Origin of the sequence: Streptomyces sp. NBC_01775, from assembly GCF_035917675.1 — a bacterium.
Lineage (GTDB): Bacteria > Actinomycetota > Actinomycetes > Streptomycetales > Streptomycetaceae > Streptomyces.
Window position 1 is genome coordinate 1 of record NZ_CP109104.1, and the last position, 55,210, is coordinate 55,210.

Consider the following 55,210-nt stretch of genomic DNA (forward strand, 5'->3'; position numbering starts at 1 on the left):
CCGCGCCGCTGAGTCGGGTGTCCGGTGGGGCCGTCACCTTCGGTGACGGCGGGGTGGTGCGGTGGTTGGCGGTGTGCGGGTTCAGGCAAAAGACGCGGGCTGGAGGGTGAGGGTTGGCCTTGCCTGTTTGTGCATGTGGTGTGGGGTTTTGGTGGGGAGGGGACTGGTCGGGGGTCCGGTCCCCACCCCCGGTGCGCGGTGCCGGCCTGGACGAACCGGTGGCCGCTCACGCTCCCGTACCGCTACAGTATGTACCCGCCCGACGATGGTCCACAACCCCCGAAACCTGACGACACGTCACCGGAACCGTTTCCGGATCCCTTGCAGAGAGGTCTACACCACTCAGTGGCTCCGCCACTGGAAAACACCTCAGTCAGGCCCCGGAACAGGGGTCTCAACGGCCTCAAAAACGCGTAAGAAGCGACTTCTTTGCCAGTGGGTTGCCATCCAGTGCCAAGGGAGACAGGAAAGCGCTGTAGGCGAGCCGTGGAAAGGGAAACAAATGGCACACGACAACCTGAACGAGGATTGCGAAAAGAGCATGTATGAGGATGCGCCCTGCTCTTGCGAATTCCGCACCCGCGAATACGACAGCGCCTCTGTACGAGGAGAAGGGCCGAGTTCCTACGACGGTCGAATGGCAGGCCCCTCGCTCGACTGGTAGCGAATTCCGCAACACGACGGAAGGGAAACAGAAATGGCGCACCATAAGACGCCCAGCAGTTTGGGGCCCCGTCAGTTAGCTGAGCACCTCGGGATCCCGGAGTGGCAATTCGACCGCGCCCGCCGACTCGACCGGGTGCCGGCGCCCGACCGAGCCCGTGGCCGATGGTCGAGGGCGACCGTCGAGGACATCGCCCCGCGCCTGGACGAGGTTGTCGAAGCGGCCGGCTCGGTGCCGGACATGGGGGCCGTCCGCGCCGCTGAACACCTCACCCAACGCCTCGGGATGGACGTGACGCCAGATGCCGTGGCCGAGCTGGCCCGGCAGGGGCTCCTGCGCACCGTGGAGCCCTACAAGGGCAACAACGCCTACGACGGCCAGGACCTCGAAGCGCTCACCGACCGCGTGGCCGTCGAACGCGCCGGCCACGACGGCGAGCAGCTGCTCCGCGACGAGGTAGCCGAACGGCTCGGGGTGCGCGAGGTCGACGTCCAGCACCTCGTCCGGGCCGGCCTCCTCACCCCAGTGCGGTGGGTCCGCTCCTGGCACCAGCGGCGCAGCGCAGCACCCTGCGTGCCCCTCTACCGCGCCGCAGACCTGACCGCGCTCCAGGAGCGCCACGACATCAACTGGAGCGCTGTGAGGGCCACACCGCGCGGACAACGCTCACCACCCACCTCTCTGCCCGACGCTGGATGAGCAGCCGGCCAGCCCCGACCACAGCGGCCCGAGCACACGCCACAGAGGCATCAAGTCGAACTTCAGCATCATGATCACCTCGTTCACGAAGGCCCGCCACTCCTCAGACTCAGGATCTTGCCGCCGGCGTGCTCCTTGACGAAAACGATGTCGCGGTCGTCCTGCAACGAAGTCGACGGTGAACTCAACGACCAGATGCGGACCGCCATGCCGGAGAGCCCAAGAAGTAGAGACAGGGCGCTCCGGCGACGATGAGGTTCAGCGCTGGCTGTACCAGTACCCAAGCGCCAGCAGTGCCCCGTTCCCCAGGAGTTTGACCGCGACGCGGGTCGCTTCGTCAGCTGCGGTTGCCGCGATTCCACGCAGCCCACGCCCCCTGCCCTGGCGAAGAGGTCCCGGTATCTCCAGCTCGAAGGGCGGCTTGTCCAGCCGATGACAGTTACTGCACTGACACTGCGAGCCCGTAGGCTCAGGAGTAGCTCTGATGGTGGCCTCCCAAGGTCATCGTGAGGTGCTTCATGAAGGTGGCCCTCTGTCTCGCACACAGGGGGCCACCGCCATGTTCAGCAGCAGCCCCGACGGGCCGGGATCATTGTGCTGCACCCCACCGACAGCACGTTGCGCGCAACCCCCCAGACTCGAACGAGCATTCGGCACCCTGTACCAGTGCGGCCTTCCAGGAATACGCCACACACGACAACCCCACCAGACACAACCCCGGTCGGCGTAGGGCGACGGCGTCTCTCAGACCTTGCCCAAGCAACGACTGCGGCCGATTACCAACTGGGCTCGTGACTACCATGCGCCCCGCAAGGTCCCGGGCCGGAATCGCCACTCAGGGGGCAGCACCAGGCCCGAGGGCTGGTCAATCTTCAGCAGGATGAAGTACACCAGCCCGAAGGCGATGAACACCGGTGGAAAGCAGCAGCCGGAGAGCACCGCTGGCTTTCAGGCGTTGATGCTGGCTTTATCGACCACCAGTGGTTCTGGCTCAACTTCCGTGACGTGGCCACTCTCTGTCACGCAAATAGGACGCGTTTGCGAAGAAGTTGGAAGCCTGCCCGTCCGAACATCTGACGCTTGAGCATCTTGATCCGGTTGACATGGCCTTCGACTGCGCCAGAGCTCCAGGGCAAGGTGAGTCCGGCGATGACGGCGTCGCGATCGCGGTCAATGCCGGCCGCGAGGGTGTGAAGGCTGGGCAGGTTGTCGCTGCGGACGGCGTCGAGCCATTGCGGGAGACGGTGGCCTTGGCGCTCGGTGAGCATCTCGGCGAAGGACCGAACGTGGCCGGTGAGGGCTTCGAGTTCAGGGCAGTCGGCCAGGACTTCCTTCAGCCGGGTGTGTTCGGTGTCGGTGAGGGCCTCTGGTCGGCTGAGAATCCACCGGGTGACAGCGCGAGGTGTTGGCGGCTGGGCGGTGACAGGGCGGGGTGAAGTGCGCTTCTTCCTGATGTAGGCGCTGACGATGCCGTAGCTGCCGTTGTAGCCGAGCAGGATGATCTCCTCCCACAGCGTCCAGGCGTTCGTGCATCCCTCATCCCAGCGTTTGTCGAGGTAGGGCTTGTACTCGTCAACGGCCGTGGCTCGATTGAACCGGTACTGGCCAGTGAACAGGTCTTCCGGTCTGGCGGCGTCAGCCAGGCTCTTGACTGTTCGGTGTGTCATATGGAGCTGACAACCGATGGAACGGCGGCTGTGGCCAGCTTCGAGCATTGCGTGGACGGTGACGTGTCTAGCCCGGATGCGGTTGGCGAACCGCTCACTCTTCCACGGCGAGGCCGGAGTCTCCCCTGACAGCACAGGCTCGTCCGTGTCCTCCTTCCCGACCGATTCGGGCAGGAGGACGCGCAGACACTGGCGATGGCGGGCGACAGCACGCTCGGCAGCATCACCGAGGTTGCTCCACAAGTGCCACTGGTCAGCGACCTGGATGGCTTGTGGCGCCCCGGCCCTGGCGCCTTCCGCGAAGAAGGGCGCACGGTCGCGGCATACGACCTCGATCCCGGGACGGGCGGAGAGCCACCCGGCCACGCTGGACGCCTCCCGGTCGGGCAGCAGGTCCACCGGTCGCCGGGTCTCGACATCGACCAGCACGGTGCCGTACGCATGGCCTTTGCGGGTGGCGTACTCATCGACGCCGACCACCCGAGGAGACGGGATATCCGGTTCTGGCAGGGCTTGGACCAGGCGCAGGACCGTGCTTCGGCTGACGGAGATGCCCAGAACCGCGGACAGTCGGGCACCGGCCCGGCCCGCCAGGGCGAGACCTACCGAAGCGAGCGTGGAGCGCAGCCGCTCGGTGCGCTGGCCGTGCTTCCGGGTCAGGCCGGGTATCTGCTCGACGAAGGTCCGGCGCGGACACACCCTGTCCAGACACCGGAAGCGCCGGACGTGCAGGCGGAGTACGACTCTTCGCCCACCGCTCGGGACATCGGCAGGAAACCGCAGGTAGGAGCTGTGAACCCGAGCCGACGAGATGCCGCACTGCGGGCAGGCGGCGCCCGGCGAAGTGCCTTGCGCGTCAACACGGACTATCGCGATATCGACGTCTACCGACAGCACCGCGACGTCCGCGATCGCCGGTAACAACAGCTCCTGCAACCGGAGTACAACTTCTCTCACGGGCGAGACTGTCAGCCCCACCGCGACGATCACGATCTATTTTCGGTCTGCTTCTCGCGCCACCCGGCAGCCGCCAACCGTCACTCAGAGTTGCCCTTGCACGGAAGTTGAGCCAGAACCGTGTGACGTCGATAGAGCCACACGCGCAAGCCAGGACCGTGCCCTTGAGCTCTCCGCTCCGACCAGCAGCATGACGCGCGGCCTGCTGCACATCGACGCGGCAGCCTGCTGGCTACGGGAAGGCGACGCCGCGCGGGCCTGTAGCACTGCCACGACGGCGCTTGCCGAATTCCTCTCCGGATGGCGAAAGGGCCTCACCCCACACCCGCGCAGCCGACCTCTACCGCAGCATCCCTGCCCGGAACCGTCAGGAATCCGCCGCCCGCGACCTGCGCCAAGCACTCGCCAGAGCCTGAGACAGAGAGCCTGCGCTATCCATCCCGGCGGTCTTCATACTCGGCGGAGGCCGACCAGGTCCGCGGCTTCCGGTCGGGGCGGCATACGTCGCACACCCGGGCCGCGCTCATGTCCGCCAGCAGGGCCGGCGCCTTCGCCGCCGTCACCAGCCGCCTCTTCCAGTCGCCCCGGGCCTGCCAGCAGTCCTTCCGGTGCACGTACCACTGCGGCGCCTCATTCCGCACACCCCGAGTACGCACCGCCAACCACTGCCGTCCGCACCCTTCGTCGGCACCGCGTCGTAGCGCTCGCCGGGAATCGGGGTGATGGAGTCTGCCGCCACGGTGATCCGGGTCGGTGCGGCCTTCGCCTCTCTCTGCCGGTCGGCGTGCTCGTAGCGGGTGGGCAGGATGGCCTCACAGGCGAACCACCCGGCCGTCCGAGGTGCGCTCGCGGGCGGTGACGATGACGTCAAGCTGCTGGCCGTCGGGCAGGGTCGCCCACGGCCCCGCACGGGCACGCCACCCACTCATAGATCGAATCTTAGTTCGATATTGGTCAAAGTGCCCGGCTGGGTCGATGATGATCCGCCCGACCTGGACTTCGGCGACCGCCGAGGGCAGCGGCGCGGGTCTCCCCGCTCAGGTGAGGAAAGGGGCCGTCGGGAGGGTAGTGGTTGGCCGTACGAGTCCGCCTCCGAACGCGTTCCCGCATCATGGTCCTGAACCGGGAGCGCTCATCAAAGAGAGCCCAGCATGCCGCGATACCTGAAGATCCACGAGATCCGCGCGATGACCTACCTCGAACTCAAGCGCTGGTGGGAGGTCGACTTCGATGTCCTGGTCTCAACGGCCGTTGCCGAGGCTGACGGTCGCGTCGACTCCACTGTTTCCGAGGCTCTGAACAGCGACGACTGGATTGAGCAGTGGGCTGACGCCCTGTACGCGGGCGCAGGAGAACTTGCGTCGAGTATCGAGCGCATGGCATTTACCGGTGATCCGCGCTTGACGAAAGTGAAACGCCGTGGGGGCGTCGTTCTCCAGCGGATGGGACAGGTCAACGGGCTTCTGAAAGCAAGGCGCGCAGATCAGGGCTGGGAGATGCTGGGTGAGCATCTCAAGGATGCCCGGCTCGCAGCCCTGGCGATCTTGGCCAAGCACTACCGTGAGGAATACTTAGAACTACGAGCACAGGAACTGGCCCGGCGCGGCCTGCCTTCGGATCATCCGTTCTACCACGTGTCCTACCGTGACGTTTTTGACGCCATCGAGGATGCCGTCACAAAAGGTCTGATCGACGCGCCGTCCGACAGCGGGAGAATACAGGCTCTGCTGTCCGCGCCGCCGGACGAGCTCACTTCCCTGGCGGCCGGCGACACCACCCACCAGCAGGACCGCTGTGACGAGCTTCGGCACCCGCTGCTCCTGCGCCGATGGGCCGGAGCCTTGGAACACCTCCGCGACCGGCACTGTGAACTGGCCGGACTTGAGCCAGTGTTCACCACTGAACTCACGTCTCTCGACATGAAGGCTGTGCGTTCGTTGAAGGAGGAGGACGCCTGGGCGCTCATCAACCGGCGCAGGTTCATCCGTGCCCTGGGCCAGCGGTGGCGCGAGTGCCAGATGCACGTCCGGCAGCTGGGCCGGGTTGCCGCGCAGCGGAAAGAAGACGTCGCGAAGCCCTGGCATGAGGCGGAGCATGCCGCTCGCCAAGAGCTGGGCCGTCGATACCCACAGCAGTTGGATCTTCTCATCGCAGGCTTCACCCCCTTCTGCGAGCCTGGGACCACCCGGATCAAAAGAGGAGCTCTGTCGACGCATCAACGAGGACTGCTCGTCAATGAGCTCAAAAAGTCTCTGCCGTGATCTATGCCCTTCCCACTGCCCGGCCCAGGACGCCGCCTCGTGCCACCCAGCAGCGACCGCCGCATCATGCGGCGACTCGCTCCGGCACTTCGGGAGCGCCGGCCCCCCTTGCGCGCCATCGCACAACTTGGCGCGCAGCCCGTGCAGGCACGGCTCGGTGAACAGCTTCTGCGACTCGGGCTTCAGCGCAGCCTCGGCACGACCGTACATCCTCAGTGATCGTTGCAGTCGGCTGCGCGTTCACCCAGTGCTGTCGTTCAGGATCCCCCCGTGTGCGATCCTGCCAGGCCAACGGAGTGGCTCACTGATTTGACAGCGATTGGACCGGTTCTCGGTCCACGGGAGAGTGGGGGCGCTCGGCGGGTGCTGCGGCGGCGGCCTCCCGTGCCGCGCGGGTGCAGGTGGCGAGGTGGGAGAGAACACTGTTGAGGATCTCGAATCGGTCGCTGGGGCGGCGGGAGGGCAGGCGCTCGATGGCTTCCTCCGCTGCCTCCTGGACGTGGCGCGTCCAGGAGGCCATGTTCTGGTTCGGGTCGGTGGCGGCGGCACGCCAGTCGCGCTCGTAGGTGACGAGCCTGCCCGACAGCGTGGCGTCCTGGCGGGCGGCGACGTGCGCCGGGTCCAGACGGAGGGCGGTCAGACGGGTGCGCGCGCACATCCACGCGCGGGCCGCGCGCACCCCCGCCACGCCCACTAACCCCAGCACACCCGTCACGGTTGTCAGCGTCTCCATCGAATCCCCTCCCGGTTCGCGGTCTCGGGCACCGCATGTGTGCGGGCACCCGGCCCTTAGACCGTGTCCTATGTGGTGAGGCGGATGAGTCGTTTGTAGCAGCACAGGGCGGCTGCGAGGCCGAGGAAGGCCAGGTAGTTGCCCGGGTCGCATTCGTAGCGGTGGTTGAGGCGTCGGTAGCCGGTCAGCCATGACATGGCGCGTTCAATGACCCATCCGCGGCGCCCTAACCGCTCGCTGGACTCGATGCCTTTGCGGGCGATGCGGACGCCGATGCGCTTGCCGCGCAGCCATCTGCGCAGGTCTGGCCGGTCGTAGGCTTTGTCGGCGTGCAGCCGCTGAGGTTTGAAGTACCGGCCTCGATCAGGGTCGTGTCTCGTTTGGTGACCGGCCACCATCGGCTTCAGCCCTTCGCTGTCGTGGACGTTGGCGGCGGAGACGCCGACGAGGAGGGGCAGTCCGTTCGCGTCCGACAGAACGTGCATCTTCGAACCCGGCTTGCCCCGGTCCACAGGCGACGGGCCTGTGTGTTCGCCCCCTTTTTCGCCCTCACGTGGGCGGAGTCGAGAACGACACGGGTGACGTCGATGAGGCCGGCGTCATCGAGCCGGTGCAGCACAGTCTCATGTAGCCGGCCCCAGACGCCCGCTCTCGACCAGATCACGAACCGACGATGGGCCGTCGACTTCGATATCCCGAAGCACGGCGGCAACGACCGCCAGGCACAGCCACTGACCAGTACATAGACGATCGCCGCGAACACCGTCTCATCAGGCGTGTCCTGCGTCCCGCCACCCTGCGGCCGGACTCTCGACGCCGGGATCAGCGGCTTCGCGACCTCCCACAACCCGTCCGGAACAATCCAACTCCACGTTCCCCGCCCCATACACAGACCAACGTCCGCCTCACCACATAGGACACGGTCTTACTCGCCGCACCAGCGACGACGCCGAGGAGTACCGCGGGGCCTGCCTCGCCTGCACCTGGGAGGACGAGGAGCGCACCGGTCGCACCGCAGACCGCGCCGCCGTCGAGGACACCCACGACCACGCGTTTCCCGGGTGGCGCACCCTCCTGCCCCTGCTCGGTCCCGCCGGCCAGGAAAGCGCCCGCGTATGGGCCCTCGTCCGCGCCCTCTACCCGCCCCGCTGGCTCGACGCCGGAGCCCCCCAGCTCGTGCGCCGTGCCACCGCCAGCCCGCGCTACCGGCTCCACATGCCCCCACCCGCCCGCACCCGCCCCCCCGTTCCCGAGTCCACCTGCCCTCTTCTGAACGCTTTCGCCGGGGCGCGCTCCCAGGCTCGCTGCCCATCAGCGGCGGGCTGCGCCACGGCGCCGGGGCGGCCCGTCCCGTCACGACCGGAGGACTACATGCCTGTCTATCTGCCTGAACCGGACCGCCCCGACCACGGGGGGAACCGGCTTTCCCTGAACGCACACGTGGGCCGTCCTCGCGACCAGTGCGGGCTGCTCCCGACCAAGTACGTCACGCTGTACGAGAGCATGACCGGCCGTCAGCGGTGGGGCGGGTACGGGCGGTGCACGATGGAAGGTGCCTGTTCTTCCTGCCCGGTCCAGCGAGAGCACTTGCAGGGAGCCGAACTGGAGTGGCCGCGGGGGACCCCCGTCCTGCGGGCCCGCTCCGTCCCCCTCCAGCCGGACCCGAGGCATGTCTTCAGCGACCCGGCGGCCGGACACGAACGACTGTTCCTGACACCCCTGTGGGGTGCTGAACCAGTCATTGTCTCTTTTCGCGAGGTGCGCAACGCTCCTGGGGTCTCGATGGGCCGGGCCTTCGACGAGGGGGAGGCGACCGGCTTCTGGCTTCTACGTGACCGCCCGGACGCGGAGCAAGCCGCCGTCCATACCAAGGAGTTCGCCTCGCCCACCCGGCACGCCCTGTATGCGCGGCGCGGAGGCCCGCGCAGCGCCCTGGTCTCCTGCTCGGGCGGCTGCGTGCACGGCTCCATGGCTCTGGCCCGTCTGGCGCTCGACCTCACGGCGCCCGAGCAAGGAGCGGCTGGTCAGGGAAGCGAACTTCCCCAGGCCCAAGCGGCTGGAGGACTTCGTCTTCGCGGAGAACCCGAACGTCACCCCGGAACTGGTGGGCACGCTGGCCGATCCGGCCTGGGCGAAGGCCAACCAGCCGCTCTGCCTGATCGGTGACAGCGGCACCGGCAAGTCCCACCTGCTGATCGGCATCGGAACCGCGATCGCCGAAGCGGGATTCCGTGTCTGCTACACCACCACCGTCAACCTGGTGAACGAACTCGCCGAGGCCGCGGACGAGAGGAAACCTCGCCCGCACCATCGCCCGCTAGGGACGCGTTGACCTGCTCTGTCTGGACGAGTGTGTCGTGGAAGTCTTGGAACCGTTGAGGATCGCCGCAACGAGTTGGTCGCGCAGCGGGCCGGGGAAGGCGAACTCGGCCCTGGGTACCGATGCGAGATCGCCGGTGAGACGGCGTCCGTCGTCATGCGGTCACCGTAACAGCCCACCTGCGGTGTGCTGGTTCGGTGTTGGTGGGTTGGTGGGTGTCGGTGATGGCGTGCCAGGTTGCGGTGGGACACCCGTGCACAGATCGCGTAGCCGGCCAGCCCGGGGTCCTGCCCTCGGTTCCCGGAGCACCCCAGGCTGAGCCGGTGGCTGATCACCCGTGGCCGGAGAATGCACTCACCGGTGATCAGTCATCTGGCGCGAGCTTCACTCGACACCGCTGCACTGGCGCGCCCCGCCTGAGTTGTGGTTCCGCACCTGCTCGGAATATGTCGAGCCTGGGACTACGTCGTCCTTGGTCTCAGGCTCCACCAGCCGAATGCGGAAGCGGAAGCAGTCCCCTTCGGCCAGGTTCCATGGCTGACCATCACCGGCGTCCACGGACCCTGTGCCTCCGTAGCCGGTCTCGGTTCGCAGCCGGTACTCGTGAGTGTCGGGATCGTTGCTGACGTTCCAGACGTCCAACTGCACATCCTTCCCGTCGTCCTGGCGATCCCATATTTTGACTTTGTCGCCGTCGAACTGGATTGAAGCTTGTCCTCCCGTGTCCCCCTCGTCCGCAGTGTAGATGTAGTGCCAGTCCGCTGCTATGGCCGGCGAACCTTCACTTGCCGTCACGCGGTCATCAGCCTGCGCGGTAGGCACCCCGAGGACGCCCAGTGCCGCTAACAGCAAAACGCCGGCACCAATGTTGCCGCATTTTCCGATCCTCATGGTTTCCCCCTGAGTCGAATTTGCGACTCCTAGTCGAAAAGCACGCGTGACAGCCGTGCCCCCAGGGCCGCCCGAGGCGCGATTGCCTCACTTCGAAAGGGTTCCCGTTGCTCTGCGAAAAGGCAATACGGTTTAGGGAATTCTAAGTTTGCGGGAAAAGACGGAAGGAGAATCTTCGCTTCCGTCGGACGATCTCCGCCTCCCTCGCCGCCGCGCCTGATGCGCTCCGCCAGCCGGAGAACACTCGTTCGTGATGAGGTGCGGCGGGCCGTGCTTTCGGGGACAGCCCGGACCTGCCGGTCACCTACGAACCCCTTGGCGTGACACCAGGAGAGCCCACCCTGCACGCAACCTGGACGCACACCGACTTCCAATCTACGACCGCCACGCACTCATCGCCGGTCTCCCCGTCCCGCACAGCCCGACCGACGTCGACTCTCAGCAGGATGCCGCCGAGGCGGTCACCGACGCCCGTGCGGCCGTCGCCGCCCTGGTCGCCGCCCCCGACGCCCTGAAGACGCTGCTCGACGCCGGACTGCCCGAGCTGCTGCACGCTGCCGCCCAGTGGGATCCCGCGGCGAACCACGCCACAGATCACGACCGCGAGACGGCCGCCGTACAGCTCGCACAACGGCTCGCCCGCTTCGGCGAAGCCGTTCAGCTCTACTACAGCCCCAACCGCGGGAACAGCCGGTATGAGGGTTACCGCCTGAAGAAGAGATCGATAGCCGTGCCGGGACGCGCATCGTGCCGCCCGGCAACTCCTGTGACGCCAAGGGGTGCGAGGAAGCCAACTTCAAGGCCGTCTTCCATCCGATGGCCGGCAACGATGACCTGCCCTGCATCGAGGTCGCTGGCGTGACGGTGTTCACCTATCTGGACCCCGACACGGGCGCTGTCGGGGTGTCCGTGGATCTGGACACGACGGAAGCACAGCTCGTCCGTCCCGATGGCACTGTGCCGCTCCGCATCGATGTCCAGGACACGGTGGTTCTGGAGGACACTCGGCGCAGTGCTCCTGTGAACCACGAGCAGGCAAGTTCGGGGGCGCGTGCAGCCGAGAACCCGCCTGCCAACTGGCGCGGCTGTCGCGACTCACGAGCGGGTTCCAGGGCTTGGCCTATCAAGATTCCTGGAACCCGCGCGCTTCGGACCGGGCACAGTCGAAGATCCGCGCCGACGAAGCCGGACACCTCGGAGCGGGGCGCAGACTGGTCGCCTTCGGCGCCCGGCCCCGCCGCACGGACGAAGACAGGGCCCGCTGGCTGGCCGAGCTCGAACAGGTCGGCGCGACGGTGCTGGACCACCACGGCAACCACCGCTTCTGCGGACGGTTGCCGCGTGTTGCCGCTTCGCGGACGACTACCAGGACGCAGGTCTCTCGGCCGATGAGAACCGTCCAAGGTGCCCCGCTCCTCCCGCCCGGCGGCCTGTTCACCACGCGCACGGGCGAGGACGTCGCGAACCTGGTCGAGGCACTGCACCCTCAACGGCAGTACGGGGCCGCCCAGCTTGCTGCCGAAACGACAAGGGAGCCGCCGCACTTCGGCCTGCCACGGAGTGGCCCGGCTCGGGTTGTGCGCTGGGGGCTCGAGATGTGCGTACTTCACGCCTGCACTACCCGGAGGTTCACTCGTTTGGGCGCTGTGCCTTAGAACTCCTAACGGAATGACTTTCTGGGGTCGACTGCCCGGTGTGAGGTGTCGTCGGGCAGCATGGGGTGATGCACTTTGATCCGCCGCTGCCTCGCGAGGTGAAAGTCATCGATTCGGCCTCGCTGTTCAGGCTGGAGGAGCGCGCGTGTGCCCTCAGCCTGAACTCGCGGTTGGACCCGGCGTGGGTGCAAGCGAATGCGGCGCATGACGGAGCCCACTACCTGTGGCCGGTCTTGTGGAACAGCTTGCCGGACGTTCCGCGTCAGCTGCGGTGCGAGCTGTTGACCACTCTGCGTGCGGGAGACCGCGTGGTGAGCTATCTGGACGTGCTTCCCGAAGACTTCGCCCTGCTGCCGAGGGTGACCTCGCGCGAAGAAGGCATGCAGGTCAGTCAGCTGCTCGACCGGGTTCCTTCGGTCAGGGAATGGCTACTGCAGGAGGACAAGGACTCGGGTCGACTGTGACAGGCGTCGCCAGCAGATGAGTGCGCATCCCAGCATGAGGAAGGCTTCGTGGATGTCGTCGCGGATCTCCCAGCGGATCCGCAGACGGCGGTACCAGTGCAGGTGGGCGAAGGCGCGTTCGACAACCCGGCGTTGGGTGCCAAGTCCGGAGCCGTGTTCGGTATCGCGTCGCGCGATCAGTGGCTTCACGCCGAGTACGCGGACGAGGCTGCGGTACTTCTCGTGGTCGTAGCCGCGGTCACCGAGCACGGTGTCGGGGCGGCGCCGGGGCCGGCCGCGCTTGGGAATCCGGCCGGCTTTCTTCGCATCCAGATGCGCCATGTGCCCGGGCCAGCGAGCGGTGGTCTTGCCCGGTTCCCGGTTGCTGTCACCGCAGGGACCGAGGAACCGGCGGTGTCCCAGACCCGGCTTGGTCAAGTGCCGCGTGATTGTACGGCGGTTGGGCGTGTGCCCGGGTGCGGCGAGCTCGTGAGTGATCCGCTGCGCGGATCACTTCTCGTTCCGCCGTCAGGGTTCGGTCTTCTCGATCACCCACGCCGGTGTCGCACGCGGACTGCGGTGCGGGGTCGAGGGGCGGTCGAGCAGGTCGAGGTCTCCGTGACGGCGCCACCGGTTCACCCACTTCGACGCGCATGCCCGGGAGATTCCCATCTCGGCGGCGACAAGGGGTGATCGGAGGGGTCCGACAGTGCTCGATCAGCCGTCGACGTCCCTCGGCAGGCAAAGGTGCGTTCGGATGCGTGGTCATGCTCGCGTCGAGCGGGCATGGATGGCTCCACTGATGGTCCGCACCGCCTGGTCGACGCTCTGCGCTGTGGCCTCAGGGGAATCCTGCTCGGACTCGTGGATGAATGCTGTGGCGCCGCGCCGGCTGCCGCAGTAGTCGATGATTCCGTGCTCGATCTGTGTCCGTATTGCCTTCTCGTACCCATGGCGCTCGTATGCGCCCGAGTCGTCGCCGGCGATGGGCAGAAGGTGCGTGGTGAGTGTCTGAAGTTTCGGTCGCAGACCCGAAGTCGGGGAGTACTCGAAGGCCCAGCCGTTGATAAAGACACGGTCAATCCACCCCTTCAGCAGTGCAGGCATTGACCACCAGTACACGGGGAAGATCAATACGAGGTCGGTGGCGCGTTCGAGGCGATGGTGCTCACTGGCGATGTCGGCTGGATAGTTGTCCCCCTCGTGATATGCCCGGCGGTCCGCCAGGGTGAACTTGGGGTCGAACCGTTCCTTGGACAGGTCGGCGACCTCAACTGACGCGGGGTGGAGTGCTGCCTCGGTTCTTCCGAGTACGTGATGCGTCAGGGACTGGGGGTCTGGGTTCGTGGCGACCAGCAATGTGTGCATCGAGAGTTCCTTTGACCCGCATGTAACCTACTACTAGTAGGTTACATGCGGGTGAGAGACTGCTGGCCATGACCGGGCGAAGACTCTCCAGCGCCGACCGGCGAGCCCAGCTCGTCGGCATTGCCCGTGACGTCATCGCCACTGAGGGTACAGACGCGCTCACGCTCGCTTACCTGGCCGGCAGGGCAGGGATCTCCAAACCCGTCGTCTACGATCACTTCTCCTCGCGCTCGGCGCTTCTCCTCTCGCTGTATGAGGACTTCGACCATCGACACCTCGCTGACCTGCGTGCTGCGATTGCGCACACTCCGCCGGATCTACGGCAGCGGGTCGAAGCGATCGCGACGGCTCATGTTGCGTGCATGGTCTCCCAAGGCGCCGAACTCGGTGGAGTGGTGGCCGCGCTGGTCGGCACACCAGACCTCGAGAAGGCTAGGCGGGAATCTGAACGCCGCTACGTGGACATCTGCCGACAAGGGATGCGAAGCGCCGACGGTGCCGCGGACCTCGACGAGGAAGCAGCGATCGCATTCATAGGCGCCGCGGACGCACTTGGCCATGCGGCCGCTCGCGGGACGATCAGTCCTGAAAGCGCCCGATCGGCCATCACCACCGTGCTGCTCAGCCTTGTCAACTGCTCTGGCTGAAGGACTCGAAGCTGTGTAGTCGCTCTCACGTCAACAACCTCCTGGCCCGCAACAGTTAGTCTCTTGGGATGCGTGTACTGATCACAGGGGCAACCGGTTATGTCGGGAATGCGGTTGCGGTTGCTCTGGCCGAGGCGGGGCATGAGGTGTTTGCCCTCACGCGGGATCCGGGCTCGGACAGGGCGAGGGCGCTGCGGGACTTTGGTGTCCGGCCGCTGCGTGGACGTCTCGCGGACCGTGCCGTGCTCAGCGGGATGCTCGCCGGTGCGGACGCCGTGGTCCACACCGCCTTCGACCCGGATGATCCCGTCGGCGCCGATCGTGCTCTGTTCGGCGCTCTCGCCGACGCCGGTCGCCGCCAGCACCTGGTGTATACGACCGGCTGCTCGGTCTACGGTGAGCACGCCCATGCGGTGCTGACGCCTCAGACCCCCGTCGACAACGGCAATCTCCGTGCTCGGCTGGAAGCCGAACTGCGGAGTGCCGGGCTGCCGCACACCGTGCTGCGGCCGGGGATGGTGCACGGCGGTGATGCACGCGGTTCGATCGTCGGGGACTGGTTCCGCCAGGCCCGATCCTCCGGGCCGGTGCACCGGGGACGGCGGGACAAGGTGTGGTCCTGGATTCACGTCGAGGACCTGGCGCGGGCGTACACGGCGGTACTGCGTGCGCCCGAGGAGCACGACGGGCGCACCTACCTGCTGGCCGACGCCCATCCCGCGGCCCCGCTGGCTGTCGCCGAAGCCGCTGCCCGGGCGGCCGGCAGCGCCGACGCCCTGGCCTTCGCCCCGGTTGAGGACGAGAAGCCGGTGTACCGGATTTTCGACCGTGACGAGGTCATCGACTCCGCCGCTGCGAGGGGCGCGTTGGCGTGGACCCCGCAGGAGAGTGATGTCCTGGCGGCACTGCCTGCTTCGTTCAGGCAGTGGTCGGCCGCCCGGCCCTGAGCAGGTCTTGACGAGGAACGGAAATCGAGCCCGCCTTGGTCGACGGCGCAAGATGAGTTTGCTCAGCTCCGGAGCGGCCTACGAAGGAACATCCTTCGTTCCGCCGGCCGCCATACCTGGCGCCGCAGCGTTTGTGTCTGTTCGGTCGGCGGCATCCACCGGGCCGTCGTGCATCGTCAGCGCGGCGGAGCGCAGTTGCTGGAGAGCGTCAGGATGTTTCAGGCGTTGATGCCGATGCCGGATACGTAGGCGTAGGCGACCCAGTCGGAGTCGAGGTCGGCGATGACGTCGTCCCAGATCTCGCCGAGGGTGTCCGCGTCCCCGGCCTGCCAGGCGTCCACGGCGTCGTCCCAGATGTAGCGGACCTGGATGGTGCGGTCCTGGACGTTGGGGCGCCGGTACTTCTCCGGGACGGCGGACTGGTCCACGGGGTAGATCTCCATACGGGAGCCGCGGCCCTGGTTGTTGAGGTGCCGCTTCATCCAGCCCGAGCGGATCAGGTTGTCGCGGCGGCGGTCGAGGTAGGCGGCCTCGATCTTCTCCCGGCTCGCCCGGGACGGAGTCGTACGGCCCGCCCGCCAGTCGCGCAGGGTGCGCGGCCGGACCCCGGCCTCACGCAGCGCGGCGGCACCGGCCGGGCTGTCCAGGTACCGCAGCCGGGCGTTGAGGCCACGCCGGGAGGTGACCAGGGAGGCGATGCCGTGGGCGCGCACGATGCGCTCCAGTTCGTGGGCGAGCGCGTCCCCGCCCCGCATGCCCCGGGCCCCGTACTTGCGCCAGATCCCCCACTCGCGCTCTGACTGGTTCACGGCTTACCCCCCAGGGTGTAGGTCTCTTTGGTCTTCATGTCCGCGAGTCCCCGGCCCTCGGCGAATACCGTTTTCCAGTCGCCTGCGATGTGGAGTTCGTCGGTGCCCGACATCTGCACCACCGTCAGCCCGCCGGTGCGGGCCTTGTGGGCTTTCAGCCAGAGGTTGGCGAATGCCTGGGAGCGGATGATGTGCATCCAGTCCGGGCGGCGGATCTCCCGGTTCGTGGAGGATTCGCCGATGGTGGAGACGAACTTGGAGTACATCGCCTTGATGTACTCGACCGTGAGTGTGTCATCTGTGGCGATGGCGGTGGCGCGGGCTTCCGCGAGGGTCCGGCGCAGTTTCTCCAGCAGTCCCTCGGTGCTGCCGGACACGTAGGACTCGCGGATGACCGGGGCCTCGCACAGGCCGTCCTTCGCGCAGCGTTGGAGAAGGCGCAGGGTCGGTTCGGTCACCCACAGGTCGCCGGGTTCCATCCGTGCTCCCAGGGGTGAGGGGAGGTCGGTGTGGTCCCAGGCGGGTGGGATGATCAGGTGCACTCCGGCCTTCTTCGGGTCGTGGAGGCCGCTGGTGTCGTGGACGAGGCGCCCGAGTGGGAGGCGGGTCTTCCATGCGGACAGGTAGGCGGCGTTGGCGTCCAGGGCGGTGATGTCGAGGGCGGCGTGGTCGCCCGCTTTCACGGCGGCCACCAGGGTGGTGTTGTGCCACTTGGGGCGGCCCTCCCAGATCGCGTCGGCGCCCTTCTGGGTCCGCTTCTTGAGGATGTCCTCGGTCGGGGGGAAGTCCTTGTGCTCGTAGCGGCCGGTGGCGCGAGACTGTGCGAACAGGGCCATCACGTCGGGGATCGCGCGTTTGACGAGCGCGGCCCGGGCGGCGTCGGTGTCGCCGTCGTGCTCGCGCAGCACCCGCGCGACCGTTGCCGTGATGGTGGTGCCCAGATCGCCTTCGGCGTAGCCGGCTGTGCGGCGCGGAGGAGACGGCGAAGGCGCCGGCGGCGTTCCGGCGTCAGTGACGGCCGACGCGGCGGGGGCTGGTGCCGGGGCGGGGGGCGTCTGCGGGGCGAGGGTGGTGGGGAGTTGGCCTCCGACGCACAGGCCGTACATGTGCTGCGGCTGTCCGGCGGCGCGGGCGGTGGTGCCCTTGCCGCACAGCACACACGGCTCCGGGGTGCCGGCCTGCCCCGGATCCGGCGCCGCCACAACAGGCGCACCCACCGGCGCAGCCGGCAGGGCAGCGACCGGCACCGGGGCCGGGGCCGGGGCCGGGGCCGGGGCAGTGGCAGTGGCAGTGGCCGGGGCGGTGGCCGGCTGCTGCTCGGGGGCCGGAGCGGGCGGAGTGTCCGGCTCGGTGTCGGGAGGGGCGGGTGACACCTTTGGTGACTCCTCCGGCCCGGCAGGAAGAGGGAGTTGACCGGCGGCCGACGCCTTGGGCGCGGAGGTGGTGGCCTGGGCGCTGGTGGGGAGGCGGTCGGCGGGCAGGCACTCGACCGCGTGCGAGATGCCCCCCAGCAGATCCGGCACCGCGATGCCCCAGTGCGCTGAGAGCCGGTCCACGTCCTCCAGCGACCATGTCGCGCGGCCGGACTGACGACGCGAGAGCCCCGTCGGGCTCAGCCCGATTCCGGCGGCCAGCTCGGCCTGCCGCTCACCCGTACGCGACAACAGCGCGGCCACCGTCGCCCGCAACATCTCCTCACTACTCATCATGACGGCCGATTCTAGCAATTATTTGCTCTTTTTGAGCTTGAATCGCTGATATCGCGACGGGATTGAAGGGTGGCATCTCGCGTACGCGAACGAGAAGGGCGGCGCGGTCGGCCTTCGGCAATCCCCGGTAGCGGTTGGTCTCGGCGTTGTGTGCCGTGGAATCGGAGCGGGCCGGTCAGCACCGCCCCGCCTGTTGCCCGGCCGGCAGCGGCTCCTGCAGGAACTGAGAACCTTCCCGGTCTGACCACGGGTACAGGAACTCGGCATCGCGGGCGCCGTTCACCCGTCGGGTGGCGGATCCGGATCACGGCGTTCAGCAGCCCGCCATGACTTGGCTGTTGAGCGTGGAGGGGCACGAGCACGGCAGGCGGGTGCAGCAGGCTGCCGCAGGGGCCGAGGGTGCGGGAATCGAGGCCGCGTTCGTCACGGCCGCCGGGCGGCTGACGCAGTTGCCGTGGGATCAGGCGGCGGCGGTGCGGTTCGAGAACCTGGCGCCGGTATCCGCGTTTCCGGTCGTTCCGGGCCGCCGGTGGGGGCCGGACTGGTGGTGGGGGCCGGACTGGTGGTGGTCGGCGACCACCGGACGGCACGTCGTACACGGTTCGGCAGCGATGCGCACCCAGCTGATGGTCCTGGACCGGAATCCGGACGTGACCGGCCTGGCCGCACGTCCGGTACGGCTGCTGTGGCGGGAACCCGACGGGCGGGTGCGCTCCTGGGTGCCGCAGCTCTTCGCCCTGTACGCGGACGGCACCGGCCTGCTCGCCGGCTGCCCCTCCAGCCCGGCCGCCGGCGGAGGACAGGGCGCAGCGGGCGCGGATGGTCCTGGAAGCAGCGTGCGCGCGCGTGTGGGCCGGGCTTGCCGGCGCCTCGAGCCGCCCCCGGCGGTGGTGGCGGCGAATCTGCGGTGGCCGGCCGGCTACCGCCACCCACGCGGTCAGGGCCCGCCCAGGCTGCGGGCCGCGCCGGCCGAAGTATTCGCCGTGTCCTGCCCGCCGGCCGGCGGCGCAGCCGCGGTGGGTGAGCCTCTGCAAGTGCTGCCGGCTGTCTGTCACGCGCTGTGGTGCGGGCATCTGACGCGTCTCTTGATGAGCCGCTGCGCGAGGGGGGCGCTGGTCTGCGCTGACGCAGAACGCAGTGGTGGGGATGTCGGAAAGCGGCTGGGCGCCGGGGGCGGTCGGGGAAGGGGCGAGTGCGGTGGGCGGCACACACGGTAGGAGCCAGCGGCCGGTGGTGGAGGCCGGCGCGCACCTCACCTGCCGGGGACGGACCTGGCAGGTCGCCGTCCTGCAAGGGCCGCGGGTCCACCTGCTGCAGGAGACTGGCGCCGAAGTGAGCCTCCTGCTGGGGCGGTTGTTCGCCGACCCGGGCTTCGAAGTGGTGGGCGCGCGGGCACCGGACACAGTGCCGCGGTGGGGGCTGTTCGAGACCGTTCCGGTGGCAGCCCAGCAGCGGGCGCCGGCCCGGCTGCCCCTATCCGGGAGCCTGGCTGCCCCCTATCCGGGAGGCGGGACCGGATGGCCACCCTGAGGGTGGCCGTGACAGCCAGACGATGCGGCCGCAGTACGACCCCGAGCGGTGGACGCCGGCGCAGCGGGACGCGGCCAAGGCGCAGGAGCTGGCGGCGCCGGGCTTCGCGCGGGTGACGCGTACGACGGTGGAGCGGATGCGGTACGCCTGCCGGAAGCAGGGGTTGTGGGGGCTGGCCGACAAGCGCGTGGTGCCGGCCCGTGGGCGTCGTCCGGCGGGGTATGCCGACGAGCGGGTCGTGGCCGCGGTGCTGGAGGCGCTGCGGCGCCAGCGGGGCCGGTCGAAGGGGACGGTGAAGGGACTGCAGGTACTGGTCGGGCAGGTCCTGGAGGACACCCATGGGCGCGGGGTGGTGGAGTGCCGTCACGCTCGACGTTCTACCGGCTGGTGAGTGTGCCGGCCGACCCGGCCGGCCGTCCGGGACGCCCGGCGCGCACCCGGCACCGCACCCGCCCGCGCCTCATCGTCGGCGCCGGTGGTGCAGCGGCCCGGGGAGCAGGTGCAGATCGGCACCGCCCGTCTGGACATCATGGCCGTCCTGGAGGACGGCAGCCTGGGCCGGCCGGAGCTGACGATCGCCGTCGACGTCGCCATGTGGGCCGCGCTGATCACCATCAGCGGATACGTACCCGTCCCGCTGAGCGGGGCCGACTGACCTCGAACTGCTGCCGGTGCGCCGGCAGCCCATCACCGGACGCGAGCCTCGGCTACCGCACCTACAACCACGACATCCTCGGCCCCCACCGCAGCCAGCGCTCCCCCGGTCACGGCCAGGGACGGCAAGTGGGAGGTCCACCCACCACAGCCCCCACGACGCCCGCCAGATCCTCGTCCGCCTCACCGACGGAAAGCTCCACGAAATCCCGTGGATCCACCGCGGCCACATCCACCAGCCCTTCGACGACGCCATCCGGCGCCACGTCCAGGACGAGGTCGAACAACGCAGGGGATCGCGAGCAGCATGAGGCCGGCCTCGCCGACGCCCTCGACCAGCTCCTGCGCCGCACCCGCCACCCCGCCAACACCGACCTCATCCGCGTCGACCTCACCGGTGCCGACCTCGCCCGTGCCGACCTCGCCGGCACCCGCTTCATCGACGCCTGCCTGATCGGCGCCGACCTTACCGACGTTGCGGAACTTGGAGCTGAGGGTTCTGGCCGGTGTGCGCTGGAGCGCCAACACCCGGTGGCCCCTCGGCCTTCGCGAAGTGGCTCAGGAGACGTCCGAGGAGGTCGAATCAGGGTCTTCCGGGTGCGGGGAGGCGAGGGGCAGGACCGTGCCCCGGTCACGGCGCCCGTTCCTGGGCGGTGAGAACGCCTCGCGATGCTTGGGGCGGCACCTTCCCGTCGCGCCGTCCCAGGCAGTCTGGAGGGCGTGCTGTGGGCCTGCGGGGCGCGCCGAGCGGTACTGGGCGCGTAACGGGGATCTGACGGTGCCCCGAGGCACGTGAAGACCTCCCCAGCGACGGCGGCCAGGGGTGCGACGTCAAGCTCGGGGTGTGGCTGGCCAACCAGCGCACCCGCCGCACCAAGCCGGTGGCTGAACGGGCGGCAGCGCTCGCCGACCTCTGAGTGGGCGTGAGCTGCGGGCGGGAAGCCCCGACAGCGTCCGGGAGACAGACGACCGGCAGATCGAGACCCGGCTCTCCGGCCGGTCGCTCCTGGCGGTCCTGGTCACCATGCGCACGATCCTGGACACCGCCTCCCCCGAGCGGGGGCCTGGCAGCCTGGGCCCCCGGCGAGCGCCATCTACCGCCGCACCCGCCAGGGCCGTCGGCACCGCCACGCTCACCCGCCCGGAAGGAAGCGAGATCACCACCGTCCTGGACGACCGCCCCCCCCAAGCATCGCCCCCTTGACGCCCATGCTCGGTATGGGCCCCCGAAACGCTATGGCTGGCTGAACGGGGTGCGCGGTGTCCGCCCTGCCATCTCCATGGGCGGACGACGCACGGCCGGTCCCTGCGCACGGCCGCCTCCTGCTTGGCAAGAAGGTCAAACGGTCCCGGCAGACCGGATTTCAGCACCAAAGAGGTCTGTCCGTTTGTGCACGTATGAAGGACTTGGCGGGGCGGGCCACGCCAGGATGTAGTGCTCTTCGACGGGTTCGTCGTCGTCCTGCGGGTCGAGGCGGTCGCCGTCGTCACGGCCGCGGGCATGGACACGCACCCGGAACGGGCCGGGCCGGGCGTGGGTGAAGTCGGGAAGTCTGCTGTCTTCCCGCTCTTCGTCCTCCTCTCCTGCTGTCGCTACGCCGGGATCATCGCCAGGAAGGGTCAGGCTGACGTCGACGACTTCCTCCCACCCCGCCAGTTCAGGGGGTTCGGGGGTGGTGTCGCGGACGTCCACGGTCAGCAGGATGTCGCCGGTGTCCGTCCCCGTCCGCACGATCGCGAAGCCGCCGGGGCCGGCGAGCCTGCCCCGGGGACGGAGTCCACCAGTCCGTTGGAAGCGGCGGGCCGCTCCAGGGCTCCGAAGACCTCCCCACGGATGCAGTACCGCCCCTCAGCGACGAACACCCGCTCCGTTCCCCCCGGGGCATAACCCCTCCTACATCTCGACCCAGAAGGCGTCGCCGTTCAGGACCCGCTGGCCCTCGCAGAAACGGGCGATCAGGTCGCCCTGTTCGTCATTCTCCCCCTCGGGCACCCAAGCCCACCCCCAGTCGCGGCTGGTGGTCTTCGCCGCGCCCTGGTTCGTCGAGGCGAAGGGGTACTCGTCGCGCTTCCCGGCCGGAGGAGACGGCGACGATTTCCTGGTCGAGGGGGTCGAGAACGGCTTTCATCACCATGCGGCTGTTGAGGTGCTCGTCCACGAGCAGGACCCGCGGCATCTGCCTGGTCCCGCGCCCCGGGCCGGGGACAGAGTGAGGAAACACTTCCGCTGATTCATCGGCTTCCGCGGTCTCTTCCAGACTGCGCAGCTGCCGTTTCAGCAGCGCGCACCGCCTTCTCGGCCTGCGCGCGGCGCAGCTCAGTCTCGCGTGCCTTGGACTTGAGTCTGAGGACTTTTCACTGAATTCGTCCCGTTCACGCAGGAGCCCTTCGATGTCGGGGTGGCATCGGCCAGGGCGTCGGCGCGGGCGCGTACGGCTCCCCAGCCGGCTCCGAGCTGGATGAGGCGCACTCCAGGCCGGCGATGCGGTGCTGGCGGCCCAGGAGGGCTCCGCCAGAATGTCGCGGCGGCTTTTGGAGAGTCGGCTTTCGCGGTCCGCTTCGGCCAACTGCGTAGGCATTCATACTCAAGACCGGCCGACTCCGCCGCCGCGCGGATGGAGGAGGCCAGATCACCGGGGAGCCGCAGGGTCATTCCCACCGTCATGGCACCAGAGCAACCACCGGACACCGGAGGCTGGTGGCATAAGACGGTGACACGAGATGCCACCTCGACCCCCAGTTGCCGTGCGTTCGCAAGCCGGACGCCGAGGCTGAAGCCCGACCGGCAACTGCACGCCGTAGCGACCCCCCTGACGAAAGCGGGAGCCAACACGACAAGAGCCCCTCGAAGACCCGGCTCCTCCAATGTTCCCACGGCATCGAAACAGCCAGCCAGGCTACCGAGCACCCTCACCAAGCCAACCCCCGACAAACAAACCACCATAGGTGCCGGCCGACCAGCACGACGGCAGGGTGCGGTGCCACCTCGTTGCCGGGCGCGCTGGGCCGATCGGGTGACCGACCCGCGAATGGCGCGCCTTCCGCCGGCGGAAGGGCGACCATCGGGGAGAGGTTCACCCGAGGAAAGGGCTTCCCATGCGTCGTGCATTGATCATCGTCGATGTGCAGAAGGACTTCTGCGAGGGCGGCAGCGTTCCGGTGAAGGGCGGCGCGGACCGGGCCGGCGCTATCGCCGAGATGGTCCGTAGCGCCGATGGGCAGTACGCCTTCGTCGTCGCCACCCGTGATCACCACATCGATCCGGGCGCCCACTTCTCCGAGAACCCCGACTTCCAGGACTCCTTCCCTGTGCACTGCGTCGTCGGCGGTGAGGGAGGCGAGTTCCATCCCGGTTTTGCGCCCGCTGTCGACTCCGGGCACGTCGACGAGGTCTTCTTCAAGGGCGCGCACTCCGCCTCGAAGAGCGGTTTCGAGGGCTCGGCCCAGGACGGCACGACGCTGTCCGCCTGGCTGAAGGCCCGCGACATCGCCGACCTCGACGTCGTCGGCATCGCGACCGATCACTGCGTGAAGGCCACCGCACTGGACGGAGCGCGCGCGGGTTTCACAGTGCGGGTCCTGCTCGACTACACCGCCGGCGTCGCCGCCGACACCACGCGCACCGCGCTCGCCGAGCTGCGCCGGGCCGGTGTGGAGCTGAGCGGCGAACCTGTCGTCGCCGCCTGAAAGGCCGGGCCCCATGCCGCCTGAAAGGCCGGGCCCCATGTCGCAGGCTCCTGGGCAGGCCCTGTCGCCCTTGGCTGTGCTGTCGCAGGAGATCGGTCACGCCCGGGGAGGGTCTGGCTGCGCCAGGGGGCGAGCTGGACGTACGCGGATGAGATGCCGGCGCTGATACCGACGCGTCCGAGTGCCGACCGCCGCTGCCGTGGTGCCGGTACCTGTGCCCCGGGCAACGAACGGCCCGGAGCAACAGGGCGTTGCTGTGGGCCGGGACCTACGCCTTGTGGATCTTCCAGTCGGCGACGTTGGAGTTGCTGCGGTTGTAGTAGGCGTTGGTGCACACGTCGTACTTGCCGCCCGAGGCGGTGGTGCCCCCGTTGGTCTCCAGGAAGCCGCCGTTGTCGCCGTAGAGGTTGGCCAGGTGGACGGTGTCGCCGATGCGGACGTTCTGGTCGAGAGGGTTGGAGGTCTGGGCGAAGATCCGCCAGCGGCCGGTGCCCGTCGCCCGGTCCTTCGCCTGAGAGGTGAGGACGTTGAACTTGCCGCCGGAGTTCTTCTGGTCCGTAGTGGCGTGACCGTTGGTGTCCAGGTAGCCGCCGTCGCCGCCGTAGAGGTTGCGCAGGTGGATCAGATCGCCGCTGATGACCTCGGTGCCGGCGGCCTTGCCGGAGACCGAGAGAACCTCCCAGGTGCCCGTGCCCGTGCCCCGGGTGGGGGTGTCCGCGGTGGAGACCCCGTACTTCGCGCCGGAGTCGCCGGCACCGCCGTTGGTGTCGAGGTAGCCGCCCTGCCAGGAGTTGTAGCCGTTCTGCAGATGGATCCGGTCGCCGTACCTGAGCTCGTTCGCCACGTGTCCTCTTTCGCCGCCCCGGGATACACACTGACCGTGCCGGGCGCTCTTGCCGCTGGCACCGGCCCTATGAGAGCGGCGGAACAGGGGGTGGCGGTAGGCGGCGCAGTGGCCTGTGAGCCAATTCGACCATATGGGTTTACCCGACCCTTCCCGCCCTGTACCAAGGGGCCTCTCGCGCGCAGAAACCCTTCTCCATACAGGTGTTCACAACTCCGCGGCGCGGCACAACGACGGGAAACCAGCGCTGCCACCTCCCACACCGTCACCCACGAGGGTGAACGACGCCGCACCCGCATTGACGCCGGCCCTGCCGGCATGGACAGGCCCCGCCACCGGGGCCTTTGACACGAGGCCAAGTGGGACGGCTTCCGCGCCGTGTGTTTCGCCGTGCCCGGCCACCTCTACCTCCAGACCCGGCGCGGCACCGACCTGAGCGGTGCCTTCCCGAAATCGCCCGCGCCGCCGGGGACCTGGCCGGGGTGGAGCCGTAACCGTACTTCGCCAGGCCCGGGTTCGTACGGGCCCGGCGAACCCGCGGCCGCGAGTCCAGAAGTCCCTGCGCGAGTCACCCGAAGGGCCCGGCCAGACGGCCGGGCCCTTCGGGTGTGCGCGTGGCACCCCTTCGTGTTTTGGGCCCTCACTTGAGGTCGGATTCTTGGAACTCCCCCAGGTCAAACGCGGTAACAGTGGCTATTACCACGCCCCTGGCGGAAGTGCTCGATCCGGCGAGACGTTCACCCGGCCGGGCCGGGGTGTCTACGCGGACGACGGGTGAGTGCTCAGCAGCCTGCGGCCACGACGGTGATGTCGGGTACGGGCCCCGATCCGCGGCCTACGTACCCCGGCCTGACTTCGGCCGTCGAAAGGTCAGTGAGCCTCAAGGTGTAGGTGCCGGCGCCAGCACAGGTGTATGGGTATTGGTGGATCGTTCCCCCGCCATGGAGCGGATCTCCGGTGTGAAAGATGGTGCCCTCCTGCAGCACCTGCCCGTCCTTGCTGACGGAGTAGTGCCCTCGGATCACGCACACGACCTTGCTGTAGGCAAGGACACCCTTGTACTGGCAGTCGTTTTCGACCTTGACCACGGGATTACCTCCCGCAGAGGTGGCGAGACAGCCTTGGATTGCAGACCACCAACCCGGAGATCCGTAGCCCTCCTTGCGCTGGCATCCCTGCGGTGCTGGTGCTGCGGCGGCAGCAACGCGGTGAGCGGGCTTGGAATTGCTGTGGGGGAGTGAGGCAGCGTTCGCCTGAGCGCAGCTGAAGGCCGCCGCTGCGGCTACCGCGGCGACGGAGATTTTGGTGAGCTTGGGCAGCATGGTGGCCTCCTGTGAGCGGACCGGGTGACGTTTCGACCCGGATTGCGGCGCCCACGCTAGGAACGCTTTGACTGCTTCTACGGCCTTTAGGGGCTAAACCACCAGTTCAGGGGGCGCGGGAAGCGCACCTCCCAATGCTTCGCGCCCCGTGCGGCTGGTTTCTGCACGACGGGCCCGCCCGGCCTTGACCGGCCGGGAACGGCGATCAGCCACGTCGTCTCACACGCCTGTCGCTTCCTCATGCCCCGAGGTGACGTCGTCGGCGGAGCCCTCCGGTCTTGGGCCGCCGGCGTTTCGGAGGTTGTACTCGACAGTGCAGGCCTGGACGATGGTGCCGGTGTAGCGCAGGGCCGCGCCGACGGACAGGCCGAACAGGCCGCAGATGCAGCGGGGGTCACCGCCGGTGGCCCTCGGCCTCGTAGAGGAGGCGGTCCTCACGGAGCCGGCTGACGGCCCTTCACGAGTCACCCACACGAGTGCCGGCCGCCATCGGCCGGGAACCGGCCGTACGGTACGACCACCATGGCGATGAACGGTTCGATGGCATCACGACCACGCAGCCCCCATGCGCCCACCACCGCTTCGGAAAGCGAGCGCCCGTGCCCGTCATCGGTCCTGGCCGCGACGACCCCGAGTACGACAACTACGGCCCTACCTGGAAAACCCAGGACACCCCCTTCCGGCGGTGGCTGGTCGGGAAACTCACGGCGGCCGGCTTCCAGTACGCCAGGGACATGGCCATCTCCTGTGCCCCCGCCAATCGTTACCACGGCCTCAGCGATCTTGAGATGGGCACCATCGCCATTCTGACCGGCACCGGCATCGATGAAGTCCGGGCAGCCCACAAGCCCGACATCGCTGCCTGGATGCGCGAACAGGAGGTCCGCGATCACCCCGACCTCGCCGACCTCAACCGGATCGCCGAACGCCACTGACCCCTGGACCCGCCCCGGCGGGGCCGCGGGCGCGTACGTGCGGGGCGTCATGGGCGGGTGAGGATGCTGTGGCTGCCGACCCGGCGCCAGACGATGTGCCGGTGCCCGGCTGTGCACTCAGGTCCGTAGTGCCAGGTGGCACGGCCGTCGGGCGCCCAGGTCACTTCCCAGACGCCGCGCGTCGGGTGGACATGGTGCACGCGCAGGCCGGTCCGGAAGGCGCCGGTGCGCAGGTCGGGCACGAACGCGGTGGTGATCACGCGGCGGAACCGGCGCTGCTGGTCGGGGGTGAGGCGGCGCAGGTCGCCGGCGAGGCGTGGCAGCATCTCGAAGGTGAGCACCAGGTGGTCTCCTTCCGACAGCACGAAGCCCCCGGGGTCCGGGGGGCTTCGCGGCGGGACCATCCCGCACTTACATACGCCGCGAGCACGCGAGCGCGCGGAATCGCCTGTTTTCGTGTTTTGAGGCGTGTGGGACGCGTGTGGTGACCGCCCGGGAAGGCCGGGTCCTCGGCTGCCCCACCCCGTCGTCGGCTCCCCCAACGAGGCTTAGGACCGTGGCCGACTGGCGCCCGGAATGCAGCCCGTACGACAATCCGGTGGGCTGGGAACCGGCCGGCGAAGGCGCCCACCGTGCCGTGGCCCGGACCACCGTCTACAAGGCCGAAACAGATGCCGGCCGCAACCGGAGCGAGCACCGAACCCTCCACGGACTCCGCGACCAGGGATTCGCCCACGCACCCCACCACACTGTGGACCGTCCCCCAGACCTACGGCACCGGCCGCGATGTCGAGGTGCTGGCGATGCCGTACCTCCCGAACGACGGCACCGCGCCACGCACCCCCGAGCCGGAGTGGTCGACCTCAACCCCACGAAACATCACCGCGTTCGTGAGCAGGGCGTTGAACTTCATCGCCTTCTCCTGCTCGATGGGGTCGTTGTCGGCGAGGACGCCCTGGTTGCCGAAGCCGACCCGCTGGGAGAACCGGTTGAACGACTCGACCTTGTTCGTCGCGGCCGTCACCCGCCGGCGAAGCGGCGCGTCCGAGAGGTAGCGCAGCAGCTGCACCGTGCGGATCACCCGGCCGACCGCGCGGAACGCGGTGTAGGTGGAGTTCTTGTGCGAGCCCGACCGCAGCCGCTTCAGCAGCGTCGACGAGGAGACGGCGCCCTCACGCACGGAGACAGCGAGGTCAGCTGGGCGGATCGCGGGTTTGTTCCGGCGTGGGCGCGGCCGTGGTGGCGCTGGTCCAGCTGGCGAGTATGCCGAGTGCTTCGGCAGAGGGGGAGGCGGGTTCGGGGGTGTAGATGGCGAGGCTCTGCTCGGGGTCGTCTTCGGTGGCGAGGACGACGTAGTCGAGGGTGAGGTCGCCGACGAGGGGGTGATGCAGGCGTTTGGTCCCGGTGGTGTGGGCGCGGACGTCGTGGTCGGCCCAGAGCCTGCGGAATACGTCACTGTGCAGGGACAGCTCACCGATCAGTTCGGTGAGCTGCGGATCGTCGGCGTGGCGTCCGGCGTACAGACGCAGGCCCGCCACCGTGTCCCGGGCGGCCTTCTCCCAGTCGGTGTAGAGGCTGAGAGCAGCCTGGTCGAGGAAGACGAAACGGGCGAAGTTCCGGTCGCGGTGCGGGCGGGAGGCGAAGTCCGCGAACAGGGCATAGCCGAGCCGGTTGGCGGCCAGGACGTCCAGGCGCCGGCCCTGGACGACGGCGGGAACACGGAGCGCGTCCAGGGCCCGGTAGAGGACGGGGCGGACTCTTTGCGGGGCGAGCGGGCGCTTGCGCCGGGCCCGAGCGGCCCCGGTGGTGGGCTGGGCGAGGTCGAAGAGGTGAGCGCGTTCGGTGTCGTCCAGGTGCAGAGCGCGCGCGACGGCGTCAAGGACGGCCTCGGAGACGCCTTGGGTGCGGCCTCGTTCCAGACGGATGTAGTAGTCGACGCTGACCCCGGCGAGCTGGGCGACTTCCTCTCGGCGCAGACCCGGAACGCGGCGGGGCCCGGCGTGGGGGGTGAAGCCCGCCTGTTCGGGGGTGATCCGGGCCCGGCGGCTGCGCAGGAACTCGCGGATCTCGCTGCTGCGGTCCATGCGTCCACCGTACGGCGCGCCCGTCGGCCTGCCGGGCAGCGAAAGGGGTACTGCCGGACCCCCGGACGAACGCGCCCCCGCACGGGCCCCCGCGGCGGGTCGGCGGGTGGTTGCCTGGATGGCGGGCCTGCTGCACCGCACCGATCAGGGCACTGGCAGGCCGACGGCCCTCTCACCTGCTGTGACCCGACGTGGGTGAGACCGCCTGCCCCGCAGAAACAAGGGAAGATCCATGGCTTCGAAACTGACCGGCACCGTCGCCCTCGTCACCGGCGCGAGCAGCGGTATCGGCGCCGACACCGCCCGCCAGCTCGCCGACCAGGGCGCCACGGTCGTTCTGGTGGCCCGCCGCAAGGACCGCCTTGAGACGCTGGCCGCCGAGATCACCGAGGCCGGCGGCACCGCGCTGGCGGTGGAGGCGGACATCACCGACCGCGACCGGGCCGAAGCAGCCGTACGGCAGACGGTGGAGCGGTTCGGGCGGCTGGACATTCTGGTCAACAACGCCGGGCTGATGCTGCTGGGACCGGTCGTCGGTGCGGATCCCCAGGAGTGGGAGCGCATGATCGCCGTCAACGTCCAGGGCCTGCTGCACACCACTCACGCCGCACTGCCGCACCTGCTCAAGGCAGCCGGGGAGGGCCCGCGGCAGGTCGCCGACATCGTCAACATCAGCTCGATCGCCGGCCGCCAGGCGTGGGCGAGCTACGGGGTCTACAACCTCACCAAGTTCGGCGTGAACGGCTTCACCGAGTCGCTGCGCCAGGAGCTGGCCGGCCGCCATGTGCGGGTGGGTGTCCTGGAGCCGGGCGCCGTCGACACCGAGCTGGGCTCGCACAACAACGAGACGATCCACGCCGAGATCCTCGGCCCGTTCAACGCACAGCACGAGCGCCTCGTCCCCGCGGACATCGCTGACGGGATCACCTACATGGTGACCCGATCCCGGCACGCGGCGATCGCCGAACTGTGGGTCATGCCCACCGACCAAGCCTGATCACCGCTCACCTCACCGCCAAGACGGAGGAGTTCCTGATGAAGCACGTATCGCTGGGCGGGCTGGACGTCTCGCGCATCGGCCTGGGCGCCATGACCATGGCCGGCACCTACACCACCGGCGGAGGGCTCGATGACAGCGAGTCGATCCGCACCATCCACCGGGCACTGGACCTCGGCGTCACGCACATCGACACCGCCGAGATCTACGGCCCCTTCCACAGCGAAGAAGTCGTCGGCAAGGCCATCAAGGGCCGGCGCGACCAGGTCGTCGTGGCCACCAAGTTCGGTCTGGTCTCCCACTCCGGCGACAGCCCGGCCCCGGGCGTCACCGACAGCAGCGCCGCCAACGTGAAGGCCGCCGTCGAGGGATCCCTCAAGCGGCTCGGCACCGACCACATCGACCTGCACTACCAGCACCGCGTCGACCCGAACACGCCCATCGAGGAGACCGTCGGCGCCCTGGCCGAGCTGGTCGCCGAGGGCAAGATCCGCCACATCGGGCTCTCCGAGGCCAGCCCCGCCACGATCCGCCGCGCATACGCCGTGCACCCGGTCGCCGCCCTGCAGACCGAATACTCGCTGTGGACCCGTGATGTCGAGGCCGAGATCCTGCCGCTGCTTCGCGAGCTCGACATCGGGTTCGTTCCCTACTCGCCGCTCGGGCACGGCCTGCTGACCGGGCAGATCCGCAGCGTCGACGACTTCGCCGACGACGACTGGCGCAAGACCAACCCGCGCTTCACCGGCGAGAACTTCCAGCGCAACCTGGCCATCGTCGACGAGGTGCGGGCCATCGGCGCCGAGGTCGGCGCTACGCCGGCGCAGACCGCGCTGGCGTGGCTGTTGACCCGCGGCGACGACATCGCCCCCATCCCCGGAACCCGGCGGGTCGCACGCGTTGAGGAGAACACAGCCGCCGACAGCATTGAGCTCAGCGCCGCTCAGCTCGACCGCCTGGACGACCTCACACACGCCGCGGGCGAGCGTCACGACGAGGCGAACATGGCCAGCATCGACTGGCGATCTGACGCCCCGGCGACGTGCTGACCCGTCGCACCCGACCAACCCGCATCTATTCACTCACTTCACTGATCACTGAAAAGGTTCCTCATCATGTCCAAGGTTCTCGTTGTCGTAGGCCACCCCGACCTGTCCCAGTCGAAGGCCAACAGGGCCTTGGTGGACGCCGTCCGCGAGCTGGCCCATGTCACCGTGCACGACCTCTCGCCGCCTACCCTGACTTCCAGCGTGGTGTTGTACCAGAACACCGGGTGCTGGAAGACGATCACGTCGTGGTCGGCCAGCAGTGCCTGCTCGGCGTCGACGTCGAATGCGGCGACCTCCTGCTCAGGAGGGAACGCCCCGCCCTTGGGCTTGAAGGAGCGCGACCCGCAACGCTCGTGGAACTTCCGTGCCAGGCCACCACGCCCTCGGGGTCCAGCGCTTCGTCCCAGTCGTCGGCGGGGTCTTCCGCACCGGGATGCCGGCCCCACTTGTAGAACTGGTAGCCGGCGTAGTCCACGCGGTCGCGGACCTTCCCGCCCAGCAGGGCGTGCACGGGGACCCCCGGTTCCCGTCCGTAGGCGTCCAGGGCCGCGGTCTCGAAGGCGGAGATGATGCTCAGCCGCATCTTCTCGCTGGTCAGCACGCCCCGGTAACCGCTGGCATTCGGAGGGGGTCGACCACACGGTTCTCGCCCCCTCGCCCCAGGCCGCGGATGGTGTTCACCGCGCCGACCGGCCGGCCCTTCGGTGAAGGTGTCAAGAGTGCGGCGTAGGGCAATGGTTCGAGAAGCCCACCAGGCCGCGCTGGGCAGAGACCTTCCACCTACGGGACCAACAGCCTCCCGCCTTCGCCGGAGTCGCGAGCCTGACCCGGCGAGCGCGGGCTCACGGGCCGGGCGGGGAGACGCCTACTTCTTCGGCCAGTTCGCGGAACCTCAGCCCGGCCTGACTCTGGTACCGCGGGTTCCAGGCGACCGCGAGGCCCAGCGGGGGCTGGGGGCCCGAAGTGATCAGCTCCCGGAACTCCACACCGTCGCGGCCCTTGCGTGCGGCGCTGGAAGGGACAAGGGCGACGCCCATCCCACTGCCGACCAGGAAAAGTACCGTCTCGACCTGCACGGCCTCCTGCGCCACCTTCGGCGTCACCCCGGCCTCCTGGAACAGCATCGTCGACAGGGCGTGCAGGCCGGGAATGGCGTGCTGGGTGTAGTCGATGAACGGCTCGTCCGACAGGTCGTTGAGGGTGATCCGCTTCTGACGGGTGAAGCGGTGCCCGGTGGGCAGGGCGAGGACGAAGCGGTCGGCCTCGACGGTGACGTACTGGAGGTCGCTGCGCCGGGTGAGAGGGACGCGGACGATGCAGACATCCAGCGTGTGGCGCTCCAGGGAGTCGATGAGGCCGGTATTGGTGTCTTCGGTGAACTTCAGGGCCACACCCGGGTAGGTCCGGCTGAAGGCGGGGAGCAGCAGCGGCAGCAGCCGGTTCTTCGCGGAGCCTACGAAGCCCACGCGCAGGTTGCCGGTGGCCCCCGCCGCCGTGGACTCCGCGACCCGCGCCAGCTCCGTGGAGTGGAAGACGACGGCACGGGCGTGCTCCAGGGCGGCTTCGCCGGCCGAGGTCAGTTCGACGCTGTGGGTGGAGCGCAGGAAGAGCTTGGCACCGATCTCATCCTCCAGCTTGCGGATGGAGACCGACAGCGGGGGCTGCGTCATGTGCAAACGCTCGGCCGCCGTACGGAAGTTGAGGGTTTCGGCCACCGCCAGGAAGTGCCTGAGCTGCCGCAGCTCCATGGTGATACCTCTCATGTATCAAGAATTGGCGAAAACCCCTTGAGCATTGTATGACCGTGCAGAGATCGGCATGGTGGCTCGCACCACACGCGCACTGACAGTGCACCAAGGGAGCCGCCCCATGTCAGCCGTGCCCTCCACGCCCGTACCGACGGGTTTCGAGCACGCCTTCCGCCCGCGTTCGGTCGCCGTCATCGGTGCCTCTGACGACCCCGGCCGTATCTCCGGCCGGGCACTGCACTACCTGCGCCGCGCCGGTTACCAAGGCGCTATCTACCCGGTCAACCACAAGCGCACGACGGTGCAGGGGCTGGCCGCCTACCCGTCCCTGGGCGCGGTGCCCGAGGTCCCGGACGTGGCGCTGATCGCCCTTCCGTCAGGGCTGCTCAAGCAGGCGGTCACCGACTGTGTGGCCAAGGGCGTGGGCGCCGCGGTCATCTACGCCGCGGGTTTCGCGGAGACCGGCGAGGACGGACAGGCGGTCCAGGAGGAGCTCGCCGGCATCGCGCGGCGCGGGAACCTGCGGCTGTTCGGCCCCAACTGCCTGGGGCTGCTGCACGCGGCCAGCGGTTTCGTCGGCACCTTCAGCAGCGCCTTCGACGAGGAGATCCCTCCTGGGGGCAGCGTCGCGGTGGTCAGTCAGAGCGGTGCCTATGGCGGCCACCTTGCCTACCTGTGCCGCCGCCGCAACGTCGGCGTCGGCTACTGGGTGTCCACCGGCAACGAGGCGGGCACCGACGTTGCCGAGTGCATCCACTGGCTCGCTCTGCAGGACGACGTCTCGGTGATCCTCGCCTACGCCGAAGGAGTGCGGGATGCCGGGCGGCTGCGCACCGCGCTGGCGGTGGCGCACGAGCAGCGCAAGCCGGTGGTCTTCATGAAGGTCGGCTCCTCCAGTGCCGGTGCCGCCGCCGCACAGTCGCACACCGCCTCGCTGGTGGGCAGCGACGCCGTCCACGACGCGCTCTTCCGCCAGTACGGCGTGCACCGCGCCCGGACCACCCAGGAACAGGTCGACCTGGCCTACGCGTGCAGCCGGGGCGTGTTGCCGGCCGGGCGCCGGGTGGGCATCGTCACGGTCTCCGGCGGCTTCGGCGTGCAACTGTGCGATGCCGCCGAGCGGTACGGGCTCGACGTCGCCGGGCTCCCCGATCAGGCCCGCGCCCGGCTGCGCGGGATCAACCCGATGGGCAGCGACGACAATCCCTGTGACACCACCGCGGGCTGGCTCAACGACATGAGCCTGATCACCGACACCTTCGGCGTCATGTACGCGCAGGGCGACTACGACAGCGTGATCGGCTCGTTCACCATGCTGCCGGACTCCCCCACCTACGGCGAGGGCATCAAAGAGGCCATCCGCAAGGGCACCTCAGACTTCATGGACCGGCCGACCGTGCTGTGCATGGAGGCGCGCCCCGAGGTGGTGCGGTCCTACGAGGATGCCGGCTTCCTCGTCTACGACGACTCCGAGCGGGCCGTCGCCACGCTCGACGGCCTCGCCCGTCTGCGGGAGGGCTTCGAGCGCCCGCTGCCCGCATCCGGTGGGATGGAGGCGCTGCGCAGCGAACTGCCGGGCGGACCACTGTCCGAGGCCGCCGCGCAGGAGCTGCTGGCTTCGGCGGGCGTACCGTTCCCGGCGTCCAAGGTGGTGACGTCGGCGGCAGAGGCTGCCGAGGCCGCGGTGCGGATCGGCCTTCCGGTCGTCATGAAGATCGTCTCGCCCGACATCCCGCACAAGACCGAGATCGCCGGGGTCGTGCTCGGCGTCACGGACGCGGATGCCGCCGCGGCGCAGTTCACCGTGCTCACCGAACGCGCCGCCACGGCCCGGCCCGACGCCCGCGTGGAGGGGGTGCTCGTCTCGAGGACGGCGCCGCGCGGGGCCGAGGTCATTGTGGGCGCGCGCCGCGACCCGGTCTTCGGCCCGGTGGTCATGTTCGGGACCGGCGGGGTGCAGGCCGAACTGTTCCGCGACGTCGCTACCCGGGTCGGCGCCGTCGACCGGGCCGAGGCGCTGCAGATGATCGCCGAGACTCGCGGACACGCCCTGCTGACCGGCTTCCGCGGTCTGCCTCATGCCGATGTGGACGCCATCGCCGACCTGCTGGTGACCGTCTCGGCGTTCGCCGTCGCCAACGCCGACCGGATCGAGACGCTGGAACTGAACCCGGTGGTCGTCCGCGAGGCCGGCCAGGGTGTGCTGGCGCTGGACGCCTTGGTGGTGCCGCGCCAGGGGACGTCATGACGACGGACCCGCGAAAGCTGCTGCGGCGGGAGTTCGCGCCGGTCCGGCAGCGGTACACCGCCCAGGACTCCCGCCTCTACGCGCTGAGTCTCGGCCTCGGCGCCGATCCGCTGGACGCCCGTCAGCTGGCGTACGTCTACGAGGAGGGCCAGCGCGTCTTTCCCACCATGCCGAACGTGCTCGGCTACCCCGGTTTCTGGGCCCGCGAGCCGGACACCGGCATCGACTGGCGGCGGCTGCTGCACGTCGAGCAGTCGATGACGCTGCACACACCGCTGGCACCCGAGGGCGACGTCGTGGGCCACAACCGGGTCACTGGCGTCGTGGACAAGGGCGTGGCCAAGGGTGCGCTGCTCTACCAGCAGCGTCAGATCCTCGACGCCGGCAGCGGGCGGCTGCTGGCCGAGGTGGGCCAGGTCAGTCTGTTGCGCGGGGACGGCGGCTGTGGCAGCACAACTGACGCCGCTCCCCCGCCGCACCGGCAGCCCGACCGGGCACCGGACGCGGTGCACGACCTGCCGACCCTTCGGCAGGCGGCGCTGCTCTACCGGTTGAACGGCGATGCCAACCCGGTGCACGCCGACCCCGGGACCGCGCGGGCGGCCGGGTTCGAGCGGCCGATCCTGCACGGGCTGTGCACCTTCGGCGTGGCCGTACACGCGCTGCTGGCCGGCGCCCTGGACTGGGGCGAGTCCAGGCTGCACCGGGTTCGGGTCCGCTTCACCGCCCCTGTCTTCCCCGGGGAGACGCTGCGGACCGAGTCCTGGACCGACGGCGATGTCGTGTCCTTCCGCACCACCGCCATCGAACGCGGCGCGGTCGTCCTGGACGCCGGCCGAGCCGACCTGATCTGACCTGACGCACAGGAGCCGCATCATGGATCTGGAACTCAAGGACAAGACCGCGATCATTACCGGCTCGGCCCGGGGGCTGGGCGCCGCGACGGCCCGTCGCCTGGCGCAGGAGGGTGCGCGCGTCGTCGTCACCGATATCGACGGTGAGGGCGCGGAGGCCACCGCCAAAGAGCTGGCCGGACTCGGCCACCGCGCGATCGCCGTGCGCGCGGACATCACCTCGGGCACGGACGTGGATGCCCTGATGGCTGCCGCTGCCGAGGAGTTCGGCGGGGTGCACATCCTCGTCAACAACGCCGGCTTCCCCCGCGACACCCTGCTCACGAAGATGACGGACACCGACTGGGACACGGTGATCGAGGTGATTCTCAAAGGATCGTTCCTGGTCACCCGCGCCGTCATGCCGCGTCTGATCGAGCAGCGCTGGGGGCGGGTGGTCAACATCTCCTCGCGCAGCTACCTGGGCAACCCGGGCCAGGCGAACTACTCAAGCGCCAAGGCGGGCATTGTCGGCTTCACCCGTGCGCTCGCCGCGGAGCAGGGCCGCTACGGCATCACCGTCAACGCCGTCGCCCCGGGCTTCATGGAGACCGAGGCCGTCCGCTCCCTGGGCCACTACGAGAAGATCCGGGAGAAGGCCGTCGCCGCCCAGCCGCTGCGCCGCACCGGGCAGCCCTCGGACATCGCGGACGCGGTGGCGTTCCTCACCTCGGAGCGCGCCTCGTTCATCACCGGCGAAACCCTGCACGTGACCGGTGGCCGGTTCGGCTGACCGGTCCGGCCCGGTCGGCCGCCGGCGCCCTGCCATCCACCGGGCCGCCCCGCGCGGGGCCCAACCTCGCCACCGCGCGCACGTCCGCGGGTGTCACCGCTTCCACCCACCCGCCGCGAAACGCACCGCTCCCCCTCCCCCAGGCTCACCCCATGATGTCAACGGAGATATCTCATGCCCGCTTCCCGTGAAGCCGTCGCCGGGGCGGCACGCCCCGCCGGCTCCGCAGCGTCCCCCGGCCGCAGCAGAGCACGCTTCTTGATCGTCGCGATGCTGTTCGTGGTCTCCACGCTCAACAACGCCGACCGCGCCATCCTGTCGATCACCGGCACGGAGATCCAGGACGGCATCGGCATCAGCGACATCACCCTCGGCTACCTGTTCTCCGCCTTCTCCTGGGCCTACATGCTGGCCCAGTTGCCCGGCGGCTGGATCGTGGACAAGTGGGGCGCCCGCAAGGTGTACGCGGGCAGCATCTTCGTGTGGTCGGTGACCACACTGCTCCAGGGCTTCGTCCCGCTGTTCGGGCTCGCCTCGGCGATGATCGCGCTGTTCGTCCTGCGGCTCGCGGTGGGCCTGGCCGAGGGCCCTGCCTACCCCACCAACGGCCGGGTCGTGGCAACCTGGTTCCCTGCGGCCGAACGGGCTACCGCCTCGGCGATCTTCAACTCCTCGCAGTACGCGGCGCCGGTCGTCTTCACCCCCTTCATGGCATGGCTCACCCACGGCTGGGGCTGGCCCTCGGCGTACTTCGTGATGGGCGGCATCGGCATCGCGCTCAGCGCCTGGTGGTGGGTGGCCTACCGCCAGCCCCGTGAGCACCGGGGCGTCAACCAGGCCGAGCTGGACCACCTCATCGAGGGCGGCGCGCTCGTCGACATCGAGAAGGCCGCGTCGGTCGGCACCAAGACCGGGGTCAGCACCTGCTCCGTGGTCCGGCAACTCCTCAGCAGCCGGCTGATGATCGGGCTCTGCACGGGCCAGTTCTTCATCGCCACACTCGTCTACTTCTTCCTCACCTGGTTCCCGATCTACCTCATCAAGGAACTCGGCATGCCGCTGCTGGAGGCGGGCTTCACCGCGTCCATCCCGGCGCTTTTCGGCTTCATCGGGGGCATCCTGGGCGGTCTGCTCTCCGACGGGCTGCTGCGCCGGGGCATATCGGTGACCGCGGCCCGCAAGATCCCCATCGTCGCCGGGCTGGCCCTGTCCACCTGCATCATCGCGTGCGCCTGGACCTCGTCCAAGACCGTGGTCATCGCCTTGATGGCGATCGCGTTCTTCGGCAAGGGACTGGGCAGCCTCGGCTGGACCGTCCTCTCGGACACCTCCCCCAAGGAGGCCGCAGGGCTCTCCGGCGGTCTGTTCAACGCCCTTGCCAATCTGGCCGGCATCACCACCCCGATCATCATCGGCTACGTCGTCGACGTCACCGGGTCCTTCGACGGCGCGCTGTACTTCGTCGGCGCCTCCGGCCTTGCTGCGGCGCTGTCCTTCCTGCTGGTCGTCGGCCGGATCGAGCGCATCCAGTTGAAGGGGGCCGCCCAGTGACGGCCCCGAGCGAGTACGCCTCCTGGATCGGCCGGTGTGAAGAGGCCGAGGACACGCTGAGCGCGGACACCGTCCGGGGGCTGACCGCTGTCCTGGACCATGAACCGGAGAGTCCGGACGACGCGCCGCCGCTCCTCGCCCACTGGCTCTGCTTTCTTCCCCGCACGCCGCAGAGCGGGCTCGGCCCCGACGGGCACCCGAGACGTGGCGGCTTCCTGCCATCGGTCCGACTGCCCCGCCGCATGTGGGCCGGAGGCGACCTGTGGTTCTCCGCGCCGCTGCGCACCGGCGTTCCCGTCCGCCGCACCTCGGAGATCGTGGATGTACGGGAGCGCGAGGGGCGCAGCGGGCCGCTGGTCTTCGTCACCGTCGACCACAAGCTGCGGCAGGATGGCGCCCTCGTCCTCACCGAGCGGCAGGATGTCGTCTACCGAGAAGCCCCGAGCGGGGCCACGGCGGCTGCCGGGGGCACGCGGGAGCGGCCGGCGGAGGAGCCGCCGCCCGGTGCGTGGCAGCGCTCCCTCGTCCCGGATCCAGTGCTGCTGTTCCGCTATTCGGCGCTGACCTTCAACGGCCATCGCATCCACTACGACCGCACCTACGCCCAGCAGGAAGAGGGTTACCCCGGGCTGGTCGTCCACGGGCCGCTGACAGCGACACTGCTGCTGGACCTCTACGTCCGGCAACAGCCCGCCGCCCATGTCACCGGGTTCCGGTTCCGTGGCCTGCGCCCGGGCTTCGACGGCCGGGAGCTGACCCTGCACGGCACACCGACCGGGACCGGCGCATCCCTGTACGCGGCCGACGACCAGGGCCGGACCGTGATGAGCGCGGAGGTGGACGCCTCATGAGCGCTCACCACGCCGCGGCCCTGCGGTCGCTGCTGTTCGTCCCGGCCGACAACGAGCGGCTGCTGTCCAGGGCCCAGCTGCGCGGCGCGGACGGATTGATCCTCGACCTGGAGGACGCCGTCCCGGCATCGGGCAAGGAGCGGGCGCGACGGGCCCTGCCCTCCCACATCGCCCGGCTGGCCGCCGAGGTCCAGTACCTGGTGGTGCGGACCGGCTCGGCGCGCGAGGACTGGGAGAAGGACCTACGGGCGGCGGTCCGCCCCGGCCTGCGGGCGGTGATGCTGCCCAAGACCGAGTGTCCCGGGCAGCTCACCGAGGTGGCCGCGTTCCTCGACGCGCTGGAGCGAGAACGCGGGCTGCCCGTCGGCTCGGTCGGGCTGATCGCGCTGATCGAGTCCCCGGCCGCGCTGTTCGCATTGGCGGCTCTGGCGGAAGCGTCGCCGAGGGTGTGCGCACTGGCGCTCGGCAGCGAGGACTTCGCCCAGTCGCTGGGCATCGCGCCCACACCACTCGTGCTGACCGAACCGTGCCGCTGGATCGCGCTGGCCGCCTCGGCCGCCGGCATCGGCTCCTTCGCGCTGCCGCTGTCCCTGGCCGTCCTGGACCGGCCCGAGGCGCTCGCCTACGCCGCCCGGCAAGCGCGTGAGCTGGGCGTCACCGGTGCTCTGTGTGTTCACCCGGCGCAGGTCGCCGCGGTCAACGCCGCGTACGCGCCCGGCGACGCGGAGATCGCCTGGGCACGCCGGGTGGCCGACGCCTGGGACGCCGCCTGCGGCGACGGTGGCGGCCCGGGTGTCATCCGCGTCGACGGCCTGATGGTCGACGCGCCCGTCCTGCGCCGCGCGCGCGCCCTTCTGCTCTCTCTGCCCCCGGCGGACGCCGCGGGACACACAGTGACCATCGACCATGGAGGTGACCGATGAGCGGCGCACACGTCCGCCTTCGGACAGCGGACCGGGTGGCGACGGTCGTCTTCGACAACCCACCGCTGCACGTGTGGAACGCGGCCATGACCCGTGGGCTGGCCGAGGCGCTGGACACCGTCGAGGACGACCCTTCCGTCGGCGTGGTGGTGCTCACCGGGGCCGGGGACCGGGCGTTCTGCGCGGGCTCGGACATCGTCGAGTTCGCCCCGATGCGGGCGCCGGGCGAAGCGGTGACGAAAAAACTCCGTCCACAGCAGGCGCTGTTCGCGCGGCTGGCGTCCTTCCCGAAGCCGACGATCGCCGCGTTGAACGGACACACGCTCGGCGGCGGCCTGGAGATCGCGGTCTGCTGCGACCTGATCGTCGCCGAGGAAGACATCAGCATCGGATCGCCGGAGATCACACTCGGCGTCTTCCCCGGCAGCGGCGGCACGTTCCGGGTCGCCCGCCGCATCGGGGCCGGGCGCGCCAAGGAGATGCAGCTGCTGGGCGAGCCGGTGGACGCGGCGACGGCGCTCACCTGGGGCCTGGTCAACCGGGTGGTGCCGCGCGGCGGGGCGCATTCCGCCGCACTGGAGCTGGCGCAGGTCCTGCTGCGGCGCCCGCTCCGGTCGATGGCGCTGTGCAAATCGCTGATCGACGTCGCGTACGACCTGACCGAGGAGGAGCTGATCGAGCGTTCGCTGGAGGCCGGCGACGAGGCGTTCACCTCCGCCGAGAGCGCCGAGGGCGTCCAGGCGTTCCTCGCCAAGCGCGCCCCCGACTTCCGGGCCGCGTCCGAGAGCACCGTCCGGAAGGCGTCCGAGAGCACCATGGAGAAGGAGAGTCCCGCATGACCCGCGCGGCGATCGTCGCCCCCGTCCGTACCCCCATCGGCGCCTTCGGCGGCAGCCTGCGCCCGGTGCCCGTCGAGAAGCTGGGCTCAGCCGTCGCGACGGCGGCGGTGGAGCGCGCCGGGATCGATCCGGCCCTGATCGAGGATGTGGTCTTCGCACAGTCCTACGCCGGCAGCGAGACGCCGTGCGTAGGCCGCTGGATCGCGCTGGAGGCCGGATTCCCGGTCGAGGTCGCCGGGATGCAGCTGGACCGGCGCTGCGGCGGCGGTCTCCAGGCCGTCGCCACGGCGGCGATGATGGTGCAGTCCGGAGCGGCCCAAGTCGTCATGGCGGGCGGCGTTGAGAGTATGAGCAACGTCGAGTACTACACCACCGACATGCGCTGGGGCGGACGCTTCGGCTCCACCGTCTTCCACGACCGGCTCGACCGCGGGCGGGAACGCGCCCAGCCGGTGGAGCGGTTCGGGAGGATCTCCGGCATGATCGAGACCGCCGAGAACCTGGCCCGCGACTACGGAATCACCCGCGAGGAGGCCGACGCCTACGCGGTCCGCAGCCAGCGACGGGCGGCAGCGGCCTGGGACTCGGGCGCCTTCGCACGCGAGGTCGTCCCGGTGACGGTGCCACAGCGCAAGGGCGACCCGGCGGTCTTCGCCCGCGACGAGGGGATGCGTCCCGACACCTCGGTAAAGAAACTCGCACGGCTGCGCACGGTCGAGCCCGGCGGCACCGTCACACCGGGCAACGCCTGCCAGCAGAACGACGCCGCCGCAGCCTGCCTGATCGTCGCCGAGGACCAAGTGGAGCGGCTGGGCCTGACCCCGATCGCCTATCTGAGCGGCTGGGCCGCGGCCGGATGCGAGCCCTCCCGCATGGGCATCGGCCCCGTCCCCGCCACCGCCAGGCTGCTGAAGCGGCTGGGCCTGACCCTGGCGGACATGGACCTGATCGAGGTGAACGAGGCGTTCGCCTGCCAGGTGCTCGCGGTGCTCAAGGAGTGGGGCATCGACGACGCGGAGCGGGTCAACGTCAATGGTTCCGGCATCTCGCTCGGCCACCCCGTCGGGGCGACTGGCGTGCGCATCATGACCACGCTGCTGCACGAACTGGAGCGCCGTGACGCCCGGTTCGGACTGGAGACCATGTGTATCGGAGGAGGCCAGGGCATTGCAGCCGTCTTCGAACGTGTCTGAGGAGCGCCGCGGCCCGCTGGCCGGACTGCGCGTCGTGGAGGTCTCAGCCTTCGTGGCGGCCCCGTTGGCGTCCATGACGCTGGCACAGTTGGGCGCCGAGGTGATCCGCATCGACCCGGCCGGCGGGAACATCGACCACCACCGCTGGCCGGAGACCGAGCACGGCCAGAGCCTGTACTGGGCCAGCCTCAACAAGGGCAAACGATCCGTCACCCTGCCCTTGGACACCCCCGGGGGGCAGCGCGCGGCGGCCGACATCATCTGCGCGGGCGGCGAGGGCGCGGGCATCCTGATCACCAATCTGCCCGCCCGGGGCTGGCTCAGCTACGACCAACTGTCCGCGCGGCGGCCCGACCTGATCATGATGCGGCTGCTGGGCGACCACGACGGCTCCCCCGCCGTGGACTACACCGTCAACTGCGCCAGCGGTTTCCCCCACGCGACCGGCACCGGTCCGGAGCCGGTCAATCACGTGCTGCCGGCCTGGGATGTGGCCGCGGGGCTCTACCTGACAGTGGGCCTGCTGGCTGCGGAGCGCAGGCGGCAGACGACCGGGCGGGGCCAGGAGGTCACTCTCGCCCTGTCCGACGTCATGCTCGCCACCGTCGGCAACTTGGGCTATATCGCGGACGTGCAGATCAACGGCGCCTCACGCGAACCGATCGGCAACAGCCTCTACGGGGCCTTCGGACGGGACTTCCGCACCGCAGATGGGCGCTCGGTGATGGTCGTGGCCCTCACCACCCGGCAGTTCCGGGCTCTGGGCCGGGCCACCGGGCTCGCCGAGAAGCTGGAGATGACCGGCCCGCTGATGGACGTCGACCTGACGACGGAAGGCGGCCGGTATGCCGCCCGGCACGCCATCGCGGCAGTGCTGGAGCCCTGGTTCGCGGGAAGGACCCTGGCCGAGGTGCGCGCGGTGTTGCACGGCTCCGGGGCGCTGTGGGGTCCGTACCAGACGTTCCGGCAACTGGTCGAGGAGGACCCACGCTGCTCGACGGAGAACCCGCTGTTCTCCTGGATCGAGCAGCCGGGCATCGGCACACTGCTGACTCCCGGCTCACCCCTGGTCTTCTCCGGTGACCCGGCACCGGTGGCCACGCCAGCACCCCGGCTCGGTGCGGATGCCGGTACCCTCCACGGCTCTGTCCCGCCCGACAGTCACATGATCAACGACTTCTGCTAGGACCCCTAAGTTGGGCTTTGGCTGCCGAGACCTGACCATTGTGAAGAGCCGGAGAGCTCCGGCCGGGGCCGTCAGCGACCTTCGCGTCGGGACGGCTCGGCAGGGGGCCTGGCCTGCCCGTCTCCTTGGTGACGGGCAGGCCGGGCGTCGCGTCTACGGTTCGGCCAGGTGGTCGGGCCGGTACTTGCCGTCAGCCGCGAGGTGGTTCTTCGCGGTCACTCCACCAGAGGGGACCGGCCGATGGCGTGGTCTTCCGGTTCGCCGGCCGGAGCCCCTTCGAGGTACGCCAGCCAGGGCGGTGGCCTGCCCGAAGCGGTCAGCAGTCCGTGGCATCATCTGTGATCGACTGCCCCAGTGGCTACGTGCGTATCTGCCCCGAGATCAACCTCGGTGGTCAGCCGTGGGTCAAGCGCGCGGTCGAGAGCACCGCGAAGGACCTGCCCACAGCCATCCGCGACCGGGGCAGCCCGGTGCGCGACAACTCCGCCCGCACCGCCCGCGCCTACGAGAAGCGCAACTTCGCCGGACGATGGGTGTGCGTCACCAAGAGCGGCGGCCCCATCCACGACCTGCGTGGCTACAGCCTCAACGACCAGACCCGCGATCATCCCGCTTCAGGTTGTTCACCAGTTTTGACCTCACGGAGGAGCTGAACCCTCAGCCCGCCGGCGGCTATGGGATGTCCGTGGTCTCGCTGCGTCCGTCTCGCGGCCCGAAGGCTGTGAGGGCATCGGCATCGGTTGCCTGCGCTCGGAGGAAGTAGTCGGCCCACTGGGTGATTTCGGGATAGGAGGAGTCCCGGGTCACTTGGTCGATCGCGGCCTCGATATCGAAGTTCGTGGTCCGCAGTTCGACGCCGGGGCCAAGGAGCGCCCAGTGGGCTCCGGTCCGTCCGTAGGGCATACCGACGCTGCCGGGGTTGATGACGAGTCGTCCGTGGGCGAGGCGGATGAACGGCATGTGGGTGTGGCCGAGGACCACCGTGCGGACGTCGGCGTCGAGCTCGCTGAAGACTTCTTGCCAACGGTCGAGACGGGAGTCGACCAGTACGACTTCCTCATCGTCCCGAGGAGTGGCGTGGCAGAACAGGACCCTCCCCATGCCTTGCAGGGGCAGGGAGAGCGTTTGAGGCAAGCGGGCGAGGAGTTCAAGGTGATCTGCGCGCAGTTGCTCGGCAGCCCAGGGAGCGATCGGGTCCGGGATGGCGTCGCGCCGGCCACGGCGGTATTCGAGGAGCTCGCGGTCGGCGTTCCCACTGACCCAGGCGACACGGTCTCCGAGCTTGGTCAGCCGGTCCAGCACCTGGGCCGGTTGCGGGCCGGCCGTGATGTCGCCGGTGAGCACGACGCGGTCCGCAGCGCGCACCTCTGGTTCGTCTAGCACTGCCTCCAGGGCGGGCAGGACTCCGTGGATATCAGACAGCACGGCTACTCGCTTCAGCATGGTCACTACTCTGGGCTGAAGCCCGCCCGGAGGGGAATCGTTCTGCTCCTCGCGTAGCCCGAGTTGTCTCGTGGCTTCGGGCCGTCGTCGCGCGTGCTGTGGACGGCGCGGACTACATCGTCCACGCGGCGGCCCTGGCTGATGTGGCGGCCTGTGCCCGTCACCCGCGTCGCGCGATCGCAGCGACGGAGCGACGGAGCGAGCAGGACGACTCTCTCTTCCCCTCCCCGGATGCGCGGAGTCGCGGTCGATGCGGCAGTTGCTGGAGTCCGTCTACGGACAGCCCCGCCTTACTTCTCCGTCTACGGCCAGCCGCAGGTGATCAAGCCGAGCAGTCACTCGTGGGTGGTCGCCTGGTTCGTCGTACGCGCCGCTCTGGGGCTGCCGCTGCACCTGAACGGCGGTGGCCGACCCCATCAGCGAACACTCCCCCGGCGCACGGGTACTGGAGACGCCAATGCCGCCCGGTGACCCACTGGGCGGCTGCGCCGCACCGCACCGGTCGGCGGCAACGCTGGGGTGGAAACCCTCCGTCTCCGTCGCCGACGGGGTGGCCCGCTACGTGCGGTGGCTGGGCAAGACACCCGGCGCGGTGCCGGACTGGCTCCGCAGCGAGCAGGCCGTCGGCATCCAGAGCACCGGGGGCGGCCGAGGCGGGGTCGTGCGCCGGACGGTGGCCCACCACCGCATCGGCCGCCGTGGCGGGCACGCCGTGCGCACGCCTTCGGCGAACCCCGCGAACCAGGCGCGGAGCCCGCCCCACGAGCGGATCCGGGCCGGGGTGAGAAGGGTCCAGGCGCCCAAAGTAGGCGGGAACCAGCGGGGCGGGCAGATGGCGCTTGGCCGGCCGGCCATACCCGGTTCCGGGCGACCATCCGGTGAAAGACCGCATGCCGGGCCGGCGACGTCACAGATGCTTGGAGCACCAGGGTGGGCGGCTCGTAGAGCACCTTCCAGCCCGCGTCCAGGGCGCGCCAGGCCAGGTCGATCTCCTCGCCGCTGGGTGAGACCCGCTCATCGCAGATACGGAAGCTGACAACGCCCAGCCGCTCGTCCCTGTCATACAGGCCGGCCAGACGGGTGAAAGCCTCCGGGCTGATCGGCAGACCGTCATCGTCCAGGTCCACCACGACATCGATGTCGCCGGACTCCGCCAGGCGGGCCAGGGCGGCGTTCCGGCCGCCGGCCACGATCAGGTTCTCCGGCGACTCCACGCCGGTCACCCCGTCGGGGGGCAGGGGCAGCGGCGCCCCGTTGCCGACCACCGCCACCCGCTGCGCGGGCGTCTCCTGCACGGCGACCGACTCCCGCAGCTCCATCAGCAGCGAGGTGCTGGACGCGTCCACGCGTCCACGCCGGCTCTGGTGGCCGAGGACTGAACCGCTCCCCCCTCTCCCCCGGCGCGGGTGCCGGACGGCGCGCACGGGGTCATCATGGGAGCGTGATGGAGCTGCTACCGCCGATGCCGCTGATGGAGTGGCGGGACACCAAGGAGACGCTGCACCGCTTCGCGCAGATCGTCGGCAAGATCCGCCTGGCGGCGAGCGCTCGGCGCAACCACTGGTGGAACGTCCCGTTTCATGTCACGGGGCGCGGCATCACCACGCGTCCGATGGGTCAGGTCGACGGGAATCCGATCTTCACGATCGACTTCGACTTCGTCGACCACCGGCTCGTCGTCGCGACGCTGGACGGCGAAGAGCGGTCCTTCCCGCTTCCGGGCCAGTCGGTCGCGTCCTTCCACGACGCGACCCTGGCCGCTCTGGCCGCGCTGGGGGTCCGGGTGGACATCGCCGTTCCCAGGCCCTTCGACCTGCCCGACGCGGGCCGGCCGTTCGCCGAGGACACCGAGCACGCGGCCTACGATCCCGTGGCCGCCAACCGCTACTGGCGGGTCCTGTGCCAGGTGGCGTCCGTGCTGGAGGAGTTCGCGGCGGGCTTCTCGGGAAAGAACAGTCCGGTGCACCACTTCTGGCACACCTTCGACATCGCCCATAGCCGGTTCTCCGGGCGACGGGTCGACCAGCCCCGGCAGGCCGACCCCGTTACCCGGGAGGCGTACTCCCGGGAAGTGATCAGTTTCGGCTTCTGGTTCGGGGATGACACCTTCACCGAGCCCGCCTTCTACTCCTACACCGCCCCCGAGCCCGCCGGCGTGGCCGGGGAGCCGCTCAGCCCCGCGTCCGCGCGGTGGGTCGCGCACGGCGACAGCCACCTGGCCGTGCTGCGCTACGACGCGGCCCGCGTCGAGACCGATCCCCTGGCCGCCGTCCTCGCCTTCTACGAAAGCGCCTACCTGGCCGGGGCCGGACGCGCCGGATGGGACATCGCGGCGCTCGCGTGCCCCGGAGGCATCACGGACCCGGTCCGGCGGATCTGACTCCCGGGCCGTAGAGTCCAACGATCGGGCGCGGTCAGTGGAGCTGCCGCTCCCAGTCCCCAGGGACCTTGTCCCGGGGGCCCGGAGTGGGCTGCGAGGCCGGGTGCGCGGTGGGCGGGGCCAGCTCCGGCCCCTCGTAGTACTGATCGGTCTCGATGTTCCAGAACCAGTTCTCACCCGGTTCGAAGCTGGTCAGCAGAGGGTGTCCGGCCTCGCGCGCGTGTTTCGTGCCATGCTGCGCGGGCGAGGAGTCGCAGCATCCGATGTGCCCGCAGGCGGCGCAGCGCCGCAGGTGGAACCACCACCCCGGTCCGTCCCCCGCCACGCACTGCACGCACCCGGTTCCGCTGGGCGTTGCGGTCGGATCGAGACCGGGGATCTGCTCGTGTGCCATGAGGGATGCCTCTCTCGTGAGGTGCCGTTCTCTGTGAGGTGCCGTTCAGCGGTCATGTTTCGGTACCGGTGCGTGCCAGGATGCCCTTCAGCAGGCCCGTGGCCTGTCCGACCTCGATGAGGTAGCCGTCCGGGTCGCGCATGTAGCAGCGCAGCTCGGCGTGCCGGTCGATGGGCGGGGTGAGGAACTCGGCTCCCTTGGCGCGGGCTGCCGCATAGAACCCGTGGATGTTCGCCACCCGTACGTTCAGGAAGCTGGAGACGGTGTGAGGGTCCTCCGGTGTGCGCAGGACGACGTCGGGTTTGTCGTCGGTGGGCTCGCCGCCGGGGTTCATGATGATCCAGCTGTTGGCGACCTTGATGATGCAGGGGTTCTCGTCCAGCACCACCTGTCCGCCCAGCACATCGGCGTAGAACGCCCGCGAGCGCGGGACGTCGCCGACCGTGAGGAAGTGCGTGAGCAGCAGGCCCTCGACCGGTGCGGGAAGGTCCTCGGCTGACGCGCCTGCGGAGATGAAATCGGACATATGCCGAGCGTATGGCGCGGGCGGCTGCTCGGCATTCCCACCCGGCCGAGCCCGTCAACCGTCGTCCGGCCCTCGGCCGGGCCCTTGCGCAGAGCCCGCCGCGGGCGGATGAGGGCACCGGCCCAGAGTTCTGGGACAGTCCGCACCTGGCGCCGGCGCTTCATGGACCGCGGCCTGGACGGCATCTGCGACAAGCCCAGGCCGGGCGCCCAGGAAGATCACCGACGCGAGCCCTTTCGAGCTTCCACGGCAGGGCACCGCGGGTGGAGGCGGCGCCGAACTGGGATGGCGCCCTGCGGGCCCTGAACTCCTGGCCCATGCGCTGAACTCCTGGCCCGTGCGCCGGAGAACCAATGGCAAACCGCTGAAGTGGCTCCTCCACCGACGGATAATGAGTACATGACAGCTTCCGGACCGGCTTCCCTGTCGATGTCGATGACCATCGTCCTGGCGCGTCGTAATCCCGGGTCACTCGCGTGCGACCTCGCATCAGCCAAGGCGGCCATGTATCAACTGGAACGTGTGCTGAGGGACTCCCGGACCTACCGAAGTGGCAAACGGACTGACGAAGCCCGGCGCCAAGCGAAGACAGTTGCGCGCCAATTGCGCCGCATCAGCCGTCGCTTCTACCTAGGACCGTGCGGGCCTGCCCGAAGGCACGAACGGCTTGGCAGATACGTCAGCGTCCATGACCGCGATGCTCTCGATGACGGTGGTCTCAGGGGCGTCGCCAAGGAGCTCGCCTACCTCGCCCGGGTGCTACGGAAGATCGGGCCGTGGTCCGGCGCCTCCATGTTGGTGCGTGACACCTCAGGGGAGAGCACCGCATCCCGCATGGGTGAAGTCGGCCGGTCGCTTGCAGCCGTACTTGCCACGATTGTTCTCGACTTGACCGCCACCGACCTCACTTGCATTGGACCCGACCGGCTACCTGGGGTTAATGCAATCTGGTCATCCGGCACTGTCTGGCCCCCGGGCATGGCTGACCGGATACGCACCTCCTCTGTGGAGGTCGGCCCCGGCGTCTTCCTGGTGCGAGTGCCTTGGTGAATTGTTGTACCTGGAGGAGGCTCCCCCGGGTCGGGCGGCGGCCTGCACGGCCGTGACGGCCTCGGCTCCGTGTCGCCGTCGGCGGCGCGGAGGAAGAGACGGGGGACGCCTTGAGGAAGGTCCCCGCAGTCAGCTCATAGGGCTCTCCGGAGCGCCGCAAGGTGGACAGGATGCCGTACTCGCCCGGCTCCAGGCCGTGTTCGGCGGGGAAGTCCTTGGTCTTCTTGTCCCACAGCCGGGACAGCCGCATGATCCGGCCGAACGACAGCACAGCGGTCGACGGGGTCCGGACTCCTCTGGCGATGTCCCCGCGTGCGCCGGTCTTCACCGCTGGGCGAACGACGAAGGCCGGTACACGGTCTCCTCCTACAGGGCGGGGTCAGCTATCGGTCCACCAGTAGCGCTTCTTGTTGTCGGAGTGCTTCCGGTTGCTCTTGTTCCCGTTGTCGGCGCACCACACCTTGCCGTCGGTCTTGGCACAGGCCCGCATGTAGCGGCCCTTCACGTCACTACTGCTGTGCTGGTAGGCCTTGGAAGTGACCGTATATGAGCCCTTCTTGGCGCTCTTATGACCACAGCTCGCCCAGTTCTTGCCCTTGGAGGGGCTGATGGTGACCCATACCTTGTCGCCCTTGTGGGCGCCGTACAGCTTCGCCGCTCACCGGTCGTAGAGCTTTCCGGTGGCCAGCACGAGGCTCCTGCCTCGAAAGCTGGTGTAGCCGTTGTTGTACGGGCAGTGCGTCACTCCCGTACGGAGAAGTCGTCACCGCCATGTCCTTCTGCCCTTGCCTTGTGCGTGGTCCCAGACGTTGCGGACCATCTGCGCACGACGCCAATCCCGCTTTGCACCAAGGGCATATCATATTGCTCATGACGCAAGGAGATGAAGAGCTGGACAGCCTCGTCCGCAAACGCATCCGCGCTCTGCGGGTGGCGCAGGGCTGGTCCCTGGAGGAACTGGCCACCCGCGCCCGCCTCAGCCAGTCCTCCCTGAGCCGCATCGAGAACGGCCAGCGCCGCCTCGCCCTGGATCAGCTGGTCACTCTCGCCCGTGCCCTGGACACCACGTTGGATCAGCTCGTGGAGACCGCCGCTGACGACGTGGTCACCAGCCCGATGATCGACGGCACCCACGGCGGGATGCGCTGGCCCGTAAAGGGTGACCCCGGCATGAGCGTGGTGCGCCAGCGCATGACCGAACCGCCGCCCGAGAACCCGGCGCGCATGCGTGCCCACCCCGGGCGCGAATGGCTCGTCGTCCTGTCCGGCACCGCGATCCTCATGCTCGGCCACCGTCGCTTCCGCGTCGAGACCAACCAGGCCGCCGAGTTCCCCACGATGATGCCGCACGCGATCGGCGCCGAGGGTGGGCCCTGCGAGATCCTGGGCATCTTCGACCGCGACGCCCGCCGCGGCCACCAGCGCGAGGGCAGCGGTGACGCTCAGGGCACTCGCGAATGACGGCGCGGGCCGCGTGACGGCCCCCGCAGCGGTGACGTTCTTGCGCGTCGGGCAGCAGACCCGCCAATCGTCTTGCGTAAATGGGAAGCTACCGTGCCGCAGGCGCATAGCCGTTCTAGTGTCAAGGCATGACCCAAGCACACGGGCACACCCAACACGGTGCTCAGCACGGACGCCACCACGAGCACGGACGCCACCAGGAGCACGGAACCGGCGGCGAGGCGGAGATCCTCGACCTGGACGCCGAGGTCCTCGGCGAGCACATAGCCTCCATCACCGCATGGCTGCCGCTGCACACGGGCCCGCACCACGTCGTCGATCTGGGCTGCGGCACGGGCGCGGGCACCTTCGCCCTCCTCGACCGGTTCCCCGACTCGCACGTCACCGCCGTCGACGGGTCCGCCGGACACCTTCAGCGCCTGCGCGCAAAGGCGTGCGCCCGCGGCGTGGAGGAGCGCGTGAGCACGGTGCAGGCCGACCTCGATGACGCCGCCTGGCCCGACCTCGGCTCACCCGACCTGGTGTGGGCGTCGGCCTCGATGCACCACATGGCCAACCCCGATCGCGTACTGCGCACCGTCCACGACCTGCTCACCCCCGGCGGCCTCTTCGCCGTCGTCGAACTGGCCGGCTTCCCCCGATTCCTGCCCGAAAGCGCCCCCAAGGACCGGCCCGGTCTGGAAGAACGCTGCCACGCCACGACCGACCGCTTCAACGCCGAGCACATGCCCCACCGCGGCGCCGACTGGGGCCCGATGCTGACCGCCGCCGGATTCACGGTCGAGGGCGAACACACCATCGCCGTGAACATCGAGGGCTCCCGCAGCGAAGCGATCGGCCGCTACGCTCTCGGCGGCCTGCAGCGCATCCGCGGCGCCGTCGCCGAATCGCTCTCCCCCGAGGACCTCACCGCGCTCGACCAACTCCTCGACACCGGCAGCCCGCACAGCATCCTGCGGCGCGACGACCTGACGATGCGCACCGAGCGCACCGTCTGGGCCGCCCGCCGAACCTGATTGCGAACACCCCCTGTCGCCCTCCAGGCAGCCCCAACAAACAAGAGCTCCGCCAACTTGAAGTCGCAGGTCAAAGGGCTGGTGTGGCCGGTGCTCCGGTGCTCCGGTGCTCCGGTGCTCACGCTGGTCGTTGGAGGCAGTCTGCGGAGTGGATCGTCTGTCAGCTGACTTCGAGGTTCGTCAGGACCAGCTTGTGGGTGCGGGTGGCGGTGGAACCGGTGATGCCGGAGGGCTGGGCCGTTCATCACCCGCGGCAGAGAGCGGTGCGTGACACCTCCCGGCAACGCGCGTCCACCGCGCTTGTGTCCATGTCACCACTGGGGCTGAGGTGGCAACCTGGCCACTACGCCTTACCCCAAAACTCTGCGGAGGGCGGCCACTTGACCCCTCGTCGTTAGCGTGGTGGCTTCTTGCACATCGTCCTCCGCCGAGAAGACCCTCGACATCCGGGGCCTCCTGCGCTGACGCCCTCACCAGGTCGCAGCTTGCCGAGCACGGCGTGATCCAGGGCGGTGAATTCACCGCGAGCCCGAACGGTCCGAAGAAGAATGAGTTCAACATGTGCAACTGGACCTCGGGACCCAACGGGCAGTACCGACTGACCGTTGTCTTCGACCGCACCGGGCGCGACAACGGCTGGGGCGGCGAGAAGGACTCGGCGAAACCAATGAGCGGGTTCCCGGCCAGCTACGGCAAGCACGGCAGTCACAAAGAGGTGAGCATCGCAACGGAGCCCGACGCCGGAACGGTCCAGGTGTGGGGGATGATGGCGGGGTGTTGGTCAGAGCAGAGGCAGTGCGGCCCGCCCCGTCGAAGCCCATGACTGTCCGGGTGCACTCGGCGGTGGGCACCGTTGTGGTGCTCTGGCAGGGAGCCCCTGAGCCAGTGGGGCGAGAACACCATGTCGAGTGGACGGTGGATGAGGACATCGCCTGGGCGGTGAACGCCTGGCCAAGTGCTGCTGGCACCGCTGAGCTGCGGGAAGACGGTAGCCGCATTGTCTTTCGTGGACGGCTGAGCCTCACTGAAGACGGAGGGGCTGTCCTGGACGTGAGCGGCGCGCCGATCCTGTTCGATCTTGCTGACCCACCTGTGCCGAAAGGTGTCGATGGGACGTGGGTCGAGGTCCGTGTGGCACAGGACCAAGTCACCGTCTGGCCCCACGGAATCTGACTGCCGGCGGACGGTCAGGTGTCGCGCCGGTTCGGTGTGGACTCGCGGGTGAGTCGACGGCCTATCAGGTCGCCCATTGCCGGCTTGATCATGGCTTCCGAGCGGTGTGGGTGTGTTTCCGTAGTCGAGGGCGAGGCCGCGGTGGTGCATGGACCGGCCGAAGGTGCGCTCGACGACCCGGCGCCGCGGGATGCCCCTGAAGCCCTTCCCGGCCGGGTCGCGGTGGACTACTTCGACGTCGATACCGAGGCCGGCGCCGTGGTCGACGGCCTTGGTGCGGTAGCCGCTGTCGGCCCAGGCTTTGGTCACGCGCGGGTGAGCCTTCGCGATCTGTGAGAGCACCTGGGTGCCGCCGGTGTTGTCGGAGACGCTCGCGGCCGTGACCAGCACGGCCAGGAGGAGGCCGAGGGTGTCGACGCCGATGTGGCGCTTGTGGCCCGGGATCTTCCTGCCCGCGTCGGCGCCTTGGCCGCTGGCAGGGCACGTTGGACGAAATGGGCGTCGGGCTCAACACCGAGAGCTCGGCGGTGCTTCTCTGCCGTCGCGATAAGCGTCGGTCGGTGTGATCCCTGATTCGGGCGGGAACCCGTGGCTTCCGGGCCACGTCCTTCTGGGCGTGACTGAATCGCCCGGCCTCTCCAGCCCTGACAACTGCGCGAGCTCTGACGGCGACGAAGAGTCCCTGCGGCCTGGTCCGCTGTGGCGCCATGCCTTGTGGGTGGCGGGCGTCACCATCCTCGGGGTGGGGCTGGGTTGGGCCAACGCGTCGTTCCGTGTCGGCCCCGATGAGTACGGGATGCCGCTCGCCGCTCCGGGGCAGGTGTGGCCGTATCTGGTGACCTGGACCGCGACCGGTCTGACGGCGGCAGCCGCGCTGCGAGCTGTCGCCGCCAGGGTTCGGCTCTACTGCCTGGACGTGCTCGTAGTCCTACTCACCTTTCTGGGCACCCGGCTCTCACTGGGCTTTCGGCCGGAGCCTCCGGTGCTGGGCGCGATGGCCGCGGCCGCACTGACGGCAGCGGGCGTATGGTGCGCCCTTGCGCTGCGCCTCGGCTTTCGTGGCCACCGCGGGCGGCGAGTTGCTTCTGGCGGGCGAGGGGTTCGGTAAGCATGGGATCCGCACACCCGACCGTGGGCGAAGCTCCAGGTCAACTGATTTCGCCGGTTGGCCACCAACTACCGCGCCGAGCTGCTTCCGGTCGAAACGAGCAAGGAGTCCGTGAGTGACAGCCTGACGACCTCGCCGTCACCCGCCATCACCACACAGCGTCACCGACCACAGAAGGTGTGCCAGAGCCAACTCGTGAACGTCGCCCGACCGTGGATCTGGGTGCCTCCCAAACCCGTGGCATGGGTTCGTGGCCGGCGCGCATCTGGCGGGAGCGGACTTGTCGGGGTGCGGCGTCGCGGGCGGGCATGAACCGAGCGAGGCCGCGCACGTGCCCGACAGCCTGGCGCCCGTCCTCGGAGACTGTGAGCGCGACATGTCCCGGACGGCCCCAGGGTACGACGATCCATGCGCCGGGCCGGGCCCGGGACGCCCAGCTCCAGGGGATCGTCTCAACCGCGCAGGTGGCGATGACCCGTTCGCGTTCTCCGCCTGACGCGCCGTCTCCATCTGATGGTGGCCATGTACGGGTCGCCGTACACCAGCCGCCCCGCCCAGGGCATGGGTTCAGGCTGTTGGCGAAGGTGGCTTGTCGTAGGTGGTGACCCAGGCCGTCGAGACCGGCCAGTCGCGTTCGGGGCGGTGGGGGTGGACGCCGATGACGGCCAGTGGCGGCAGGTTGTCGAGTTCCGACAGCTCCTGCCATTGGTCCTGGGTCACCTCCAGGTATCGCAATCCCTTCAGCTCGGTCACCGTGGCGATGTCGACGACGTGTGCTGCCGCGATGTCCAGCGCCCACAGCTTGGGCACCGTACGGAGCGGAGCCAGCTCGAGGGGCCGCGCGCAGGTGACCGACAAAGAACGCAGCTCCCGGTTTCGGGCCGGCGCCGTCAGGTCGGCCGATTCCATATCGAGCTCCAGATGTTCCACCGGACGGCCGGCGAGCGGGGTCAGGTCGGGCGAACCCTCGCTCGACAGCACCAGCGAACACACGTCGGGTACCGCGGTGAGGAACGCGCAGTCCTCCACGCCGGTCACCCGGACCTCCTGCACACGCGGACCGGCCTGCTCGGCCCGTGCGCGGGAGGGCCGGTCGTCGCTGTACCTGGTGTGCCCGCCGGACCAGTCCGGCAGATCCGCGTCGATCCACAGGCTCTTGTCGTGATGGCGGTAGTCACCGCGCTCCAGCGCTTCCACCAGACGGCGCAGGAACGTGGTCACCGAGTCGGCGACGTACATCGGTCCGTCCGTGTAGTCGACTCCGATCGCGATGACCTGCCCGGGACGACCGTTCGGCCCGGGATCCATGTCCACGGCGAGCCAGTTGCCGCCGGTGTCGAACGCGAACCGGATCCAGCCCGCACGCAGCGGCGACCTCCGGACGGTGTCCGGGGGCTGGGTATCGAACACTGTCCGGCGCCAGGGTTCGTGCTCCCATTCCTGCGCGATGTCGAGCCACTCGTCATCCTGGTCGCCGATCTCGGCGAGGGGGAACCACGGGTGCCGGTCGAACAGCGGGTTGACGAGGTCGTCGTCACCGTCGGCGATGCCGTACAGCGCGCGGAGGTCCGCAGGCAGCGCGACGCCGAGTTCCGCCTCCGCCGCGGCGAGGTCCGCCTCGC

56 protein-coding genes and 6 pseudogenes (1 of these 62 cut by a window edge) are annotated in these 55,210 nt (G+C 69.2%); 33 read left to right on the forward strand and 29 right to left on the reverse strand.

The genetic code is table 11. The features are described from left to right. Nucleotides 1-697: 697 nt before the first annotated feature. Nucleotides 698-1,363, forward strand: coding sequence for a hypothetical protein (locus tag OHB04_RS00005; protein WP_326685672.1), 666 nt, complete (start codon nt 698-700; stop codon nt 1,361-1,363). A gap of 1,019 nt (nt 1,364-2,382) precedes the next feature. Here OHB04_RS00005 and OHB04_RS00010 read toward each other — a convergent pair. Then, nucleotides 2,383-3,987: an ISL3 family transposase gene (locus OHB04_RS00010; RefSeq protein WP_442815065.1), complete on the reverse strand. Its 1,605-nt coding sequence runs from the start codon at nt 3,985-3,987 to the stop codon at nt 2,383-2,385. A 431-nt stretch (nt 3,988-4,418) separates the two neighbouring features. Then, nucleotides 4,419-4,643, reverse strand: a complete 225-nt coding sequence (locus tag OHB04_RS00015) for a DUF6233 domain-containing protein (protein WP_326806454.1) — start codon at nt 4,641-4,643, stop codon at nt 4,419-4,421. A 495-nt stretch (nt 4,644-5,138) separates the two neighbouring features. On the opposite strand from OHB04_RS00015, the gene OHB04_RS00020 reads away from it, so the two are divergent. Beyond that, nucleotides 5,139-6,248 carry a hypothetical protein gene (locus OHB04_RS00020; protein WP_326685676.1) on the forward strand — a complete coding sequence of 370 codons (1,110 nt, stop codon included), beginning with the start codon at nt 5,139-5,141 and terminating at the stop codon, nt 6,246-6,248. A gap of 301 nt (nt 6,249-6,549) precedes the next feature. Here OHB04_RS00020 and OHB04_RS00025 read toward each other — a convergent pair whose 3' ends face one another. Further along, nucleotides 6,550-6,981 carry a hypothetical protein gene (locus tag OHB04_RS00025; protein WP_326685677.1) on the reverse strand — a complete coding sequence of 144 codons (432 nt, stop codon included), beginning with the start codon at nt 6,979-6,981 and terminating at the stop codon, nt 6,550-6,552. Between the two features lie 68 nt (nt 6,982-7,049). After that, nucleotides 7,050-7,867, reverse strand: a protein-coding gene (locus tag OHB04_RS00030) for an IS5 family transposase (protein ID WP_326685678.1) whose coding sequence is annotated in 2 segments (ribosomal slippage) — nt 7,050-7,525 and nt 7,525-7,867 — 819 coding nt in all. Because the reading frame shifts where the segments join, the coding sequence is not laid out codon by codon here. Nucleotides 7,868-7,881: 14 nt separating this feature from the next. Here OHB04_RS00030 and OHB04_RS41605 point away from each other — a divergent pair. Continuing rightward, nucleotides 7,882-8,175, forward strand: a pseudogene (locus OHB04_RS41605) (DUF6349 family protein); the annotation flags it as partial. A 709-nt stretch (nt 8,176-8,884) separates the two neighbouring features. Next, nucleotides 8,885-9,313, forward strand: coding sequence for an ATP-binding protein (locus OHB04_RS00035; protein ID WP_326685679.1), 429 nt, complete (start codon nt 8,885-8,887; stop codon nt 9,311-9,313). 21 nt (nt 9,314-9,334) lie between these two features. On the opposite strand, the pseudogene OHB04_RS00040 reads toward OHB04_RS00035, so the two are convergent. Then, a pseudogene (locus OHB04_RS00040) lies at nt 9,335-9,459 on the reverse strand (ASCH domain-containing protein); the annotation flags it as partial. A 226-nt stretch (nt 9,460-9,685) separates the two neighbouring features. Next, nucleotides 9,686-10,192, reverse strand: coding sequence for a hypothetical protein (locus OHB04_RS00045; protein ID WP_326685680.1), 507 nt, complete (start codon nt 10,190-10,192; stop codon nt 9,686-9,688). A gap of 1,723 nt (nt 10,193-11,915) precedes the next feature. Between OHB04_RS00045 and OHB04_RS00050 the strand changes: the two genes are divergently transcribed. Further along, a complete protein-coding gene (locus tag OHB04_RS00050) occupies nt 11,916-12,311 on the forward strand; it encodes a hypothetical protein (RefSeq protein WP_326685681.1) in 396 nt (131 codons plus the stop codon). Here the strand turns inward: OHB04_RS00050 and OHB04_RS41610 are convergent. Both OHB04_RS41610 and OHB04_RS00065 read right to left on the reverse strand, forming a co-directional pair. Continuing rightward, nucleotides 12,276-13,059: pseudogene (locus OHB04_RS41610) on the reverse strand (transposase). The gene OHB04_RS00050 and the pseudogene OHB04_RS41610 overlap by 36 nt on opposite strands. Continuing rightward, nucleotides 13,056-13,658 (reverse strand): NAD(P)H-dependent oxidoreductase, encoded by a 603-nt coding sequence (locus tag OHB04_RS00065; protein ID WP_326685682.1) that lies wholly within the window; start codon nt 13,656-13,658, stop codon nt 13,056-13,058. Before OHB04_RS00065 ends, OHB04_RS41610 begins: the two are co-directional and overlap by 4 nt. A 68-nt stretch (nt 13,659-13,726) precedes the next feature. Between OHB04_RS00065 and OHB04_RS00070 the strand changes: the two genes are divergently transcribed. Together OHB04_RS00070 and OHB04_RS00075 are read left to right on the forward strand one after the other, a co-directional pair. Next, a complete protein-coding gene (locus OHB04_RS00070) occupies nt 13,727-14,305 on the forward strand; it encodes a TetR/AcrR family transcriptional regulator (RefSeq protein WP_326806455.1) in 579 nt (192 codons plus the stop codon). A 68-nt stretch (nt 14,306-14,373) separates the two neighbouring features. After that, the gene (locus tag OHB04_RS00075) at nt 14,374-15,252 is read left to right on the forward strand and encodes an NAD-dependent epimerase/dehydratase family protein (protein WP_326806456.1); all 879 of its coding nucleotides are present in this window, start codon (nt 14,374-14,376) and stop codon (nt 15,250-15,252) included. A 218-nt stretch (nt 15,253-15,470) separates the two neighbouring features. On the opposite strand, the gene OHB04_RS00080 is transcribed toward OHB04_RS00075, so the two are convergent. After that, nucleotides 15,471-16,007 carry a hypothetical protein gene (locus OHB04_RS00080; RefSeq protein WP_326809371.1) on the reverse strand — a complete coding sequence of 179 codons (537 nt, stop codon included), beginning with the start codon at nt 16,005-16,007 and terminating at the stop codon, nt 15,471-15,473. A gap of 50 nt (nt 16,008-16,057) precedes the next feature. Next, nucleotides 16,058-17,770 carry an acyltransferase gene (locus tag OHB04_RS00085; protein ID WP_326806457.1) on the reverse strand — a complete coding sequence of 571 codons (1,713 nt, stop codon included), beginning with the start codon at nt 17,768-17,770 and terminating at the stop codon, nt 16,058-16,060. A gap of 326 nt (nt 17,771-18,096) precedes the next feature. Here OHB04_RS00085 and OHB04_RS00090 point away from each other — a divergent pair, with 326 nt between their 5' ends. The 4 genes from OHB04_RS00090 (at nt 18,097) to OHB04_RS00105 (ending at nt 19,955) form a co-directional block, all read left to right on the forward strand. Then, nucleotides 18,097-18,987 carry a TnsA-like heteromeric transposase endonuclease subunit gene (locus OHB04_RS00090; protein ID WP_326806458.1) on the forward strand — a complete coding sequence of 297 codons (891 nt, stop codon included), beginning with the start codon at nt 18,097-18,099 and terminating at the stop codon, nt 18,985-18,987. A 13-nt stretch (nt 18,988-19,000) separates the two neighbouring features. Next, on the forward strand, nt 19,001-19,300 hold the full coding sequence (locus tag OHB04_RS00095) for a hypothetical protein (RefSeq protein ID WP_326806459.1): 300 nt from the start codon (nt 19,001-19,003) through the stop codon (nt 19,298-19,300). Between the two features lie 22 nt (nt 19,301-19,322). Further along, complete coding sequence (locus tag OHB04_RS00100) at nt 19,323-19,691, forward strand: hypothetical protein (RefSeq protein ID WP_326806460.1); 369 nt, start codon at nt 19,323-19,325, stop codon at nt 19,689-19,691. A gap of 84 nt (nt 19,692-19,775) precedes the next feature. Further along, nucleotides 19,776-19,955: a hypothetical protein gene (locus OHB04_RS00105; RefSeq protein ID WP_326685688.1), complete on the forward strand. Its 180-nt coding sequence runs from the start codon at nt 19,776-19,778 to the stop codon at nt 19,953-19,955. A 109-nt stretch (nt 19,956-20,064) separates the two neighbouring features. Here OHB04_RS00105 and OHB04_RS00110 read toward each other — a convergent pair whose 3' ends face one another. Continuing rightward, a complete protein-coding gene (locus tag OHB04_RS00110) occupies nt 20,065-20,241 on the reverse strand; it encodes a hypothetical protein (protein WP_326806461.1) in 177 nt (58 codons plus the stop codon). A 91-nt stretch (nt 20,242-20,332) separates the two neighbouring features. On the opposite strand from OHB04_RS00110, the gene OHB04_RS41615 reads away from it, so the two are divergent. Beyond that, nucleotides 20,333-20,611, forward strand: coding sequence for a pentapeptide repeat-containing protein (locus OHB04_RS41615; protein ID WP_442815066.1), 279 nt, complete (start codon nt 20,333-20,335; stop codon nt 20,609-20,611). Nucleotides 20,612-21,293: 682 nt separating this feature from the next. Here OHB04_RS41615 and OHB04_RS00115 read toward each other — a convergent pair. Beyond that, the gene (locus OHB04_RS00115) at nt 21,294-21,686 is read right to left on the reverse strand and encodes a hypothetical protein (protein WP_326806462.1); all 393 of its coding nucleotides are present in this window, start codon (nt 21,684-21,686) and stop codon (nt 21,294-21,296) included. Nucleotides 21,687-21,848: 162 nt separating this feature from the next. Then, nucleotides 21,849-21,968 (reverse strand): annotated as a pseudogene (locus OHB04_RS41620) (hypothetical protein); the annotation flags it as partial. A gap of 4 nt (nt 21,969-21,972) precedes the next feature. On the opposite strand from OHB04_RS41620, the gene OHB04_RS00120 reads away from it, so the two are divergent. Beyond that, nucleotides 21,973-22,185 (forward strand): hypothetical protein, encoded by a 213-nt coding sequence (locus tag OHB04_RS00120; protein ID WP_326806463.1) that lies wholly within the window; start codon nt 21,973-21,975, stop codon nt 22,183-22,185. Between the two features lie 865 nt (nt 22,186-23,050). Continuing rightward, entirely contained in the window at nt 23,051-23,641 is a 591-nt protein-coding gene (locus OHB04_RS00125; protein ID WP_326685690.1) for an isochorismatase family protein, read from the forward strand. Between the two features lie 268 nt (nt 23,642-23,909). Here the strand turns inward: OHB04_RS00125 and OHB04_RS00130 are convergent, their stop codons facing one another. From OHB04_RS00130 to OHB04_RS00140, 3 genes are all read right to left on the reverse strand, one after another. Next, entirely contained in the window at nt 23,910-24,485 is a 576-nt protein-coding gene (locus tag OHB04_RS00130) for a hypothetical protein (RefSeq protein ID WP_326806464.1), read from the reverse strand. Between the two features lie 782 nt (nt 24,486-25,267). Beyond that, the gene (locus OHB04_RS00135; protein WP_326806465.1) at nt 25,268-25,807 is read right to left on the reverse strand and encodes a hypothetical protein; all 540 of its coding nucleotides are present in this window, start codon (nt 25,805-25,807) and stop codon (nt 25,268-25,270) included. A gap of 219 nt (nt 25,808-26,026) precedes the next feature. Further along, complete coding sequence (locus OHB04_RS00140; RefSeq protein ID WP_326806466.1) at nt 26,027-26,245, reverse strand: hypothetical protein; 219 nt, start codon at nt 26,243-26,245, stop codon at nt 26,027-26,029. 161 nt (nt 26,246-26,406) lie between these two features. Between OHB04_RS00140 and OHB04_RS00145 the strand changes: the two genes are divergently transcribed. Continuing rightward, nucleotides 26,407-26,742 (forward strand): hypothetical protein, encoded by a 336-nt coding sequence (locus OHB04_RS00145; RefSeq protein WP_326806467.1) that lies wholly within the window; start codon nt 26,407-26,409, stop codon nt 26,740-26,742. A gap of 47 nt (nt 26,743-26,789) precedes the next feature. On the opposite strand, the gene OHB04_RS00150 is transcribed toward OHB04_RS00145, so the two are convergent. From OHB04_RS00150 to OHB04_RS00160, 3 genes are all read right to left on the reverse strand, one after another. Then, entirely contained in the window at nt 26,790-27,083 is a 294-nt protein-coding gene (locus tag OHB04_RS00150; protein WP_326685695.1) for a hypothetical protein, read from the reverse strand. 428 nt (nt 27,084-27,511) lie between these two features. After that, nucleotides 27,512-27,922: a Tn3 family transposase gene (locus OHB04_RS00155; protein WP_326806468.1), complete on the reverse strand. Its 411-nt coding sequence runs from the start codon at nt 27,920-27,922 to the stop codon at nt 27,512-27,514. A gap of 13 nt (nt 27,923-27,935) precedes the next feature. After that, the gene (locus tag OHB04_RS00160) at nt 27,936-28,826 is read right to left on the reverse strand and encodes a helix-turn-helix transcriptional regulator (RefSeq protein ID WP_326685697.1); all 891 of its coding nucleotides are present in this window, start codon (nt 28,824-28,826) and stop codon (nt 27,936-27,938) included. Between the two features lie 232 nt (nt 28,827-29,058). Between OHB04_RS00160 and OHB04_RS00165 the strand changes: the two genes are divergently transcribed. Together OHB04_RS00165 and OHB04_RS00170 are read left to right on the forward strand one after the other, a co-directional pair. Continuing rightward, complete coding sequence (locus OHB04_RS00165) at nt 29,059-29,823, forward strand: SDR family NAD(P)-dependent oxidoreductase (protein ID WP_326685698.1); 765 nt, start codon at nt 29,059-29,061, stop codon at nt 29,821-29,823. Between the two features lie 38 nt (nt 29,824-29,861). Beyond that, nucleotides 29,862-30,872 carry an aldo/keto reductase gene (locus OHB04_RS00170; RefSeq protein WP_326685699.1) on the forward strand — a complete coding sequence of 337 codons (1,011 nt, stop codon included), beginning with the start codon at nt 29,862-29,864 and terminating at the stop codon, nt 30,870-30,872. A gap of 38 nt (nt 30,873-30,910) precedes the next feature. Here the strand turns inward: OHB04_RS00170 and OHB04_RS41625 are convergent, their stop codons facing one another. From OHB04_RS41625 to OHB04_RS00180, 3 genes are all read right to left on the reverse strand, one after another. Further along, nucleotides 30,911-31,132, reverse strand: a complete 222-nt coding sequence (locus tag OHB04_RS41625; protein ID WP_442815067.1) for a hypothetical protein — start codon at nt 31,130-31,132, stop codon at nt 30,911-30,913. Beyond that, nucleotides 31,111-31,473 (reverse strand): hypothetical protein, encoded by a 363-nt coding sequence (locus OHB04_RS00175; RefSeq protein ID WP_442815129.1) that lies wholly within the window; start codon nt 31,471-31,473, stop codon nt 31,111-31,113. Before OHB04_RS00175 ends, OHB04_RS41625 begins: the two co-directional genes overlap by 22 nt. A 241-nt stretch (nt 31,474-31,714) precedes the next feature. Then, on the reverse strand, nt 31,715-32,635 hold the full coding sequence (locus OHB04_RS00180; protein ID WP_326685700.1) for a LysR family transcriptional regulator: 921 nt from the start codon (nt 32,633-32,635) through the stop codon (nt 31,715-31,717). A gap of 106 nt (nt 32,636-32,741) precedes the next feature. Between OHB04_RS00180 and OHB04_RS00185 the strand changes: the two genes are divergently transcribed. From OHB04_RS00185 to OHB04_RS00230, 10 genes are all read left to right on the forward strand, one after another. Beyond that, on the forward strand, nt 32,742-34,868 hold the full coding sequence (locus OHB04_RS00185; RefSeq protein WP_326806469.1) for an acetate--CoA ligase family protein: 2,127 nt from the start codon (nt 32,742-32,744) through the stop codon (nt 34,866-34,868). Further along, on the forward strand, nt 34,865-35,722 hold the full coding sequence (locus tag OHB04_RS00190; protein ID WP_326685702.1) for a MaoC family dehydratase: 858 nt from the start codon (nt 34,865-34,867) through the stop codon (nt 35,720-35,722). The genes OHB04_RS00185 and OHB04_RS00190 overlap by 4 nt, the downstream gene beginning before the upstream one ends. Before the next feature lie 22 nt (nt 35,723-35,744). Further along, on the forward strand, nt 35,745-36,494 hold the full coding sequence (fabG, locus tag OHB04_RS00195; protein ID WP_326685703.1) for a 3-oxoacyl-ACP reductase FabG: 750 nt from the start codon (nt 35,745-35,747) through the stop codon (nt 36,492-36,494). 174 nt (nt 36,495-36,668) lie between these two features. Then, on the forward strand, nt 36,669-38,045 hold the full coding sequence (locus OHB04_RS00200) for an MFS transporter (RefSeq protein ID WP_326685704.1): 1,377 nt from the start codon (nt 36,669-36,671) through the stop codon (nt 38,043-38,045). Beyond that, on the forward strand, nt 38,042-38,896 hold the full coding sequence (locus tag OHB04_RS00205; protein WP_326685705.1) for an FAS1-like dehydratase domain-containing protein: 855 nt from the start codon (nt 38,042-38,044) through the stop codon (nt 38,894-38,896). The genes OHB04_RS00200 and OHB04_RS00205 overlap by 4 nt, the downstream gene beginning before the upstream one ends. Further along, entirely contained in the window at nt 38,893-39,819 is a 927-nt protein-coding gene (locus tag OHB04_RS00210; RefSeq protein WP_326806470.1) for an HpcH/HpaI aldolase/citrate lyase family protein, read from the forward strand. The genes OHB04_RS00205 and OHB04_RS00210 overlap by 4 nt, the downstream gene beginning before the upstream one ends. After that, entirely contained in the window at nt 39,816-40,658 is an 843-nt protein-coding gene (locus OHB04_RS00215; RefSeq protein WP_326685707.1) for an enoyl-CoA hydratase/isomerase family protein, read from the forward strand. The genes OHB04_RS00210 and OHB04_RS00215 overlap by 4 nt, the downstream gene beginning before the upstream one ends. Further along, on the forward strand, nt 40,655-41,851 hold the full coding sequence (locus OHB04_RS00220) for an acetyl-CoA C-acetyltransferase (RefSeq protein WP_326806471.1): 1,197 nt from the start codon (nt 40,655-40,657) through the stop codon (nt 41,849-41,851). The genes OHB04_RS00215 and OHB04_RS00220 overlap by 4 nt, the downstream gene beginning before the upstream one ends. Then, nucleotides 41,844-43,037 carry a CoA transferase gene (locus OHB04_RS00225; RefSeq protein WP_326806472.1) on the forward strand — a complete coding sequence of 398 codons (1,194 nt, stop codon included), beginning with the start codon at nt 41,844-41,846 and terminating at the stop codon, nt 43,035-43,037. Before OHB04_RS00220 ends, OHB04_RS00225 begins: the two co-directional genes overlap by 8 nt. Nucleotides 43,038-43,363: 326 nt before the next feature. After that, complete coding sequence (locus tag OHB04_RS00230) at nt 43,364-43,690, forward strand: peptidase inhibitor family I36 protein (protein WP_326685710.1); 327 nt, start codon at nt 43,364-43,366, stop codon at nt 43,688-43,690. A gap of 19 nt (nt 43,691-43,709) precedes the next feature. Here OHB04_RS00230 and OHB04_RS00235 read toward each other — a convergent pair whose 3' ends face one another. After that, nucleotides 43,710-44,480: a metallophosphoesterase family protein gene (locus tag OHB04_RS00235; RefSeq protein ID WP_326692545.1), complete on the reverse strand. Its 771-nt coding sequence runs from the start codon at nt 44,478-44,480 to the stop codon at nt 43,710-43,712. 558 nt (nt 44,481-45,038) lie between these two features. After that, nucleotides 45,039-45,799, reverse strand: a pseudogene (locus tag OHB04_RS00240) (glycosyltransferase family 2 protein). A gap of 125 nt (nt 45,800-45,924) precedes the next feature. On the opposite strand from OHB04_RS00240, the gene OHB04_RS00245 reads away from it, so the two are divergent. Beyond that, complete coding sequence (locus tag OHB04_RS00245) at nt 45,925-46,860, forward strand: DUF5996 family protein (RefSeq protein ID WP_326692546.1); 936 nt, start codon at nt 45,925-45,927, stop codon at nt 46,858-46,860. Between the two features lie 34 nt (nt 46,861-46,894). Here the strand turns inward: OHB04_RS00245 and OHB04_RS00250 are convergent, their stop codons facing one another. The 3 genes from OHB04_RS00250 to OHB04_RS00260 all read right to left on the reverse strand — a co-directional run bounded on the left by OHB04_RS00250 (nt 46,895) and on the right by OHB04_RS00260 (nt 49,335). Continuing rightward, complete coding sequence (locus tag OHB04_RS00250) at nt 46,895-47,254, reverse strand: UBP-type zinc finger domain-containing protein (RefSeq protein WP_326685711.1); 360 nt, start codon at nt 47,252-47,254, stop codon at nt 46,895-46,897. A 52-nt stretch (nt 47,255-47,306) separates the two neighbouring features. Further along, nucleotides 47,307-47,780 carry a VOC family protein gene (locus OHB04_RS00255; RefSeq protein WP_326685712.1) on the reverse strand — a complete coding sequence of 158 codons (474 nt, stop codon included), beginning with the start codon at nt 47,778-47,780 and terminating at the stop codon, nt 47,307-47,309. Nucleotides 47,781-49,209: 1,429 nt separating this feature from the next. Next, nucleotides 49,210-49,335, reverse strand: a complete 126-nt coding sequence (locus OHB04_RS00260) for a hypothetical protein (protein WP_326806473.1) — start codon at nt 49,333-49,335, stop codon at nt 49,210-49,212. Between the two features lie 365 nt (nt 49,336-49,700). Here OHB04_RS00260 and OHB04_RS00265 point away from each other — a divergent pair, with 365 nt between their 5' ends. The 4 genes from OHB04_RS00265 to OHB04_RS00280 all read left to right on the forward strand — a co-directional run bounded on the left by OHB04_RS00265 (nt 49,701) and on the right by OHB04_RS00280 (nt 52,480). Then, nucleotides 49,701-50,291 (forward strand): helix-turn-helix domain-containing protein, encoded by a 591-nt coding sequence (locus OHB04_RS00265; RefSeq protein ID WP_326806474.1) that lies wholly within the window; start codon nt 49,701-49,703, stop codon nt 50,289-50,291. Between the two features lie 128 nt (nt 50,292-50,419). Further along, nucleotides 50,420-51,307 (forward strand): class I SAM-dependent methyltransferase, encoded by an 888-nt coding sequence (locus OHB04_RS00270; RefSeq protein ID WP_326806475.1) that lies wholly within the window; start codon nt 50,420-50,422, stop codon nt 51,305-51,307. Between the two features lie 499 nt (nt 51,308-51,806). After that, nucleotides 51,807-52,130 carry a hypothetical protein gene (locus OHB04_RS00275; RefSeq protein ID WP_326685716.1) on the forward strand — a complete coding sequence of 108 codons (324 nt, stop codon included), beginning with the start codon at nt 51,807-51,809 and terminating at the stop codon, nt 52,128-52,130. Between the two features lie 92 nt (nt 52,131-52,222). After that, the gene (locus OHB04_RS00280; protein ID WP_326685717.1) at nt 52,223-52,480 is read left to right on the forward strand and encodes a hypothetical protein; all 258 of its coding nucleotides are present in this window, start codon (nt 52,223-52,225) and stop codon (nt 52,478-52,480) included. A gap of 14 nt (nt 52,481-52,494) precedes the next feature. Here OHB04_RS00280 and OHB04_RS00285 read toward each other — a convergent pair. Beyond that, nucleotides 52,495-52,960 (reverse strand): annotated as a pseudogene (locus tag OHB04_RS00285) (transposase); the annotation flags it as partial. Between the two features lie 136 nt (nt 52,961-53,096). Between OHB04_RS00285 and OHB04_RS00290 the strand changes: the two are divergent. Continuing rightward, on the forward strand, nt 53,097-53,588 hold the full coding sequence (locus OHB04_RS00290; protein ID WP_326806476.1) for a hypothetical protein: 492 nt from the start codon (nt 53,097-53,099) through the stop codon (nt 53,586-53,588). Nucleotides 53,589-54,155: 567 nt separating this feature from the next. Here the strand turns inward: OHB04_RS00290 and OHB04_RS00295 are convergent. Continuing rightward, nucleotides 54,156-55,210: the 3' portion of an SMI1/KNR4 family protein gene (locus OHB04_RS00295; protein WP_326685719.1), read on the reverse strand. The gene runs 205 nt beyond the window's last position; only the last 1,055 of its 1,260 coding nucleotides appear in the window; the start codon falls outside the window, past its right edge — the gene reads right to left on this strand; the stop codon is at nt 54,156-54,158.

What these genes read in the sequence shown, in the direction of transcription:
- OHB04_RS00255 (WP_326685712.1), bottom strand. Translation starts at nt 47,780, where the DNA reads ATGTCCGATTTCATCTCCGCAGGCGCGTCAGCCGAGGACCTTCCCGCA.
- OHB04_RS00210 (WP_326806470.1), top strand. Translation starts at nt 38,893, where the DNA reads ATGAGCGCTCACCACGCCGCGGCCCTGCGGTCGCTGCTGTTCGTCCCG.
- OHB04_RS00080 (WP_326809371.1), bottom strand. Translation starts at nt 16,007, where the DNA reads ATGCGGGGCGGGGACGCGCTCGCCCACGAACTGGAGCGCATCGTGCGC.
- OHB04_RS00190 (WP_326685702.1), top strand. Translation starts at nt 34,865, where the DNA reads ATGACGACGGACCCGCGAAAGCTGCTGCGGCGGGAGTTCGCGCCGGTC.
- OHB04_RS00045 (WP_326685680.1), bottom strand. Translation starts at nt 10,192, where the DNA reads ATGAGGATCGGAAAATGCGGCAACATTGGTGCCGGCGTTTTGCTGTTA.
- OHB04_RS00235 (WP_326692545.1), bottom strand. Translation starts at nt 44,480, where the DNA reads ATGCTGAAGCGAGTAGCCGTGCTGTCTGATATCCACGGAGTCCTGCCC.
- OHB04_RS00005 (WP_326685672.1), top strand. Translation starts at nt 698, where the DNA reads ATGGCGCACCATAAGACGCCCAGCAGTTTGGGGCCCCGTCAGTTAGCT.
- OHB04_RS00185 (WP_326806469.1), top strand. Translation starts at nt 32,742, where the DNA reads ATGTCAGCCGTGCCCTCCACGCCCGTACCGACGGGTTTCGAGCACGCC.
- OHB04_RS00070 (WP_326806455.1), top strand. Translation starts at nt 13,727, where the DNA reads ATGACCGGGCGAAGACTCTCCAGCGCCGACCGGCGAGCCCAGCTCGTC.
- OHB04_RS00090 (WP_326806458.1), top strand. Translation starts at nt 18,097, where the DNA reads ATGACTTGGCTGTTGAGCGTGGAGGGGCACGAGCACGGCAGGCGGGTG.
- OHB04_RS00160 (WP_326685697.1), bottom strand. Translation starts at nt 28,826, where the DNA reads ATGGACCGCAGCAGCGAGATCCGCGAGTTCCTGCGCAGCCGCCGGGCC.
- OHB04_RS00180 (WP_326685700.1), bottom strand. Translation starts at nt 32,635, where the DNA reads ATGAGAGGTATCACCATGGAGCTGCGGCAGCTCAGGCACTTCCTGGCG.
- OHB04_RS00020 (WP_326685676.1), top strand. Translation starts at nt 5,139, where the DNA reads ATGCCGCGATACCTGAAGATCCACGAGATCCGCGCGATGACCTACCTC.
- OHB04_RS00265 (WP_326806474.1), top strand. Translation starts at nt 49,701, where the DNA reads ATGACGCAAGGAGATGAAGAGCTGGACAGCCTCGTCCGCAAACGCATC.
- fabG (WP_326685703.1), top strand. Translation starts at nt 35,745, where the DNA reads ATGGATCTGGAACTCAAGGACAAGACCGCGATCATTACCGGCTCGGCC.
- OHB04_RS00035 (WP_326685679.1), top strand. Translation starts at nt 8,885, where the DNA reads ATGCGCGGCGCGGAGGCCCGCGCAGCGCCCTGGTCTCCTGCTCGGGCG.
- OHB04_RS00170 (WP_326685699.1), top strand. Translation starts at nt 29,862, where the DNA reads ATGAAGCACGTATCGCTGGGCGGGCTGGACGTCTCGCGCATCGGCCTG.
- OHB04_RS00025 (WP_326685677.1), bottom strand. Translation starts at nt 6,981, where the DNA reads ATGGAGACGCTGACAACCGTGACGGGTGTGCTGGGGTTAGTGGGCGTG.
- OHB04_RS00075 (WP_326806456.1), top strand. Translation starts at nt 14,374, where the DNA reads ATGCGTGTACTGATCACAGGGGCAACCGGTTATGTCGGGAATGCGGTT.
- OHB04_RS00250 (WP_326685711.1), bottom strand. Translation starts at nt 47,254, where the DNA reads ATGGCACACGAGCAGATCCCCGGTCTCGATCCGACCGCAACGCCCAGC.
- OHB04_RS00200 (WP_326685704.1), top strand. Translation starts at nt 36,669, where the DNA reads ATGCCCGCTTCCCGTGAAGCCGTCGCCGGGGCGGCACGCCCCGCCGGC.
- OHB04_RS00215 (WP_326685707.1), top strand. Translation starts at nt 39,816, where the DNA reads ATGAGCGGCGCACACGTCCGCCTTCGGACAGCGGACCGGGTGGCGACG.
- OHB04_RS00050 (WP_326685681.1), top strand. Translation starts at nt 11,916, where the DNA reads ATGCACTTTGATCCGCCGCTGCCTCGCGAGGTGAAAGTCATCGATTCG.
- OHB04_RS00135 (WP_326806465.1), bottom strand. Translation starts at nt 25,807, where the DNA reads ATGCTGCCCAAGCTCACCAAAATCTCCGTCGCCGCGGTAGCCGCAGCG.
- OHB04_RS00165 (WP_326685698.1), top strand. Translation starts at nt 29,059, where the DNA reads ATGGCTTCGAAACTGACCGGCACCGTCGCCCTCGTCACCGGCGCGAGC.
- OHB04_RS00085 (WP_326806457.1), bottom strand. Translation starts at nt 17,770, where the DNA reads ATGATGAGTAGTGAGGAGATGTTGCGGGCGACGGTGGCCGCGCTGTTG.
- OHB04_RS00270 (WP_326806475.1), top strand. Translation starts at nt 50,420, where the DNA reads ATGACCCAAGCACACGGGCACACCCAACACGGTGCTCAGCACGGACGC.
- OHB04_RS00100 (WP_326806460.1), top strand. Translation starts at nt 19,323, where the DNA reads ATGCGGCCGCAGTACGACCCCGAGCGGTGGACGCCGGCGCAGCGGGAC.
- OHB04_RS00245 (WP_326692546.1), top strand. Translation starts at nt 45,925, where the DNA reads ATGGAGCTGCTACCGCCGATGCCGCTGATGGAGTGGCGGGACACCAAG.
- OHB04_RS00125 (WP_326685690.1), top strand. Translation starts at nt 23,051, where the DNA reads ATGCGTCGTGCATTGATCATCGTCGATGTGCAGAAGGACTTCTGCGAG.
- OHB04_RS00065 (WP_326685682.1), bottom strand. Translation starts at nt 13,658, where the DNA reads ATGCACACATTGCTGGTCGCCACGAACCCAGACCCCCAGTCCCTGACG.
- OHB04_RS00220 (WP_326806471.1), top strand. Translation starts at nt 40,655, where the DNA reads ATGACCCGCGCGGCGATCGTCGCCCCCGTCCGTACCCCCATCGGCGCC.